This window comes from Streptomyces sp. NPDC047706 (genome assembly GCF_043204795.1).
Classification (GTDB): Bacteria; Actinomycetota; Actinomycetes; order Streptomycetales; family Streptomycetaceae; genus Streptomyces.
Genome location: NZ_JBIDCW010000002.1, coordinates 340,905 through 392,037 on the forward strand (window position 1 = coordinate 340,905; position 51,133 = coordinate 392,037).

At 71.6% G+C, this 51,133-nt stretch carries 37 protein-coding genes, 1 tRNA gene and 2 pseudogenes (1 of these 40 running past the window's edge); 30 read left to right on the plus strand and 10 right to left on the minus strand.

The genetic code is table 11. From position 1 onward, the window contains the following. From ACGF8A_RS03495 to ACGF8A_RS03510, 4 genes are all read left to right on the plus strand, one after another. On the plus strand, positions 1–86 hold the final stretch of the coding sequence (locus tag ACGF8A_RS03495) for a RidA family protein (RefSeq protein WP_393103757.1). The gene continues 382 nt to the left of window position 1, outside the view; the window shows 86 of its 468 coding nt (coding positions 383–468); its start codon lies off the left edge, out of view; the stop codon is at positions 84–86. A gap of 66 nt (positions 87–152) precedes the next feature. Then, on the plus strand, positions 153–1,022 hold the full coding sequence (locus ACGF8A_RS03500; protein ID WP_393103759.1) for an NUDIX hydrolase: 870 nt from the start codon (positions 153–155) through the stop codon (positions 1,020–1,022). After that, the gene (locus ACGF8A_RS03505; RefSeq protein ID WP_393103761.1) at positions 1,019–1,849 is read left to right on the plus strand and encodes an MBL fold metallo-hydrolase; all 831 of its coding nucleotides are present in this window, start codon (positions 1,019–1,021) and stop codon (positions 1,847–1,849) included. Before ACGF8A_RS03500 ends, ACGF8A_RS03505 begins: the two co-directional genes overlap by 4 nt. A 177-nt stretch (positions 1,850–2,026) precedes the next feature. Further along, positions 2,027–2,491, plus strand: a complete 465-nt coding sequence (locus tag ACGF8A_RS03510; protein ID WP_393103763.1) for an SRPBCC family protein — start codon at positions 2,027–2,029, stop codon at positions 2,489–2,491. Positions 2,492–2,530: 39 nt separating this feature from the next. Here ACGF8A_RS03510 and ACGF8A_RS03515 read toward each other — a convergent pair whose 3' ends face one another. After that, positions 2,531–3,205: a Crp/Fnr family transcriptional regulator gene (locus ACGF8A_RS03515; RefSeq protein WP_393103765.1), complete on the minus strand. Its 675-nt coding sequence runs from the start codon at positions 3,203–3,205 to the stop codon at positions 2,531–2,533. A 318-nt stretch (positions 3,206–3,523) separates the two neighbouring features. On the opposite strand from ACGF8A_RS03515, the gene nth reads away from it, so the two are divergent. From nth to ACGF8A_RS03530, 3 genes are all read left to right on the plus strand, one after another. Next, positions 3,524–4,627: an endonuclease III gene (gene nth / locus ACGF8A_RS03520; protein ID WP_393103767.1), complete on the plus strand. Its 1,104-nt coding sequence runs from the start codon at positions 3,524–3,526 to the stop codon at positions 4,625–4,627. 82 nt (positions 4,628–4,709) lie between these two features. Beyond that, positions 4,710–5,405: an NUDIX hydrolase gene (locus tag ACGF8A_RS03525; protein WP_393103843.1), complete on the plus strand. Its 696-nt coding sequence runs from the start codon at positions 4,710–4,712 to the stop codon at positions 5,403–5,405. A gap of 77 nt (positions 5,406–5,482) precedes the next feature. Next, positions 5,483–6,682, plus strand: a complete 1,200-nt coding sequence (locus ACGF8A_RS03530; protein ID WP_393103769.1) for a MarP family serine protease — start codon at positions 5,483–5,485, stop codon at positions 6,680–6,682. A gap of 45 nt (positions 6,683–6,727) precedes the next feature. Here ACGF8A_RS03530 and ACGF8A_RS03535 read toward each other — a convergent pair whose 3' ends face one another. The 6 genes from ACGF8A_RS03535 to ACGF8A_RS03560 form a co-directional block, all read right to left on the minus strand. Continuing rightward, entirely contained in the window at positions 6,728–6,910 is a 183-nt protein-coding gene (locus tag ACGF8A_RS03535; protein ID WP_393103771.1) for a hypothetical protein, read from the minus strand. Between the two features lie 236 nt (positions 6,911–7,146). Then, positions 7,147–8,085: an alpha/beta fold hydrolase gene (locus ACGF8A_RS03540; protein WP_393103773.1), complete on the minus strand. Its 939-nt coding sequence runs from the start codon at positions 8,083–8,085 to the stop codon at positions 7,147–7,149. Beyond that, positions 8,082–8,588: a phage holin family protein gene (locus ACGF8A_RS03545; RefSeq protein WP_393103775.1), complete on the minus strand. Its 507-nt coding sequence runs from the start codon at positions 8,586–8,588 to the stop codon at positions 8,082–8,084. The genes ACGF8A_RS03540 and ACGF8A_RS03545 overlap by 4 nt, the downstream gene beginning before the upstream one ends. 82 nt (positions 8,589–8,670) lie before the next feature. Continuing rightward, positions 8,671–10,092, minus strand: coding sequence for a Na+/H+ antiporter NhaA (nhaA, locus tag ACGF8A_RS03550; protein WP_393103777.1), 1,422 nt, complete (start codon positions 10,090–10,092; stop codon positions 8,671–8,673). Positions 10,093–10,308: 216 nt separating this feature from the next. Continuing rightward, a complete protein-coding gene (acs, locus tag ACGF8A_RS03555) occupies positions 10,309–12,264 on the minus strand; it encodes an acetate--CoA ligase (RefSeq protein WP_393103779.1) in 1,956 nt (651 codons plus the stop codon). A gap of 524 nt (positions 12,265–12,788) precedes the next feature. Next, entirely contained in the window at positions 12,789–16,067 is a 3,279-nt protein-coding gene (locus tag ACGF8A_RS03560) for a SulP family inorganic anion transporter (protein WP_393103781.1), read from the minus strand. A gap of 404 nt (positions 16,068–16,471) precedes the next feature. Here ACGF8A_RS03560 and ACGF8A_RS03565 point away from each other — a divergent pair, with 404 nt between their 5' ends. After that, the gene (locus tag ACGF8A_RS03565) at positions 16,472–17,734 is read left to right on the plus strand and encodes a hypothetical protein (RefSeq protein ID WP_393103783.1); all 1,263 of its coding nucleotides are present in this window, start codon (positions 16,472–16,474) and stop codon (positions 17,732–17,734) included. 147 nt (positions 17,735–17,881) lie between these two features. On the opposite strand, the gene ACGF8A_RS03570 is transcribed toward ACGF8A_RS03565, so the two are convergent. Continuing rightward, positions 17,882–18,868 (minus strand): ATP-binding protein, encoded by a 987-nt coding sequence (locus ACGF8A_RS03570; RefSeq protein ID WP_393103785.1) that lies wholly within the window; start codon positions 18,866–18,868, stop codon positions 17,882–17,884. Positions 18,869–18,962: 94 nt separating this feature from the next. Between ACGF8A_RS03570 and ACGF8A_RS03575 the strand changes: the two genes are divergently transcribed. Beyond that, complete coding sequence (locus tag ACGF8A_RS03575) at positions 18,963–19,787, plus strand: oxidoreductase (protein WP_393103787.1); 825 nt, start codon at positions 18,963–18,965, stop codon at positions 19,785–19,787. 462 nt (positions 19,788–20,249) lie between these two features. On the opposite strand, the gene ACGF8A_RS03580 is transcribed toward ACGF8A_RS03575, so the two are convergent. Continuing rightward, a complete protein-coding gene (locus ACGF8A_RS03580) occupies positions 20,250–21,083 on the minus strand; it encodes an HAD family hydrolase (RefSeq protein WP_393103789.1) in 834 nt (277 codons plus the stop codon). Between the two features lie 588 nt (positions 21,084–21,671). Here ACGF8A_RS03580 and ssd point away from each other — a divergent pair. The 7 genes and pseudogenes from ssd to ACGF8A_RS03615 all read left to right on the plus strand — a co-directional run. After that, positions 21,672–22,775, plus strand: a complete 1,104-nt coding sequence (gene ssd, locus ACGF8A_RS03585) for a septum site-determining protein Ssd (RefSeq protein WP_393103791.1) — start codon at positions 21,672–21,674, stop codon at positions 22,773–22,775. Then, the gene (locus tag ACGF8A_RS03590) at positions 22,772–23,998 is read left to right on the plus strand and encodes a TadA family conjugal transfer-associated ATPase (RefSeq protein ID WP_393103793.1); all 1,227 of its coding nucleotides are present in this window, start codon (positions 22,772–22,774) and stop codon (positions 23,996–23,998) included. Before ssd ends, ACGF8A_RS03590 begins: the two co-directional genes overlap by 4 nt. Beyond that, positions 23,991–24,854 (plus strand): type II secretion system F family protein, encoded by an 864-nt coding sequence (locus tag ACGF8A_RS03595; protein WP_393103795.1) that lies wholly within the window; start codon positions 23,991–23,993, stop codon positions 24,852–24,854. The genes ACGF8A_RS03590 and ACGF8A_RS03595 overlap by 8 nt, the downstream gene beginning before the upstream one ends. Then, entirely contained in the window at positions 24,851–25,639 is a 789-nt protein-coding gene (locus tag ACGF8A_RS03600; protein WP_393103797.1) for a type II secretion system F family protein, read from the plus strand. Before ACGF8A_RS03595 ends, ACGF8A_RS03600 begins: the two co-directional genes overlap by 4 nt. 91 nt (positions 25,640–25,730) lie before the next feature. Beyond that, positions 25,731–25,940, plus strand: coding sequence for a DUF4244 domain-containing protein (locus ACGF8A_RS03605; RefSeq protein WP_393103845.1), 210 nt, complete (start codon positions 25,731–25,733; stop codon positions 25,938–25,940). Further along, the gene (locus tag ACGF8A_RS03610; protein WP_393103799.1) at positions 25,927–26,313 is read left to right on the plus strand and encodes a TadE family type IV pilus minor pilin; all 387 of its coding nucleotides are present in this window, start codon (positions 25,927–25,929) and stop codon (positions 26,311–26,313) included. The genes ACGF8A_RS03605 and ACGF8A_RS03610 overlap by 14 nt, the downstream gene beginning before the upstream one ends. Positions 26,314–26,692: 379 nt before the next feature. After that, positions 26,693–27,043, plus strand: a pseudogene (locus ACGF8A_RS03615) (Rv3654c family TadE-like protein); the annotation flags it as partial. Between the two features lie 40 nt (positions 27,044–27,083). Here ACGF8A_RS03615 and ACGF8A_RS03620 read toward each other — a convergent pair. After that, positions 27,084–29,657 (minus strand): DEAD/DEAH box helicase, encoded by a 2,574-nt coding sequence (locus ACGF8A_RS03620; protein WP_393103801.1) that lies wholly within the window; start codon positions 29,655–29,657, stop codon positions 27,084–27,086. 79 nt (positions 29,658–29,736) lie between these two features. Here ACGF8A_RS03620 and bldG point away from each other — a divergent pair, with 79 nt between their 5' ends. From bldG to ACGF8A_RS03690, 14 genes and pseudogenes are all read left to right on the plus strand, one after another. Then, positions 29,737–30,078, plus strand: coding sequence for an anti-sigma factor antagonist BldG (gene bldG / locus ACGF8A_RS03625; RefSeq protein ID WP_024885807.1), 342 nt, complete (start codon positions 29,737–29,739; stop codon positions 30,076–30,078). A gap of 102 nt (positions 30,079–30,180) precedes the next feature. Next, positions 30,181–30,621 (plus strand): ATP-binding protein, encoded by a 441-nt coding sequence (locus ACGF8A_RS03630; protein ID WP_393103803.1) that lies wholly within the window; start codon positions 30,181–30,183, stop codon positions 30,619–30,621. Positions 30,622–30,938: 317 nt separating this feature from the next. Then, positions 30,939–33,350 carry a sodium-translocating pyrophosphatase gene (locus ACGF8A_RS03635; protein WP_393103806.1) on the plus strand — a complete coding sequence of 804 codons (2,412 nt, stop codon included), beginning with the start codon at positions 30,939–30,941 and terminating at the stop codon, positions 33,348–33,350. Positions 33,351–33,541: 191 nt separating this feature from the next. After that, positions 33,542–34,132 carry a small secreted protein gene (locus tag ACGF8A_RS03640; RefSeq protein ID WP_393103808.1) on the plus strand — a complete coding sequence of 197 codons (591 nt, stop codon included), beginning with the start codon at positions 33,542–33,544 and terminating at the stop codon, positions 34,130–34,132. A gap of 39 nt (positions 34,133–34,171) precedes the next feature. Further along, positions 34,172–35,692, plus strand: coding sequence for a methyltransferase (locus tag ACGF8A_RS03645; RefSeq protein WP_393103810.1), 1,521 nt, complete (start codon positions 34,172–34,174; stop codon positions 35,690–35,692). Between the two features lie 607 nt (positions 35,693–36,299). Beyond that, on the plus strand, positions 36,300–36,497 hold the full coding sequence (locus tag ACGF8A_RS03650; RefSeq protein ID WP_393103812.1) for a hypothetical protein: 198 nt from the start codon (positions 36,300–36,302) through the stop codon (positions 36,495–36,497). A 265-nt stretch (positions 36,498–36,762) separates the two neighbouring features. Further along, positions 36,763–39,585 carry a type I DNA topoisomerase gene (topA, locus tag ACGF8A_RS03655; RefSeq protein WP_393103814.1) on the plus strand — a complete coding sequence of 941 codons (2,823 nt, stop codon included), beginning with the start codon at positions 36,763–36,765 and terminating at the stop codon, positions 39,583–39,585. A 233-nt stretch (positions 39,586–39,818) separates the two neighbouring features. Further along, positions 39,819–43,058, plus strand: coding sequence for a dTMP kinase (tmk, locus tag ACGF8A_RS03660; RefSeq protein WP_393103816.1), 3,240 nt, complete (start codon positions 39,819–39,821; stop codon positions 43,056–43,058). Between the two features lie 150 nt (positions 43,059–43,208). After that, complete coding sequence (locus ACGF8A_RS03665) at positions 43,209–44,414, plus strand: DNA polymerase III subunit delta' (RefSeq protein ID WP_393103818.1); 1,206 nt, start codon at positions 43,209–43,211, stop codon at positions 44,412–44,414. Between the two features lie 376 nt (positions 44,415–44,790). Then, a complete protein-coding gene (locus ACGF8A_RS03670; RefSeq protein ID WP_393103820.1) occupies positions 44,791–46,395 on the plus strand; it encodes an alpha/beta hydrolase in 1,605 nt (534 codons plus the stop codon). A gap of 107 nt (positions 46,396–46,502) precedes the next feature. Further along, positions 46,503–46,579, plus strand: a tRNA-Thr gene (locus ACGF8A_RS03675). 352 nt (positions 46,580–46,931) lie between these two features. Beyond that, on the plus strand, positions 46,932–48,353 hold the full coding sequence (gene istA / locus ACGF8A_RS03680) for an IS21 family transposase (RefSeq protein WP_393103822.1): 1,422 nt from the start codon (positions 46,932–46,934) through the stop codon (positions 48,351–48,353). Beyond that, a pseudogene (istB, locus tag ACGF8A_RS03685) lies at positions 48,350–49,125 on the plus strand (IS21-like element helper ATPase IstB). Before istA ends, istB begins: the two are co-directional and overlap by 4 nt. A gap of 321 nt (positions 49,126–49,446) precedes the next feature. After that, on the plus strand, positions 49,447–50,892 hold the full coding sequence (locus ACGF8A_RS03690) for an NF041680 family putative transposase (protein ID WP_393103824.1): 1,446 nt from the start codon (positions 49,447–49,449) through the stop codon (positions 50,890–50,892). The last annotated feature ends 241 nt before the right edge of the window (positions 50,893–51,133 follow it).

Sequence of the window (51,133 nt, forward strand, 5' to 3'; positions counted from 1 at the left end):
ACGCGCGCAGCGCGGTGGGTGTGGCGGTGCTGCCGCTGGACGCGCCCGTGGAGGTCGAGATCCAGGTGGAGCTGGCCCAGCCGTAGCGGCGAGGCGATCGAGCCGATCACTGCCTCTCGAACATCCGCTCACCACGGGATAGCCTCGCGCCCATGGCGAACGGTCAGTGGTATCCCCCGCAGTGGCCGGACCGGATCCGCGCGCTGGCGGCGGGCTCCCTCACCCCGGTGACCCCGCGGCGCGCGGCCACGGTCATGCTGCTCAAGGACACGGGCGCCGGTCCCGTCGTCCACATGCTGCGCCGCCGTGCCTCCATGGCCTTCGCGGCCGGCGCCTACGCGTACCCGGGCGGCGGCGTCGACCCGCGCGACGACGAGCGGCACGTCGGCTGGGCGGGCCCCACGCGCGCGTGGTGGGCGCACCGGCTCGGCGTCGACGAGGCGGCCGCCCAGGCGATCGTCTGCGCGGCCGTACGGGAGACGTACGAGGAGGCGGGCGTCCTGCTGGCCGGGCCGGACCCCGGCTCGGTCGTCGGCGACACCACCGGCCCGGACTGGGAGGCCGACCGCGCCGCCCTCGTCGCGCGCGACCTCTCCTTCGCGGAGTTCCTGGACCGCCGCGGTCTGCTGCTGCGCTCCGACCTGCTGAGCGCCTGGACGCGCTGGATCACCCCCGAGTTCGAGGCCCGCCGCTACGACACCTGGTTCTTCGTCGCCGACCTCCCCGAGGGACAGCGCACCCGCAACACCTCGACGGAAGCCGACCGCACGGTCTGGATCCGGCCGGCCGAGGCGGCCGCGTCGTACGACAAGGGTGAGCTGCTGATGATGCCGCCCACGATCGCGACACTGCGGCAGCTCACGGCGTACGGGAGCGCCGCGGACGCGCTCGCGGCTGCCCCGGGCCGCGACCTCACGCCCGTCCTGGCACAGGCCCGGCTGGAGGGCGACGAGATCGTCCTCTCCTGGCCGGGCCACGACGAGTTCACCAAGCACATCCCGACCGGTGGAGCTCCCGCATGACGGACGCAAGCGCCCTGCCCGGCCAGCCCCGCGGCGGGGCCCTGAACGGACCGGCCACCCCGCGCGCGGTCAACGTCCTGGCGCCCAACCCGTCGGCGATGACCCTGGACGGCACGAACACCTGGCTCCTGTCCGAGCCCGGCTCGGCGGTGGCCGTCGTGGTCGACCCGGGCCCGCTGGACGAGGGGCATCTGCGCCACGTCGTCGACACCGCCGAACGGTCCGGCAGGCGCGTCGCCCTGACCCTGCTCACCCACGGTCACCCGGACCACGCGGCCGGCGCGGCCCGCTTCGCCGAGCTCACCGGCACCAAGGTGCGGGCGCTGGATCCGGCGCTGCGGCTGGGCGACGAAGGGCTGGGCGCCGGGGACGTGGTCAAGGCCGGCGGCCTGGAGCTGCGCGTCGTACCGACCCCGGGCCACACCGCCGACTCGCTCTGCTTCCACCTCCCGGCCGACCGGGCGGTGCTGACGGGCGACACGGTCCTGGGACGCGGTACGACGGTCGTGGCGCACCCGGACGGCCGTCTGGGCGACTATCTGGACTCCCTGCGGCGCCTGAGGTCCCTCACGGTCGACGACGGCGTCCAGACGGTCCTCCCGGGCCACGGGCCGGTCCTGGAGGACGCCCAGGGCGCCGTGGAGTACTACCTCGCCCATCGCGCCCACCGGCTCGCCCAGGTCGAGACGGCCGTCGAGGACGGCTACCGCACGCCGTCCGAGATCGTCGCCCGTGTGTACGCCGACGTGGACCGCACGCTGTGGCCGGCGGCGGAGCTGTCGGTGCGGGCCCAGCTGGACTACCTGGTGGAGCACGGGCTCATCTAGGGCCTCCTCGTCCGGATCACGCCGGACGCGGAGTACGGCACGCCAGGCACGTCGTGGCCAAGCCGCCTCGGCCCGGCCCGCGTCCGGGCGCGGCCCTCCGGCCCGAGGTGCGTCCCCGCCGCGGCGCGCTCACGCTGGGGGGCATGTGCTGCCGTCCCCGCAAGGAGCGTGATCGGCGTGGCCCGTAACCGCCGTCTGATCCTCACTCCGCCGTCGGAGGTCTGGGGTCTGTTGTGCGACGGCCGCCGCTACGGGGAGTGGGTGACGGGTACCCGGCGGATCCTCAGGGTGGACCCGCACTGGCCCGAGGTGGGTGCCCGTCTCGAGGTACGCGTCGGCGCCGGTCCCCTGACTCTTGAGGACACCTGCGTCGTCCGGATCTGCGAACCGGAGCGCCGCCTCGAACTGGAGGCGCGGGCCGACCCGTTCGGCGCGGCCCGGATCGCCATGACCTTGCTGCCCTGGGGCGACGCCACGCTCTTCACCCTCGACTGGCATCCCCTGCGGGGCCCCGGCATCCGGATGCACGGGCTCCCCGTGGACTACGTCGTCAAGGTCCGCAACGGCATGATGCTGACGAAGCTGGCCCGCATCGCGGTACGCGAAGGCCGGCGGCCGCTCGGCAGGGCCTCGGCGCCCTGACCCGGGTGCTGCCCGGCCGGGTACGGGCGAAACCCGGCGTCAGCGCGAGCGCTTGGCGAGGCGCTCCACGTCCAGCAGGATCACCGCGCGTGCCTCAAGCCGCAGCCAGCCGCGCTGGGCGAAGTCGGCCAGTGCCTTGTTGACCGTCTCGCGGGACGCGCCGACCAGCTGGGCCAGCTCCTCCTGCGTGAGGTCGTGGACGACGTGGATGCCCTCCTCGGACTGCACGCCGAACCGGCGGGACAGGTCCAGCAGGGCACGTGCGACCCGGCCGGGGACGTCCGAGAAGACGAGGTCTGACATGGCGTCGTTGGTCTTGCGCAGTCGCCGGGCGACGGCACGCAGAAGCGCGGTGGCGACCTCGGGCCGGACGTTGAGCCACGGCTGGAGGTCGCCGTGGCCGAGCCCGAGCAGCTTGACCTCGGTCAGTGCCGTGGCGGTCGCCGTGCGCGGGCCCGGGTCGAAGAGCGACAGCTCGCCGATGAGTTCGCTGGGGCCGACCACGGCCAGCATGTTCTCGCGGCCGTCCGGCGAAGTGCGGTGCAGCTTCACCTTGCCCTCGGTGACCACGTAGAGCCGGTCGCCCGGGTCGCCCTCGTGGAACAGGGAGTCACCCCGCGCGAGGGTCACCTCACTCATGGAGGCACGCAGCTCCGCGGACTGCTCGTCGTCGAGCGCCGCGAAGAGCGGATTGCGCCGCAGAACGTCGTCCACGAGTTCTCTCCTTGTCGACCTGCTCAGGGGATCTTCTTCCCCCGGTGTACCAAGGCACCCTGGTGCCCATTTTGCCGGACGGTCCAAACAGTGTGATCTGTCACAAGGATGCCGCACCGGTGTCCGGTGTTAAGCGGCAGGGGTCCAATTGGGCGCTGATCTTCAGGGTCCGGGGCGGATGTCGGTGCCGGGGCTTAGGCTGGCCGGGTGTCCAAAACGCCGGTGAGAGCACAGGCCTAGGGGGCTGCGCGGGTGGTTGTACGTCGAGATTCCGCTGTGGGCGAACAGGATTCCGGCGGCGGAGAAGAAGCGGCAAAGGTGACGAAGCGGGCGGAGTCGACGAAGGTCGCCGCCGCGAAGCCGGCAGCTGCCAAGAAGACCACCGCCAAGAAGGCGACCGCCAAGGGCGCCGCCCCGGCCGGCAAGGCCGAGGCCACCGCCAAGGGCGCCGCCTCGGCCGGCAAGGCCAAGGCCACCGCCAAGGGCGCCGCCCCGGCCGGCAAGGCCGAGGCCACCGCCAAGAGCGCCGGCCCCGTCAAGAAGGCCACCCTCGGCCGCAGGAAGCCCGCCGTCGCGCCCGGCAAGACCTCCGCCCCCGTGAAGAAGACCGCGCCCGCCAAGACGGTCACCACCGCGCAGGCGCCGAGCGGCGAGTCCCGTACCGCCCTGGTCCGCCGGGCCCGCCGGATCAACCGCGAACTCGCCGAGGTCTACCCCTACGCCCACCCGGAGCTCGACTTCGACAACCCTTTCCAGCTCCTCGTCGCCACGGTCCTGTCCGCCCAGACCACCGACCTGCGCGTCAACCAGACCACCCCGGCCCTGTTCGCGAAGTACCCGACCCCGGAGGACCTGGCCGCCGCCGACGCCCAGGTGGTCGAGGAGATCCTCCGGCCGTGCGGCTTCTTCCGGGCCAAGACCAAGTCGGTGATGGGGCTGTCCAAGGCCCTCACGGAGGACTTCGGCGGTGAGGTCCCGGGCAGGCTTGAAGACCTCGTCAAGCTGCCCGGCGTAGGCCGCAAGACCGCCTTCGTCGTGCTCGGCAACGCCTTCGGCCGCCCCGGCATCACGGTGGACACGCACTTCCAGCGGCTGGTCCGGCGCTGGAAGTGGACCGGCGAGAGCGACCCCGACAAGATCGAGGCGGCCGTCGGCACGCTCTTCCCGAAGAGCGACTGGACGGACCTGTCGCACCATGTGATCTGGCACGGACGCCGCATCTGTCACGCCCGCAAGCCCGCCTGCGGCGCCTGCCCCATCGCCCCGCTCTGCCCGGCGTACGGCGAGGGCGAGACGGACCCGGAGAAGGCCAAGAAGCTGCTCAAGTACGAGAAGGGCGGCTTCCCCGGCCAGCGTCTGAAGCCCCCGCAGGCCTATCTGGACGCGGGCGGCAAGCCTGCCCCTCCCCTGGGCGCGGGATGACGGGCACGGTGACGCGTCCGCCCCGGCTGGAACGATCTCGGTGCCGTGCGGCGTTGGACCCATCAGGACGACGGGGGTGGCGATGACACGGGCGAGCGGGACACAGGGCGGCCCGGTGACGCTCAGCAGGGAGGGGCTGCCCGGGTGGCTGGATCCCGTGGTGCGCGCGGTGGAGACGGTCCAGCCGCGCCAGCTCAGCCGTTTCCTGCCGCCCAAGGACGGCGCCGGCCGCCAGTCCGCCGTTCTCGTCCTGTTCGGCGAGGGTGAGCGCGGCCCCGAGCTGCTGCTGATGGAGCGGGCGAGTTCGCTGCGCTCGCACGCCGGGCAGCCCTCCTTCCCGGGCGGCGCCCTCGACCCCGAGGACGGCGACCCCGAGGCCGACGGGCCGCTGCGTGCCGCGCTGCGCGAGGCGGAGGAGGAGACCGGCCTGGACCCCGCCGGCGTGCAGCTGTTCGGTGTGCTGCCCAAGCTCTACATCCCGGTCAGCGGCTTCGTCGTGACGCCGGTGCTCGGCTGGTGGCGGAAGCCGAGCCCGGTGGGAGTCGTCGACCCGAACGAGACGGCACGTGTCTTCACGGTCCCCGTGGCCGATCTCACGGACCCCGCCAACCGTGCCACGGCCCTCCACCCCAGCGGCCACCGAGGTCCGGCGTTTCTGGTCGAATCCGCCCTCGTCTGGGGCTTCACGGCCGGGATCATCGACCGTCTGATGCACTTCGCGGGCTGGGAAAGACCGTGGGACCGCGACAGGCAGGTCCCGCTCGACTGGCGGTCATGACAGGGTGACCTCGTGCTGTTGCCGGGCCCCCGGCCGACCAGGTGTGATCGCGAAGTGATGAGGCGAGGCTTGAAGCGGTGAACGTGCTGGACATCCTGTTGCTTGTCGCCGCCGTGTGGTTCGCGATCGTGGGCTACCGCCAGGGCTTCGTCGTCGGCATCCTGTCGGTGATCGGTTTTCTGGGCGGTGGCCTCGTCGCCGTCTACGCACTGCCCGTCATCTGGGACGCGCTGACCGCCAACGCGGAGGTGAGCACCACCGCAGCCGTCGTCGCGGTGGTCGTCGTGATCGTCTGCGCCTCCGTCGGCCAGGCCCTGACGACCCATCTGGGCAACAAGCTGCGCCGCCACATCACGTGGTCCCCGGCCCGCGCGCTGGACGCGACCGGCGGCGCCCTGGTCAACGTCGTCGCCATGCTTCTGGTGGCGTGGCTGATCGGCTCGGCGCTGGCCGGCACGACCCTGCCGACGCTCGGCAAGGAGGTGCGCAGCTCCAAGGTGCTGCTCGGCGTCTCCCGGGCGCTGCCCACGCAGGCCGACACCTGGTTCGCCGACTTCTCCGCCGTACTCGCGCAGAACGGCTTCCCGCAGGTCTTCAGCCCGTTCGCCAACGAGCCGATCACCGACGTGCGGCCGCCGGACCCGGCGCTCGCGGGCAGCCCGGTCGCCGCCCGTGCCCAGCGTTCCATCGTCAAGGTGATGGGGACGGCGCCGAGCTGCGGCAAGGTCCTTGAGGGCACCGGCTTCGTCTTCGGCGAGCGCCGCGTGATGACCAACGCGCACGTGGTCGGCGGTGTCGACGAGCCCACGGTCCAGATAGGCGGGGAGGGCCGGCGGTACGACGCGACGGTCGTCCTGTACGACTGGCAGCGCGACATCGCCGTACTCGACGTACCCGAGCTGGACGCGCCCGCCCTGAAGTTCGCCGCCGAGGACGCGGGGAGCGGGGACGACGCCATCGTCGCGGGCTTCCCGGAGAACGGGGCGTACGACGTGCGCTCCGCGCGTGTGCGGGGACGCATCACGGCGAACGGCCCGGACATCTACCACCGGGGCACGGTCGGCCGCGACGTCTACTCCCTGTACGCGACCGTCCGCCAGGGCAACTCCGGCGGCCCGCTGCTCACGCCCGACGGCGAGGTCTACGGTGTCGTGTTCGCGAAGTCGCTCGACGACGCCGAGACGGGTTACGCGCTGACCGTCGACGAGATCCGCGAGGACATCACCAAGGGCCGTACGGCGAACCAGCAGGTGGACAGCGACAGCTGCGCCCTGTGAGGGGTGAAGAGGTCCGGCAGTCCGGCCCTTGAGGCCGTACGAGAGTCAGCCGCGCGGGTGACGCAGCCGTACCGAGACCCAGCGGGCCCGGCGGCGCAGAATGCGTGGAATGCCCACCCTCGGATCGGCCGTGCCCGCCAGTTGCGGGGTGCCCCTGCGGTGTGAGCTCAGGCCGCTTGCGGAGCGGCGAGTGCGTGCTGCGTCACTGTAGTCGTGCGTCCAGCCCATACCTCGACGTGTGCCCCGTCCCAAGGTCGATAACCGCGTCGGGGGAGCCCAATTGGCTTATGCGCCAGGCAATTGGCAGTTCGTCGTACATGCGTACCGCGCCGTGTTCCGGGCACACCCGCTCGCCGGCCCGCCGGGACCGGAGTCTTCGGCCGGATGGCCGAGCCCCGGGCTCCGGGCTCCGGGCTCCGGGCTCCGATCAGGGTTCAGGCCGTCAAGGGGCCGCGCCCCCAGGCTCAGCGGTCCGGCTCGGGGTCCTTCAGCCAGCCGATCAGCTCGTGGGAGAAGGCCACCGGGTCCTCCTCGTGCGGGAAGTGGCCGAGGCCGTCGAACAGGCGCCAGCGGTACGGCGCTTCGACGTACTCGCCGGAGCCCGCCGCGCTGCGGGTGCGCATCACCGGATCCAGGGAGCCGTGCAGATGCAGGGTCGGCACGCGGACGGGCCGCTTCATCCGGCGGTTGAACTGGATGCCGTCGGGGCGTGCCAGGGAGCGGACCAGCCAGCGGTACGGCTCGACGGAGCAGTGCGCCGTCGACGGGATGCACATCGCACGCCGGTACGTGTCCACCGCCTCGTCCTCCGGCACCCGCGGCCCGGCCCAGTCCCGGATCAGCCGGCCCACCAGGGCCCCGTCGTCCGCGACGAGCTGCCGCTCGGGGATCCACGGCCGCTGGAACCCCCAGATGTGCGAACTGGCCGCCGTCTGCCGCATGTCGGCGAGCATCGCCGAACGCCAGCGCCGGGGGTGGGGCATCGACGCCACCGCCAGGCGGCGCACCAGCTTGGGCCGCATCACCGCCGCCGTCCACGCCAGATAACCGCCGAGGTCGTGCCCCACGAGCGCCGCGTCCGGCTCGCCGAGCGAGCGGACCACGCCGGTGATGTCGAGGGCGAGGTTGGCCGGGTCGTAGCCGCGGGGCGTGCGGTCGCTGCCGCCGACGCCCCGCAGGTCCATGGCGACGGCCCGGAACCCGGCGTCGGCGAGCGCGACCAGCTGGTGGCGCCAGGTCCACCAGAACTGCGGGAAGCCGTGCACCAGCATCACCAGCGGCCCGTCTCCCAGCTCCGCGATGTGGAAGCGCGCGCCGTTGGCCGCCACGTCCCGGTGCGTCCAGGGGCCGTCGGGCCGGACGACCGAGCCGGGCTGCGCCGAAGGGATGTCGGGTTCCGTCATGACGACGAGCGTGCCACAGCCTCGATGGCCTCCGGGGCGCGGTCCCGCGGAAGCTCGGTCAGCGCGGGCCGCTCCGGGCGCGGATGGGGCTTGGCCTTCTGCAGGACGCCCGCCGACTCCTTCACCGACGCGGCCACCTTCTGCGGGCCCTTGCTCTTCTTGGCCTTCTTCGCGAAGACCAAGCCGATCAGCGCCAGAACGACGGCGATCAGAACGTTCGCGGCGAAGGACAGCAGGAAGCAGAGCGCCAGGTTCCAGTCGGTCCAGGTGTGGATGCCGTACGCCAGGGCGAAGTTGAGCATAGGCAGGGAGAAAAGGAGCACCCCGCCCGCCACCATGAACGCGCCGCCGCTCGTCGCACCGCGCTTGACGTCCTGCCTCAGCTGGGCCTTGGCCAGCGCGATCTCGTCGTGCACCAGTGCCGACATGTCGGCCGTCGCCGAGGCGAACAGCTGGCCGATGCTGCGTTCGGCGCCGACCGGGCTGCCGTCGGGTGCGCTCATCGCGGTCTCCCTCTTCTCCGTACTACGGGGTCCGTCCGTGTCGGACTGTGCACGGTCCCGTCTTTTGTACCGTCCCGTCAGATCATGCCGGACCGTCGCCCTCGTCGCCTGCCCCGCCGCCCACTTCCGCGAGCTCGGCCGCCCTGACTTCGGCGAGCCGGCGGTGCTCGGCGGCCTTGTGGTCGTAGATCTCCGCCATCCTCAGGTGGTACGCCGGGTCGCCCTCCTCGTAGATGTCGGGGATGCCGTCGAGGTCGTCGTCGCGGTCCTCGGCCTCGCACAGCCTGCGGTACTTGGCGTTCCGTATCTTCAGCAGCACCGTCGCGATCAGGGCCGCCGTCAGCGAGCCGGCCAGTACGGCCGCCTTGATCTCGTCCGTCATCGCCGCGTCGCCCTCGAACGCGAGCTCGCCGATGAGCAGCGACACGGTGAAGCCGATGCCGGCCAGCGAGGCGACCGCGAAGACGTCCGCCCACTCCAGGTCGTCGCTGAGGGAAGCCCGGGTGAAGCGGGCGGTCAGCCAGGTGCCGCCGAAGATGCCGGCCATCTTGCCGACGACCAGACCGAGGACCACGCCCAGCGTCTCCGGCTTGGTGAACACGTCCCCGAGGACGCTGCCGGAGACCGCGACGCCCGCGCTGAACAGGGCGAACAGCGGCACGGCGAGGCCGGCGGAGATCGGGCGCACGAGGTGTTCGATGTGCTCGCCGGGGGAGTGATCCTCACCCTTGTGGGTGGAGCAGCGCAGCATCAGGCCCATGGCGACGCCGGCGATCGTGGCGTGCACGCCGCTGTTGTACATCAGCGCCCAGACGACCAGGGCCAGCGGGACGTAGATGTACCAGCCGCGTACGCCCTTGCGGAGCAGCAGCCAGAAGACGCCGAGTCCGACGACGGCGCCGCCGAGGGCGGCGAAGTTGATCGAACTGGTGAAGAAGATCGCGATGATCAGGATCGCGAACAGGTCGTCCACCACGGCGAGCGTCAGCAGGAAGGCACGCAGGGCGCTCGGCAGCGACGTACCGATGACCGCGAGCACGGCGAGCGCGAAGGCGATATCCGTGGCGGTGGGCACGGCCCAGCCGGCCAGGGAGCCACCGCCGAGTCCGCTGGTGAGGGTGTAGACCAGCGCCGGTACGGCCATCCCGCACAGGGCGGCGACCACCGGCAGGACGGCCGCCCTGGGGTCCCGCAGATCACCGGCGACCAGCTCACGCTTGAGTTCGATGCCGGCGACGAAGAAGAAGATCGCGAGCAGGCCGTCCGCGGCCCAGTGCGCGATCGAGAGGTCGAGGCCGAGGGCGGCCGGGCCTATGTGGAAGTCCGCGACGGTTTCGTAGCTGTTCCCGAGCGCGGGCAGGTTCGCCCAGATCAGGGCGATGACCGCGGCGACGAGCAGCAGCACACCGCCGACCGTCTCGGTGCGCAGCGCGTCCGCGACGAAGTTTCGCTCGGGCAGGGACAGCCGGGTGAAAACCTTGCGGGCGGGGCGGGGAACGGTCACGGGAAGACCTCCGGTCGGTGGGCAGCACGAACTACATGCCGACCAGACTTCCCGGCGCACCTTTGACCCTTGTCGCGTTGTTGACGCGTTTCTTAGCTTACCTAAGATGCGGCGGGCCGGTCAGGTGATCTTCACGGTACGGGCAAAAGGGGCACTCGGCACGACTGCCGCCCGCCACCGGCGTCAGTCGTGCCGAGTGCCCCTTTCCGGCCCGACTCAGTCCTCGCTGGACGCCGCCGGGAGCTTCGCCTGGATGAGATCCATGACCGTGGAGTCGGTCAGCGTGGTGACGTCACCCAGCTGACGGTTCTCCGCGACGTCGCGCAGCAGGCGGCGCATGATCTTGCCGGAGCGGGTCTTCGGAAGCTCCGCCACCGGCAGGATCCGCTTGGGCTTGGCGATCGGGCCGAGGGTGGCGCCGACGTGGCTCCGCAACTCGGCGACCAGGCCCTCGGTCTCCGCCGCCGTACCCCGCAGGATCACGAAGGCGACGATCGCCTGGCCGGTCGTCTCGTCCGCCGCCCCCACCACGGCCGCCTCGGCGACGGCGGGGTGGGAGACGAGGGCGGACTCGACCTCGGTGGTGGAGATGTTGTGCCCGGAGACGAGCATCACGTCGTCGACGCGGCCCAGCAGCCAGATGTCACCGTCGTCGTCCTTCTTCGCCCCGTCACCGGCGAAGTACCTGCCCTCGAAACGCGACCAGTACGTGTCGAGGAACCGCTGGTCGTCGCCCCAGATCGTGCGCAGCATCGACGGCCACGGCTCGGTGAGGACCAGGTAGCCACCGCCGCCGTCGGGCACCTCGTTCGCCTCGTCGTCCACGACGGTGGCGGCGATGCCGGGCAGCGGGGTCTGCGCCGAGCCGGGCTTGGTCTCGGTGACGCCGGGCAGCGGCGAGATCATCATGGCGCCCGTCTCGGTCTGCCACCAGGTGTCCACGATCGGGGTGCGGTCGCCGCCGATGTGCTTGCGGTACCAGATCCAGGCCTCGGGGTTGATCGGCTCACCGACCGAGCCCAGCACCCGCAGGCTGGAGAGGTCGAACTTCGCGGGGATGTCGTCGCCCCACTTCATGAACGTCCGGATCGCGGTGGGCGCGGTGTAGAGGATCGTGACCTTGTACTTCTGCACGATCTCCCAGAAGCGGCCCTGGTGCGGCGTGTCCGGGGTGCCCTCGTACATCACCTGGGTCGCGCCGTTCGCGAGCGGCCCGTACACGATGTAGGAGTGCCCGGTCACCCAGCCGACGTCGGCCGTGCACCAGTACACGTCGCTCTCCGGTTTGAGGTCGAAGACCGCGTGGTGGGTGTACGACGTCTGGGTGAGGTAGCCGCCGGAGGTGTGCAGGATGCCCTTGGGCTTGCCCGTGGTGCCCGAGGTGTAGAGGATGAACAGCGGGTGCTCCGCCTCGAACGCCTCCGGCGTGTGCTCGGGGGACTGACGCTCGACGAGCTCGTGCCACCACACGTCCCGGCCCTCGGTCCAGGCGACCTCCTGGCCGGTGCGGCGCACGACGAGGACGTGCTCGACGTTGCCCGCCTTCTCGGCCGCCTCGTCCACGGCCGGCTTCAGCGCGGACGGCTTGCCACGCCGGTAGCCGCCGTCGGAGGTGACGACTACCTTGGCGTCCGCGTCCTGGATACGGGTCGCGAGCGCGTCGGCCGAGAAGCCGCCGAAGACCACGGAGTGCGCGGCGCCGATCCGGGCGCAGGCCAGCATCGCGACCGCGGTCTCGGGGATCATCGGCATGTAGACGGCGACCCGGTCGCCCTTGCGCACGCCCAGTTCCAGCAGGGCGTTGGCGGCCTTGGAGACCTCGTCCTTGAGCTCGGCGTAGGTGAGGGCGCGGCTGTCGCCGGGCTCGCCCTCGAAGTGGATGGCCACGCGGTCGCCGTGCCCGGCCTCGACATGCCGGTCCACGCAGTTGTACGCGACGTTGAGCTCGCCGTCCTTGAACCACTTCGCGAACGGCGGGTTCGACCAGTCCAGCGTCTCCGTCGGCTCCTTGGCCCAGGTCAGCCGGCGGGCCTGCTCGGCCCAGAAGCCGAGCCTGTCAGCCTTGGCCTGTTCGTACGCCTCCGCCGTGACATTGGCGTGGGCGGCCAGGTCGGCGGGTGGCGCGAACCTGCGCTCCTCTTTGAGCAGGTTGGCCAGGCTCTCGTTGCTCACGACATCTCCCTCTCGAAGGGTGTCCGTTGTGTCCCAGGCCACAGCTCATCAGACCTGGTGGCCCGATGACAAGGGTCGACGGAATATTGGTTTAGACCTGTGGGTGGGCGTGGTCATGGCATGCCCGGGCGGGGGCGTGCCATGACCGGGCGGGGCAGGCATGTGCGGTCGGGGGCGTGCCATGACCGGGCGGGGCAGGCATGTGCGGTCGGGGCGGGCGGGGCGGGGGCGCGCCGGAACGGGGACGAGGACCGGCAGGCCTTCCCGATGCCCGGCCGGCCGGCGGGCCGTCCGTCCGTTTCCGGATGCCGGGTCGTCCCGTCGTCCGGTGATCCGTTCCCCGATGCCTCGCCGTCCCTTCCCGATGCCTCGCCGTCCCTTCCCGATGCCCGGTCGTCCCGTCCCGACGTCCGGTCATCCGTTCCCACGGACGGCGGCCGGAACAGGTTCAGCCGTGTAACTCCCCTCACATCCCGGACCGCCCGTTCGTGAACGGGTCACGAACGGGCGGTCCGGGTGCCGGCTCACGCGGACAGGCCCGCCGCACGGACCGTGTCGAACACGAGATCCTCAGCCGTCTCTGTGAGCAGGTACGACTGTGCCTCGCCGACATGGAAGTACATCCCGTGCAGCTCCAACGCGCCCTCACGCAGCGCCCGGGAGACCGACTCGTGAGCGCGCAGGTGCTCCAGCTGCTGCACGACGTTGGTCAGGCACAGCTGCTCGGTCACGTCCGCGGGTGGCCGTCCGGCCAGCCGGGGCCGGGGCCGGCCGTCGCCGGCGATGCGCTCCAGGCTGGGCAGCCCGTGCCGCAGCCAGCGCCTCAGCGGCGTGCGGGCACTGCCGGGCTCGGAGTTGAGCAGCGCCTGCATGGCTCCGCAGCCCGAGTGGCCGCACACGGTGATGGAGCGCACCCTCAGCACCTCCACCGCGTACTCGATCGCCGCCGCCACCGAGTCGTCGCCGCTCTCCTCCCCCGGCCGGGGCACCAGGTTGCCTACGTTGCGCACCACGAACAGGTCGCCCGGACCACTGGAGGTGATCATCGAGGTGACCAGGCGGGAGTCGGCGCAGGTGAGGAACAGCTGATCGGGACGCTGCCCCTCGCGGGCCAGCCGCGCGAGTTCGCCTCTGACCAGCGGGGCCGTGTTGCGCTGGAAGGCGCTGATTCCCCGGGCCAGTTGGTGGTTGCCGACGGTGTCGGTGGGGGTGGGGTCGGGATGGGGCGTGGGGTTGAGATCGGGCGTGGGGTTGAGAGCGGGTTTGGGGGTCAGATCGGGCTTGGGGCTGTGATGGGGAGGGGGGGTGAGATGGGGAGGGAGGTTGAGATCGGGCGTGGGGTTGGGTGTGCCGGTGGGGGTGTAGGGGGCGCTGGAGTGGGGGGTGGGGGCGGGGGCGTCCCCGGTGGTGAGCGCCGACGTGGCGGTGCAGGAGGTGGTGGGGGCCTGGGGGTTGCCTGTGGTGATGGGGTGGGGGGAGGTGAGGGGGGCGAACGAGGAGGTGGGGTCGTTGCGGCGGCCGGGGGTGTTCGCCTGGCCGTGGTCGCCGGGGCGGTCGTACAGGTGGTCGTGGCCGATCGGACGGTCGAGGGCGCCCGGACTGCCGGAGCCGGCCGGGTGGCCCAGGGCGTTCCGGCGACCGGGGGGCTCACGGTGGGCGGAGCCGTCCGAACGGTCGTAACCGGTGGAGCCGTTGCAGTCGGCTGTGCCGTACGAACCCTGCGGGCTTGCGAAGCTCGGCCGGTCCGCCGGGCCATTCGTGCCCTGGGATCCGGACGGCCTTGCGTAGCCCTGCGCTGCCTCCGAGCCCGTCGGTCCACGGGAGCCGCATGGGCCGGCGGAGTCCGCCGGGCTCACGAAACCGTTCCACCCCACGGAGACCTCGAGGCCCTCCAGGCCCTCCAGGCTCGCGGAATCCTTCCATCCCACGAAGCTCTTGGGACGCTGGGAGCCGGTGGAGCCCTGGGGGGCCACGAGGCCCTTTGCGCCCGTCGTGCTCGCGGAATCCTTCCATCCCACGAAGCCCTTGGGGTTCTTTGAACCGGCGGACACCTGAAGGCCCACGGAGCTCTTCACGTCCAAGGCGCTCACTGAGCCCTCAGCCCCTACCGAGCCCATGGTCCCCGCCGAGCCCGCTGCGCTCACCGCGTCCACAGAGCTCCCGGCGCCCGAAGTGCTCGCCGGACCACCGGATGCGCCCGGCTCCGCGTACCGCCCCGCCGCCCCCGGTGCCGTCGGGGGCGGCGTCTGCTGCACCTCGCACTGGTGGTTGCGCCATGGCGTCCAAGGGCTGCAGCGGCAACCGGCGGACGCGTCCGGCTCGTCGGTCCCGGTCTCCCCCGAGTGGCCGGGGAAGTTCATGGGCTCGGCGATACGGACGCCGGCGCGGCGGCCGATCAGCTCGACGGTGCCGTCCGTCGCGGTGTGGGTGTTCTGCCAGTCCTGCAGCGTCTCGTACGCCGCGTGGTCCATGAAGGAACCGTCCAGCTCGACGAGAACGTCGGCCCCTTGCGGCACGAGATGCAGGGCCCGGCTCAGGCGCGGCACCGCGAGGAAGGTCAGCTGCCCTCTGACTTGTACGTGATGGACTCCTTCCGTCACTTCATGGGTGATCCGGGTGCGGGTGAGGCGGTGCAGGGCGACGCCGACGGCAACGGCGATCCCGAGCGCGACGCCTTCCAGGACGCCCATGAGCACCACACCGAGGGTGGTGACCACGTACACCAGCACCTCACGGTGGCGGGTCACCGTGCGGATGTGGTTCAGGGACACCATCTGGATGCCGACGGCCATCACCAGGGCCGCGAGCGCGGCGAGCGGGATGAGCTCCAGGATCGGGACCATCAGCAGGGTGGCGATCACTACGAGAACGCCGTGCAGCATCGTGGAGTTCCGGCTCACGGCACCGGCGTGCACATTCGCGGTGCTGCGCACGGCCACGCCCGCGACCGGCAGCCCGCCGAGTCCGCCGGAGACGATGTTGGCCGCGCCTTGACCGAGCAGCTCACGGTCCAGGTCGGAGCGGGGGACACGGGTGGCACGGCCGGGCCGGGCGGCGGCCATCTTGTCGACGGCGACGGCGCCGAGCAGTGACTGCACGCTGCACACCAGCGTGGTGGTGAGCACCGCTGCGACCAGGCCCAGCGCCGGGCCCTCGGGCAGTCCGGCCAAGGCGTGGCTGCTCCAGTTGGGCAGCTCCACCTTGGGCAGGGTGAGTCCGGCCAGCGAGGCGGCCGCGGTGGCCCCGGCGACGGCGACGAGTGCGGCCGGTGCCTTGCGTAGCAGGCTGCCTGCCCGGCCGGGCAGCCGGGGCCAGGCCAGCAGCAGCGCCAGCGTGAGCGCGCTTGTCGTGATGGCGGCCGGATGCAGCTGGGCGAGTTGTGCGGGCAGCGCGCGCAGATTGTCCAGGACGGCGCTCTGCGGGGTGCCACCGAGCACGATGTGCAGCTGGGCGACGGCGATGGTGACGCCGATGCCGGCCAGCATGCCGTGCACGATCGCGGGGCTGACGGCCAGCGCGGAGCGGGCCACGCGCAGGCAGCCCAGGCCGAGTTGGGCGAGCCCGGCGAGGACGGTGATGGCGCAGGTCGTACGCCATCCGTAGCGGTGGATGAGGTCGGCGGTGACGACCGTGAGGCCGGCCGCCGGGCCGCTCACCTGGAGCGGGGAGCCGCCGAGCCGTCCGGCGACCAGACCGCCCACGGCCGCGGCGACGAGCCCGGCCTGCAGCGGCGCGCCGGTGGCGAGGGCGATGCCAAGGGACAGCGGCAGCGCGATCAGGAAGACGGAGATGGACGCCGACACGTCGGCTCCGGCGATGCGGAACCTGCGGCGCCGGGCCGGTGGCGGACTGTGGGGTTGATGGGCTTCGTTCGGTCGGTGCGGGTCGGGGGCACGAGTGGGGACGCAGGCTGACATTTTCCCGTCTCCTCCGGGGCAGCGCGGTCGCGGTAACTGGTGGTCCCCGCCGGGGCGGGGTGGGTCGCGGCCGTGGGTCACGGCGTGCAGTGGCGGGATCAGCAACTTTCAGTAAACGAATCGTAATCCAGAGTAAAGGTAGAGCATGGATTTTCCGGGCAAATGGGTTAATCAATCACTCCGGTGAGTGATGTGAGCATTTCATCGGCTTGTCGTACTAATTCCTTCTCCGTGCCGTGCCACCGTGACGGCGCTGCCGACTCATCGACTGGAGAAGGAAGGTGGGCGGGATGGCCGCCACCCGGAGGATCGCCGCGGGCGCCATGGGCGCCGCGGTCTGTGCCCTGTCACTCGCCGGCTGCGGGACCGGCTCCGAGCGTGCGGAGGGAGGGACTTCCGGGCCGCAGGGCGCGCCTGCGCCCAAGAGCGCGGTCCGGCTGATCGGAGACGGCTCCACCGCGTTCACCGGTGCGCAGCCCCATCTGCCCCGCCCGGAACGGCTGAAGCCCGGTCAGAGGCCGCCCCAGTTCGTGGTCTTCTCCTGGGACGGCGCGGGCGAGGACAGCCAGCGGCTGTTCTCGCACTTCCGCGAGGTGGCCAAGGCCAACAACGCCACGATGACGTACTTCCTCAGCGGTGTGTACCTGCTGCCCGAGGACAAGCGTGACCTCTACAAACCCCCGCAGCACTCACCGGGCCGCTCCGACATCGGATTCAACGACCGGCAGGGCATCGCCGACACCGTGAAGCAGTTGCGGCTGGCGTGGCTGGAGGGCAACGAGATCGGCACCCACTTCAACGGCCACTTCTGTGGCACCGAGGGCGGTGTCGGCCAGTGGTCGGTGGAGGAGTGGAAGGACGAGATCGCCCAGGCCAAGCAGTTCGTCAAGTCCTGGAAGACCAACAGCGGCATGACCAAGGCCGCACCGCTGCCCTTCGACTACGACCGGGAACTCATCGGCGCTCGCACCCCGTGCCTGGAGGGTCAGGCCAATTTCCGCAAGGCCGCCCGGGCACTGGGCTTCCGCTACGACACCAGCGGCGTCAACAACCAGGTGTGGCCGGGCAAGAAGGAGGGGCTGTGGGATCTGTCCATGCAGTTGGTGCCCTTCCCCGGACACGACTACGAGCAGCTGACCATGGACTACAACTTCATGGTCAACCAGTCGGGCACCACCACCCAGGGTGATCCCGCCAAGTACGAGTACTGGGGCAACCAGATGCGCGACGGCCTGCTCCAGGGCTTCCAGCGGGCGTACGACGGCAACCGCGCGCCCCTGATCATCGGCAACCACTTCGAGTCGTGGAACGGCGGCACCTACATGCGTGCCATCGAGGATGTCGTCGAGCAGGTGTGCACCAAGCCCGAGGTGCGCTGCGTGTCGTTCCGCCAGCTGGTCGACTGGCTGGACGCCCAGGACCCGAAGGCGCTCGCGAAGATGCGCACGCTGAAGGTCGGCGAGGCCCCGAAGAAGGGCTGGGAGTCCTTCCTGTCCGCCCGCCCCGCTCCGGCCCCGAAGGGTGCGCCCGGGGCGCCGGCGGACCGACTGTAGGTGCAAGGCGTCGTCCGTCAGGCGTCGTCCGTCAGGTGTCAGGTGTCAGGCGTCGTCCGTCAGGTGTCAGGCGTCGTGCGCCAGGCGTCACTGTCGCGGTCAGGTGCCGGACATCAGCCTCGCGGCGTCAGGCGTGGTCACGCGTCGTCAGGCGGGTTCGACGACCCCTTCGCCGAGCACGAAGTCGGGGTCGACCTGGGCCGCCAGGTCGGCCCCGTGCCGCTCGTTGGCCCAGGACCGGGCGTTCTTCAGGTGGAAGTGCACCATCTGCCGGGTGTAGCGCTCCCAGTCGCGGCGTTCGTACGTCGCGTCGGCGGTCGCCCGGAGCGTGTCCAGGGCGCGGCGGTTGGCCTCCTCCAGCTGCTCGAAGCGGGGCGGCCGGCCCTTCTCCATGGCGCGCACCCAGTCGGAGTGCCCGACCGTCACGAGCAGGTCGTCCCCGACTTCGGCGCGGAGGTAGTCGAGGTCGTCCTGGCCTTGGACCTTGTTGCCGACGACCTTCAGCTCGACGCCGAAGTCGCGGGCGTACTCCTTGTACTGGCGATAGACGGAGACTCCCTTCCGGGTCGGCTCGGCGACGAGGAACGTGATGTCGAAGCGGGTGAACATGCCCGAGGCGAAGGAGTCCGAACCAGCCGTCATGTCCACCACGACGTACTCGTCGGGCCCGTCCACCAGGTGGTTCAGGCAGAGCTCCACCGCTCCGGTCTTGGAGTGGTAGCAGGCGACCCCGAGGTCCGCGTCCGTGAAGGGGCCGGTGACCATCAAACGGACGGCCCCGCCATCGAGTTCCACCGGCCGGGCGCAGGCGTCGTAGACCGGGTTGTCCTCGCGCACCCGCAGCAGCCGCGATCCCTCGCCGGGTGGTGTGGTCTTGATCATCGACTCGGCTGAGGCGATGCGGGGGTTGGTGCCGCGCAGGTAGTCCTTGATGAGCGCCAGCCGGTCGCCCATGGCGGGCAGTCCGGCGGACTCCGTCTCGTCGAGGCCGAGCGCGGGCCCGAGGTGCTGGTTGATGTCCGCGTCGATCGCGACGACCGGGGCGCCGGCGGCCGCGAGGTGGCGGACGAACAGGGAGGACAGGGTCGTCTTACCGCTGCCGCCCTTGCCGACGAAAGCAATTTTCATGTTCATCAAGCGTAGTGGCGCCGGGAATCCGGGACCGGCGTTGCGTGAAGAAGACCACTCCTTCGTGGGGTTTCCGCGGTGGGTGCGTAGGGTCGTACTCATGAGTACGACAGGCGCGACCGCCGATCCGCTAGCCGCCCTGGGCCTGCTCCCCGGTGTGGCCGATTCCGTGGAATCCGTGCGCAAGGCCGTGGACCGGGTCTACGGGCACCGGATCATGCGCAGGCGCAGCAACGAGATCACCTCCGAGGCCGCACTGCGCGGAGCCCGTGGCTCCGCCGCGCTGTCCGGTGCGGACTGGGCCCTCGAGGAGGTGCGCCGGCGTACCGACTTCAGCGGCGACGACGAGGCGCGGGTGGTGGGCGGGGCGCTCCGGCTGACCGCGGAGGCGGGACAGCTGCTGTCCATCTGGCGGCAGTCGCCGCTGCGGGTGCTGGCCCGTCTGCACCTGGTGGCGGCGGCGGACAAGGCCGACCAGGTCGGGCGGCCCCGGCAGCAGGGCGAACCGGTCGGCGAACCGCTGATCGAACAGCCGCTCCCTGACGCCGACGAGGTGTCCGGGCGTCTGGAGGGGCTGTCCGAGCTGGTCATCGCGGGGAGTTCGGCGCCCGCCCTGGTGCTGGCGGCCGTCGTGCACGGGGAACTGCTCGCCCTGCGCCCCTTCGTCTCCCACAACGGTTTGGTGGCGCGCACGGCCGAGCGGATCGTCCTGGTCGGCAGCGGACTCGACCCGAAGTCGGTCTGTCCGGCCGAGGTGGGACACGCCGAGCTGGGCCGTGCGGCCTATGTGGCGGCGTTCGAGGGTTATGTCTCGGGAACTCCCGAGGGCATGGCGGCGTGGATCGCGCACTGCGGCCGGGCGGTCGAGCTGGGCGCGCGCGAGTCGACGGCGGTGTGCGAGGCGCTCCAGCGCGGGGCGGCGTAGGCCGTCGGGATCCTCTGAGGCGCGCCGGGTGGTGTTCATGGGTCATCCGCGGTGTGGCGCGCGCCGGGAGGCCCGGGGCCAGGTGCCCTGAACAGGGTTGCGGCGGTACGAGTTCTCGTACCGCCGCTGGCATGAGCACCGGGTTACCAGGCGTCCTCGATATGTGCCCATCAGGTGGGGATCTTTGCCCGTCACCTGGTGCGGCTGGCCCGTAATCGACGGGTCGACGTCGCGTGGGTGCCCGGTGTTCATGCGCGGTCCGTGGGGCCGAATGCGTTGTGAAGGGTGATCCTCTCGGATGTCCTTGGTCTCGCGGGCCGTGTCTCCTTTGTACTCCAGGCGGGTGACAAGCGGAAGTGCTCACCTTACTTCTTTACTTGTGAATTCAATACTTGCGACTTCAATGGCGTAAGGGGTGGGCGCCGGTATTTCAGCGGTGATCGGGCAGGGTGAACCGCCAGGTCAGGCCGTGGCTGCCCGGCGGCGACTCGCGTACCAGACAAGGCCGGCCGTGGCCGCCGCCGCACCTATGGCGGCCGCCGCGACCAGGGCGGGACGCGGCGGTACGGAGAACGCGGGCAATCGCTGCTTGAGTCTGACCGGGCGGTGGAAATCGAGAATCGGCCACCCGCGCGCGAGTGCCTCTCGGCGCAGGGCACGATCGGGATTCACCGCGTGCGGATTGCCCACCGACTCCAGCATCGGAACATCCGTCGCCGAATCGCTGTACGCGTAGCAGCGTGAAAGGTCGTACCCCTCGGACTCTGCCAGCTCCCGGACCGCCTCCGCCTTCGTGGGGCCGTAGGCGTAGTACTCCACCTCGCCCGTGAAGCAGCCGTCGTCCCCCACCACCATGCGGGTGGCGACCACGCGGTCGGCGCCGAGCAGCTCGCCGATCGGCTCGACCACCTCCGCACCCGACGTGGACACGATCACCACGTCGCGGCCGGCGATGTGGTGCTCCTCGATGAGGGACGCGGCCTCGTCGTAGATGATCGGATCGATGATGTCGTGCAGCGTCTCGGCGACGATCTCCTTGACCTGCTGGACGTTCCAGCCGCGGCACAGCGCGGACAGGTACGCGCGCATGCGCTCGATCTGCTCGTGGTCGGAGCCCCCCGCCAGGAAGACGAACTGGGCGTATGCGGTGCGCAGTACGGCCCGGCGGTTGATCAGGCCGCCCTGGTAGAACGACTTGCTGAAGGTGAGCGTGCTCGACTTCGCAATGACTGTCTTGTCCAGGTCAAAGAAGGCCGCTGTGCGGGGCATCGAGTGGTTTTCCACGCCCCAGAGCATAGGGGCAGCCCATTCGGCGTAAGGTGTGGCGTGTGGGTTTGCCTGAGAGGGCTCTCGGGTACACCATGGAAGTCACGGATCGTTCGCGACCGTGCTAACCCGGTCCGACTCCTCCCCCCCCGAGTCGGCCGTGGGGACGACCCCCGCTCTCCCCCCCGGCGGGGGTCGTCGCATGTCCGGGTGGGTTTTTTCTCTCTCAGCGGCCACCGGGCCGCATCGAGGCGGCTGCGGCCGCCTCTTCGACATGCCCGCAGACCGTCACGGTACGTAGTCGTCGGACTGCTCTGCGGAAGTCGCACAGGAGATGGCGCGGAGTCACCGGTATGGGTGACAGCGATATTCACAACCATCGGGTTGTCCACAGTTATCGACCAAGATCCACACGATTTCCGGGATCGCTGCACCGTGATTCCTGCGCGGCCCGCTCGCGGCGAGTTCCTGGCCGGATCGGATTGCCGGGCGCGCATGGCCGGATTGCGTCGGCCGTTCATATGGAGGCCGGTTGCCGGTTCTTCACATGTATGCGAATCGCGGGGCCGCAGGGGCCGCGCGAGCGAAGCGGAGAAGCAGCGAAGGGGGAAACAAACCGTGGCCGGAACCGTCACACACGATCCGCCGTCCGCCGCCGGAGGGCGGCAGAGCCGACCGCTGATCGTCACCGAGGACGCCGAACTGCTCGACGACCTGCTGCGCCTGTGCGCGGCGGCCGGAGCCACCCCGGAGGTCCACCACACCGTGCCGGACCGCAGCGGCGGCTGGGAGGCAGCGCCGCTGGTCCTGGTCGGGGACGACGCGGCCCGGCGGGTGCGCGGGGCCGCGCGCAGAAGAGGGGTGGTGCTGGTCGGCCGCGACCAGGACGACCCCGGGGTATGGAAGCGCGCAGTCCAGATCGGCGCGGACCACGTCCTGATGCTGCCCGACGGCGAGCAGTGGCTGGTCGACCGGATCGCCGACGTCGCCGAAGGCGTCGGCAGGCCCGCGCTCACCGTCGGCGTGATCGGCGGCCGGGGTGGCGCCGGTGCGTCCACGCTGGCCTGCGCGCTCGCCGTGACCTCCGCGCGTGAGGGACTGCGCACCCTGCTCGTGGACGCCGATCCGCTGGGCGGCGGACTCGACGTGCTCCTCGGCGGCGAGACCGCCGAGGGCCTGCGCTGGCCGGCCTTCGCCGCCTCCCGTGGCCGGGTCGGCAGTGGCGCCCTGGAGGAGTCACTCCCTGAGCTGCACTCCCTGAGGGTGCTCAGCTGGGACCGCGGCGACTGTGTCGCCATCCCGCCCCAGGCCGTACGGGCGGTGCTGGCCGCGGCCCGCCGCCGGGGTGGCGCGGTCGTGGTCGACCTGCCGCGGCGGATCGACGAGGGGAGCGCGGAAGCGCTCGCCCAGCTCGACATCGGGCTCCTGGTGGTCCCCGCCGAACTGCGCGCGGTCGCGGCCGCCGGACGGGTGGCCTCCGCGGCCGGCATGGTCGTGCGCGATCTGCGGGTGGCGGTACGCGGGCCGTACGCGCCCGGCCTCGACGACCGCGAGGTGGCCCGGCTGCTGGTGCTGCCGTTGGCCGGCGAGGTGCCCGTGGAGTCCGGGCTGCTTCGACCGGCCGAGGGCAGGACGCCGCCCGGCGCGGGCGGGCGCGGTCCCCTGGCCCGGTTCTGCACCCAGTTCTGGGAGCGGGCGCTGGTCGAGGCGGGTGCGGCATGAGCACCTTCACGGGGCCCCTGCTGGACGGCGTGCGCGAGTGGCTCGCCGACAGCGGCGCCGAGCCCACACCCGCGCGCGTGGCGCAGGCACTGCGGGAACAGGGCCGGGTGCTGGGCGACGCGGAAGTCCTCGGCGCCGCGGAGCAGTTGCGGTCCGAGCTCGTCGGCAGCGGGCCGCTGGAGCCACTGCTCGCCGATCCGTCGGTGACCGACGTGTTGGTCCCGGCGCCCGACCGGGTGTGGGTCGACCGGGGCGGCGGCCTGGAACTGACGACCGTGACCTTCCCCGACGCGGCGGCCGTACGACGCCTCGCGCAGCGACTGGCCGCGGTGGCGGGGCGGCGCCTGGACGACGCCCGGCCGTGGGTCGACGCCCGGCTGCCGGACGGCACCAGGCTGCATGCCGTGCTTGCGCCGGTCGCCGTCGGAAGCACCAGCCTGTCGTTGCGAGTGGTACGCCCGCGCGCGTTCACACTCGACGAACTGGTGGCGGCGGGCACGGTCCCGCCCGGTGGTGACCGGGTCCTGCGGGCGCTGCTGCAAGCGAGGCTGTCCTTCCTGATCAGCGGGGGCACGGGCACCGGGAAGACGACCTTGCTGAGTGCGCTGCTGGGGCTGGTGGGGCCGGACGAGCGGATCGTGCTCGCCGAGGACTCGGCGGAGTTGCGCCCCGACCATCCTCACGTGGTGCGTCTGGAGACCCGGCCCGCGAACCAGGAGGGCGCCGGACTCGTGACTCTGGAGGACCTGGTCCGGCAGGCGTTGCGGATGCGGCCCGACCGGCTGGTGGTCGGTGAGGTGCGCGGGGCCGAGGTGGTGCATCTGCTGGCCGCTCTGAACACCGGCCACGAGGGCGGGTGCGGGACTGTCCATGCCAATGCCGCCGCCGACGTCCCCGCTCGCCTCGAGGCCCTCGGCACGGCGGCCGGTCTCGACCGGGCCGCGCTGCACAGCCAGTTGGCGGCCGCACTGTCGGTCGTACTGCACCTGGTGCGGGACCGGAACGGCAGACGGCGGATCGCTGAGGTGCATGTGCTGGAACGTGACCCTTCGGGACTGGTGCGGACCGTTCCGGCCTTGCGGTGGGACCCGGAGGCGTTCGTACGGGAGCGGGGGTGGGGGCGGTTGCGGGGGCTGCTGTGTGGTGGCGGCTCAGGGCCGGTCGAGGACGAGCAGCGACTGCCGTGCGGGAGTGACGAGATGAGGGGCGAGCGGCATGGGTGAGACGGCGATGAGTGCGGCCCTGGTGTGTGCCGGGGCGGCCGCGTGGCTGATGGGCGGATGGCATTCGGGGACGGCCCGGCGGGCGCAACTGCTGCTGGCCGGTGGCGGGGTGGAGGGCAGCGGTCCTCCCGCGTGGCGGCGCTGGGCGGATGAGTTGCGGCGGATCCGTGGGCGGCTGCGGGCCGAGTGGTGGGCGCCGGTCGCCGGGCTGGTGCTCGGGGTGCTGGCGTCGTCGGTGCTGCCGGCCGTCGCGGGGGCGGCCGGGATGCCGGTGCTGCGGCGGGTGCGGCTGGCCGGGGAGGCGCGGCGCGCGCGGGAACGGCGAGGCGATGCGGTGATCGCGCTGTGCTCGGCACTCGCGGGCGAGGTGCGGGCCGGACGGCAGCCGGGCGAGGGCCTGTTACGGGCCGCTTGGGACTCCGGAGGGCTCGGTGAGGCGCAGGCGGCGGTACTGGCGGCGGCGCGGTTCGGCGGGGACGTGCCGGGAGCGCTGGCGACGGCGGCACGGCAGCCCGGGGCCGAGGGGCTGCTGGGACTCGCTGCGTGCTGGCGGGTCGCGGTCGACCGGGGCGCGGGTCTCGCGTCGGGACTCGACCGGCTGGAGGCCGCCCTGCGGGCGGAGCGGGACAAACGGGCCGAGCTCCGGGCGCAGCTGGCGGGTTCGCGCTCCACGGCGGTGATGCTCGCGGCGCTGCCGGCCCTCGGCATCCTCCTCGGCACCGCGCTCGGCGCCGACCCGCTGCACGTACTGCTGCACACCGGCGCGGGCCTGGGCTGCCTGCTGGTGGGCGGGGTGCTGGAGGGCGTGGGGCTGTGGTGGGCGCTGCGCATCGTGAGGGGAGCCGAGGCGGCGTGAGTACGGAAGTTGTCCACAGGCTGGGGGTGGCCCTGGGGGTCTTGTCAGCCCTGGCGTGTGTCACGCACTGGGCGGTCGGCGCACGGCGGCAACGCCGGGCGCGCAGGCGGATGGCCGAGCTGCTGGGCCGTGAAGCCGCTGCCCCACGGCCGCGCCGGTACGTCGCGGACGAGGTACGGCGCTGGTGGCCGGCGGCCGCCGTGGTCGGTGCCGGGTGGGTGCTGGTCGGCGGGGGCGTGGGTGCCGTCGTGGGCCTGGCCGCCGCCGTCGGGGTGTGGCGATGGCGTGATCGGCAGACAGCCGCCGCGGCCGCGGACGAGGCTGTCGACTCGCGCGAGGCGGCCCGGCAACTCCCGCTGGCCGCGGACCTCGTGGCCGCGTGCATCGCGGCCGGCGCCGGTCCAGTGATCGCCGCGCAGGCCGTGGGCGAAGCCTTGGGTGGTCCGGTGGGGGAGGCGCTGGCGCGCGGGGCGGCGGAGGTACGGCTCGGCGGTGAACCGGCGGGGGCGTGGCGCAGGCTGGCCGCCGCACCGGGCGCGGCAGCGCTGGCGCGACTGCTGGAACGGGCCGGCGTGTCCGGGCTCCCCGCGGCCGCACCGGTCGCGCGGATCGCCGCGGACGCCCGCGCCGACTGGGCCCGCGGCGCCACGGCACGGGCACGCCGGGCGGCGGTCATGGTCACGGCACCGGTCGGGCTGTGCTTCCTTCCCGCCTTCATCGCGGTCGGTGTGCTGCCCGTCGTGATCGGGCTGGCGGGTGGGGTGCTGAGAGGGGGTGGCGGCTGATGGGCGCCTGAGAGCGTGCGAGCGCGGCTCGCGCAGGGACGAACGGCAACTGGCGGACGGACAGACGGAACGGAACCTCATGGGGGTTGAGATGTGCAAGGCGGTACAGGCACGCGTGCGTGCGCTGGTGTGGCGGATGCGCGGCATGCGGAAGGAGGCCGGGATGGTCACCTCCGAGTACGCGGTGGGAATCGTCGCGGCGGCGGCCTTCGCGGTGCTGCTCTACAAGGTCGTGACGAGCGGGCAGGTCAGCGCGGAACTGCAGAGCATCGTCAAGGAGGCCCTCAATGCGCGGATGTAGGTGGCGGGGGCAGGGCGCGGACCGGGGGTTCGTGACGGCGGAGGCGGCGCTGGTGCTGCCCGTGCTGGTGATGTTCGCGATGGGGCTGGTCTGGGCGCTGCTCGTGGCGGCCGCGCAGATCCAGTGCGTGGACGCGGCCCGGACAGGAGCCCGCGCGGCGGCCCGGCAGGACCCGCACGACGCGGTCGTCCAGCTCGCCCGCGAGGTGGCACCGCGCGGGGCGAAGGTCGCGCTCAGCCGGGAGGGCGACCGGGTCCGGGTGGCGGTCGTGGCCAGGTCGCCGGTGCTGGGACGCCTGTCCTACGAGCTGCGGGAGGAGGCGGTCGCGGTCGTGGAGGGGGCGGTGGTGGAGGGACGGGAGGCGGGTCGTTGAGGGGCGGAGGCGGCTCTGTGAGGGGCGGCGGCGGGTGCTTGGCGGTGGTGGTGGCGGGAGGGGAGGCGGGGCGGGTAGGGGTGAGGGCGGTTGCGGAGGGGGGTGAGGGCGGCCCGGACGGGCGGATCGGGCGGCGCGCCCTGATCATCGGCGGGGCCGCGGCCGTGGTAGGGGCGGTGGCGGGACGGGAAGCGGGGCGTTGAGAGGAGCTGGTGGCCCCATGAGGGGCGGTCGTGGTCGCGGAGGGGGACGGTGGTGGCGGGACGGGACGCGGGGCTTTGAGGGGCGGTGGCGGGTGTTTGAGGGGCTGTGGTGGCGGGATGGCGGGAGGCCGGTCCATGACGGTCGGTGCCGGTCCGTGAGAAGCGGGCGCGCGTACATGGGAGACGGCGGCGGCTCCAGGAAAGTCGGACGCGGGCCCATCGGGGGCGGAAGCGGGTCCGTCAGGGGCGGAGGCGGGCCGAGGGGTGGTGACGGGGACCGGGGGTCCGCCACCGTCTGGAGCGTCGGTGTGATCGCCGTCCTGTGTGTCGTGTTCGGCGTCCTGCTCGCCCTGGGGCAGGCCGCCGTGACCCGGCACCGCGCGGCGGGCGGCGCGGACCTCGCCGCTCTCGCGGCGGCGGACCACTGGGCGCAGGGCTCCGCGGCGGCCTGCGCCCGGGCGGAACGGGTGGCCCGTGACCAGGGCACGCGGCTGGTGCGGTGCGCGCTGGTGGGCGAGATCTCGGACGTGACGGCGGCGTCGGGGAGGGGGCCGTTCGCCGTGGAGGTCAGGGCGCGGGCGGGCCCTGCGGAGGCGGTGACGACGGCTTCTCGGGGGGCTCCGGTGCCGGCTGGGCTCCCGCCGGAGCCCCTTGGGCTCCCGCCGCTTCCCCAGCCGCATCCGCCTGCTTCTCCTCCGGCGCCCCCCGCAACAGCACCGTGAGAAGACGCACGGCCCCCCGCTTGTGCAGCGGATCGTTGCCGTTGCCGCACTTGGGGGACTGGATGCACGACGGACAGCCGCTGTCGCACTCGCAGGAGGCGATGGCCTCGCGTGTGGCGGAGAGCCAGGCCCTCGCGGTGTGGAAGGCGCGCTCCGCGAAGCCCGCGCCGCCCGGGTGGCCGTCGTAGACGAAGACCGTCGGCAGGAGCGTGTCGGGGTGGAGCGGGACCGACACGCCACCGATGTCCCAGCGGTCGCAGGTCGCGAAGAGGGGCAGCATCCCGATCGACGCGTGCTCGGCGGCGTGCAGGGCGCCGCCGAGGATCTCCGGGCTGATGCGGGCCTCGTCGAGCTGGTCCTCGGTGACCGTCCACCACACCGCGCGCGTGCGGAGCGTTCGGGGCGGAAGGTCGAGCTTGCTCTCGCCGAGTACCTCGCCGGTGATGAGGCGGCGGCGCAGGAAGGAGACGACCTGGTTGGTCACCTCGACGGAGCCGTAGCAGAGGCGGCCGTGTCCCCACGGCACCTCGACGTCCGTCTCCAGGACGGAGATCGTCGTGGTGTCGCGGGCGACCGTGGAGTACGGCGGGTCGGCCTCCTCGACCAGGGCGACCGCGTCGTCCAGGTCGAGGGAGCGCACGAGGTACGTGCGGCCCTGATGGAGGTGGACCGCGCCCTCGTGGACGGTCGTGTGCGCTGCGCCCGCGTCGACCGTGCCCAGCAGACGGCCGGTGCCTGCCTCGACGACCTGGACCGGCCGGCCGCCCTCACCCCGGATGTCGGCCAGATCGGCGGCCCGCTCCCGGCGGGTCCAGTGCCAGGCCTTCGTGCGCCGGCGGAGCAGTTTCGCGGCCTCCAGCTGCGGGAGCAGCTCCGCGCCGGCCGGGCCGAACAGCTCCAGGTCCTCCTCGACCAGGGGAAGCTCCTCGGCGGCGGCGCAGAGGTGGGGCGCGAGGACGTACGGGTTGTCGGGATCGAGGACGGTCGACTCCACGGGCTGGTCGAACAGGGCTTCCGGATGGTGGACCAGGAAGGTGTCCAGCGGGTCGTCACGGGCCACCAGCACGGCCAGCGCGCCCTGCCCCGAGCGGCCGGCCCGGCCCGCCTGCTGCCACAGGGAGGCGCGCGTCCCCGGGTAGCCGGCGATGACGACGGCATCCAGGCCGGAGACGTCGACGCCCAGTTCCAGGGCGGTGGTGGCGGCGAGGGCGAGGAGTTCGCCGGAGTGCAGGGCACGCTCCAGGGCGCGGCGCTCCTCGGGGAGGTAGCCGCCCCGGTACGCCGCGACGCGCCGGGGCAGGGAGCGGTCGATCTCCGCGAGCCGCTCCTGGGTGATGACCGAGATCAGCTCGGCGCCGCGCCGGGAGCGCACGAAGGCGACGGTGCGGACGTTCTGGAGGGTGAGGTCGGTGAGGAGGTCGGCGGTCTCGGCCGTGGCCGTACGGCGGACGGGTGCGCCCTTCTCGCCCTGGAGTTCGGTCAGCGGCGGCTCCCAGAGGGCGAAGACCAGTTCCCCGCGCGGGGAGGCGTCGTCGGCGACCTCCACGACCGGGAGGCCGGTGAGGCGGCGGGCGGCGACGGCCGGCTCGGCGGCGGTCGCGGAGGCCAGCAGGAAGACCGGGGAGGAGCCGTAGCGGGCGCAGAGGCGGCGCAGTCGGCGCAGTACCTGGGCGACGTGCGAGCCGAAGACACCGCGATAGGTGTGGCACTCGTCGATGACGACGTACTTCAGCGACTTCAGGAAGGAGGCCCAGCGGGGGTGGGACGGCAGTATGCCCCGGTGCAGCATGTCGGGGTTGGTCAGGACGTACGTCGCGTACTGGCGGATCCACTCGCGTTCCTCGAACGGGGTGTCGCCGTCGTAGACGGCCGGCCGCACCGATTGGCCCAGCGGATGTGAAAGTTCTTTCACGGCCCGGCACTGATCCGCCGCCAGGGCCTTGGTGGGGGCCAGGTAGAGGGCGGTGGCACCACGGCCGTTGGGGGCCTCGGCGCCGTCCAGGAGCGTGGAGAGGACCGGGACCAGGTACGCCAGGGACTTGCCGGACGCGGTGCCGGTGGCGACGACCACCGACTGGCCGTCCAGCGCGTGTTCGGCGGCCCGCGCCTGGTGGGCCCAGGGGTGTTCGATGCCCGCGGCCCGTACCGCGGCGATCACCTCGGATCGGATCCGGTCCGGCCAGACTGCATGCCGACCCGCACGCGGGGGCAAGTGCTCCGTATGAGTGATGCGCGAAGCCCTGTTCGGTCCCGAGGCGAGCCGGTCCAGGACCGTGCTCGGGGCGGGGCGGGACGCGGTGTCCGTCGGGGATCGATCGGATCGGTGATTCTTGGCCATCGGCACCGAGTGTGTCACCGGCTTGACGGACAATGGGACCAAGGCGTCGTGCACGCCTGCCGGTAAGTGATTGAATGCCATCGCGGCTGGCGAACCGTCCAGGGGGCTCTGCCGAGATGTCCCAAGGACGACCGCTCGATAGCAAGGTGCTGGAGGATCCGTGGACCTGTCCCTGTCGACCGAGACCATCGGCGATCGCACGATCGTCAGGGTCGGTGGCGAAATCGACGTATATACCGCGCCCAAGCTGCGCGAGCAGCTGGTCGAGCTGGTGAACGACGGCAGTTTCCACCTCGTCGTCGACATGGAGGGCGTGGACTTCCTCGACTCCACCGGGCTCGGCGTGCTGGTCGGCGGCCTGAAGCGGGTGCGTGCCCATGAGGGCTCACTGCGCCTGGTCTGCAACCAGGAGCGCATTCTGAAGATCTTCCGCATCACCGGCCTCACCAAGGTGTTCCCGATTCACACCTCGGTCGAGGAAGCGGTGGCGGCCACCGACTGATCACCGGCCCGGGCCATGGGACCGGGCCGGCAGATTCGCACAGGGGGTCCGGGCTTTCGGCGGCCCGGACCCCGAGCACGCCCGTAGCTCCGAGGGGGATGCATGGCCACCGTCGAACTCCGCTTCAGCGCGCTGCCCGAGCACGTCAGGACCGCCCGGCTGGTGGCGGCGGCGGTGGCACGCAGGGCCGGGGTGGACGAGGCCGTCCTCGACGAGGTGCGGCTCGCCGTCGGCGAGGCCTGCTCCCGTGCCGTGGGGCTGCACCAGCTCAGCGGGATCACGGCGCCGGTGAAGGTGGCGCTGATCGAGGAGGAGAAACAGTTCTCCATCGAGGTCGGCGACGAGGCACCGCACGCGCCGACCGGGGTCCGGACGTCCGGCTCAGCCGCCGACGACCCCGAGGTGGAGGCCGAGGAGGACGAGATGGGCCTCGCGGTGATCAGCGGTCTCGTCGACGACGTCGAGGTGACCGCCGGGGAGCACGGTGGCCTGATCCGTATGACCTGGCCGACCACGCCGCCGCCGACCGCGGTGCTCCCCTGACGTCGTCACTCCATCGGAGTAAGCACTGCGAGGGCCCTGCTGAGCAGGGCCCTCGTTGTTTTACGCGTGAAGCGGCCCGGGATACGTGAAGGAATTCACGATCAGTGGGTGATCAATTGACTGATCAACGGCGCCGCAATTCGATCAAGCCCCCACACTTCTGGGGCATTACCACTTTCGGGTTCGTAGGCTTCCTGCGATCATTTGCGGTGAAGCACGGGACGACCAATTCCGCTTGCCGCGCCCTGTTTTGATCAGGACCGGCTCCCTACAATCCGTCCACATCTTGAGCTCAGCCCAAGCGTCAAGGAGGACGAATGGCGGGGCTTTCTACCCCTCATCGGTTGGACCATCTGGACCACTCCACAACCTTCGCAGCCGCAGTGCTGACCGACGGCAACCGCGTCATGGTGATGGTCATCGCGGCCGTCGCCCTGGCCGCTCTGCTCGTCGCCGGCGTGCTGCTGCGCCAGGTGCTCGCGGCAGGCGAGGGCACCGACAGCATGAAGGAGATCGCGGCGGCCGTGCAGGAAGGCGCCAACGCCTATCTGGCCCGGCAGTTGCGGACGCTCGGCGTATTCGCCGTCGTCGTGTTCTTCCTGCTCATGTTGCTGCCCGCGGACGACTGGAATCAGCGCGCCGGACGATCGGTGTTCTTCTTGATCGGTGCGGCGTTCTCGGCGGCCACCGGCTATATCGGCATGTGGCTCGCCGTGCGCAGCAATGTCCGGGTCGCCGCGGCCGCCCGTGAAGCGACTCCGGCAGAGGGTGAGCCGGAAAAGGATCTCACTCTCGTCTCGCACAAAGCCATGAAGATCGCTTTCCGCACGGGCGGCGTCGTCGGCATGTTCACGGTGGGCCTCGGTCTGCTGGGCGCTTCCTGCGTGGTGCTGGTCTACACGGCCGACGCGCCGAAGGTGCTGGAGGGCTTCGGCCTCGGGGCCGCCCTCATCGCGATGTTCATGAGGGTGGGCGGCGGCATCTTCACCAAGGCCGCCGACGTCGGCGCCGACCTGGTCGGCAAGGTCGAGCAGGGCATTCCGGAGGACGATCCGCGCAATGCCGCGACCATCGCCGACAACGTGGGCGACAACGTCGGCGACTGCGCGGGCATGGCGGCCGACCTGTTCGAGTCGTACGCCGTGACCCTGGTCGCCGCGCTGATCCTGGGCACGGCCGCCTTCGGCGACTTCGGACTGGCGTTCCCGCTGCTGGTGCCCGCGATCGGCGTGGTCACCGCGATGATCGGCATCTTCGCCGTGGCCCCGCGGCGTGCCGACCGCAGTGGGATGAGCGCGATCAACCGGGGGTTCTTCATCTCCGCGGTGATCTCGCTCGCCCTGGTGGCCGTCGCCGTCTTCGTCTACCTGCCGTCCTCGTACGCCGATCTTGACGGCGTCACCGATGCGGCGATCCTGGCGAAGGACGGCGACCCGCGGATCCTCGCGCTCGTCGCGGTGGCCATCGGCATCCTGCTCGCCGCCGTGATCCAGCAGCTCACCGGCTACTTCACCGAGACCAACCGGCGCCCCGTGCGGGACATCGGCAAGACCTCGCTCACCGGCCCGGCCACCGTCGTCCTCGCCGGTATCTCCGTCGGCCTCGAGTCGGCCGTCTACACCGCCCTGTTGATCGGTCTCGGCGTCTACGGGGCCTTCCTGCTCGGCGGTACGTCGATCATGCTGGCGCTGTTCGCGGTCGCGCTGGCCGGCACCGGTCTGCTCACCACGGTCGGTGTGATCGTCGCCATGGACACCTTCGGGCCGGTCTCCGACAACGCGCAGGGCATCGCCGAGATGTCCGGCGACGTCGAGGGCGCGGGCGCGCAGGTGCTCACCAACCTGGACGCCGTCGGCAACACCACCAAGGCCATCACCAAGGGCATCGCCATCGCCACCGCCGTGCTTGCCGCGGCGGCGCTCTTCGGGTCGTACCGTGACGCGATCACCACCGGCGCACAGGACGTCGGCGAGAAGCTCAGTGGTGAGGGCTCGCCGATGACCCTGGCGATGGACATCTCGCAGCCCAACAACCTCGTAGGCCTCATCGCGGGCGCGGCGGTCGTCTTCCTCTTCTCCGGTCTGGCGATCAACGCGGTCTCACGGTCGGCGGGTTCGGTGGTGTTCGAGGTGCGGCGGCAGTTCCGCGAGCGGCCGGGGATCATGGACTACACCGAGAAACCGGAGTACGGGAAAGTCGTCGACATCTGTACGAGGGACGCGCTGCGGGAACTGGCCACACCAGGTCTGCTCGCGGTGATGGCGCCGATCTTCATCGGGTTCACGCTCGGCGTCGGCGCACTCGGTGCCTATCTGGCGGGCGCGATCGGGGCCGGCACCCTGATGGCGGTGTTCCTCGCCAACTCCGGAGGCGCCTGGGACAACGCCAAGAAGCTGGTGGAGGACGGTCACCACGGCGGCAAGGGCAGCGAGGCCCACTCCGCGACGGTGATCGGCGACACGGTCGGTGACCCCTTCAAGGACACCGCCGGACCGGCGATCAACCCGCTGCTGAAGGTGATGAACCTGGTGGCGCTGCTCATCGCGCCCGCGGTGATCAAGTTCAGCTACGGCGACGACGCGAGCCTCGGCATACGGATCCTGATCGCCGTACTCTCCCTGGCCGTGATCGTCGCAGCGGTGTTCGTCTCCAAGCGGCGCGGCATCGCCATGGGCGACGACGACCCGGAACCGACCGCCAAGTCGGCTGACCCGGCGGTGGTTTCGTAGCTCGTCGCACCCGGCTCGGCCCAAGGAGCGGGCGGGTGGCGCGCATTGGCGCGTCACCCGCCCGCTCCGTCGTGCCCGCCCGCGCCGTGAGCCTTCTCTCCCTTGGTGTAAATGGCTGCAATAAGGTGAATATCGGACCTCGGTCATGCGTTTGCTGTGCGCTTGGCGTGTATGTTCCGGGGCCGAGAGCCATGGAAGGGGCCGAACCGGTGAACAAGAAGCTCGCGGCCGCGCTGTCCGGCGGTGCGGTACTGGTGCTGGCGCTGTCGGGATGCGCCAGCGACGACGGCGACGAGAAGCTGGACGCATGGGCCAAGCAGGTCTGTGACGCGGTGCAGCCGCAGGCCAAGAAGATCGCGGCCGCCAATTCCGCCATCCAGAAGGAGACCTCGGACAGCAGCACGCCGGAAGAGGTCCAGAAGACCGACGCGGCCGCCTTCCAGGACATGTCCGACGCCTACAAGGCGATCGGCGCGGCCGTCAGCGAGGCCGGCGCGCCCGAAGTCGACAACGGCGACAAGAAGCAGCAGGACGCCGTCAAGGAGCTCAACACGATCTCCTCGTCCTACGCCTCCCTGAAGAAGCAGGTCGACGCCCTCGACACCAAGGACCAGGCGAAGTTCGCCGACGGCCTCAAGGACGTCGCCACCGAGCTGGACAAGCTCAGCCAGAGCGGCAGCGACGCGCTGACGGCCCTGGAGGAGGGCGAGGTCGGCCAGGCGATGGCCAAGCAGGAGTCCTGCAAGAGCGCGTCGTCCGAGCCGTCGGCCACCCAGGGCTGACGTTCGCGGCGGCCCTGCCGCACGGTCACAATGGAGGGCGTGAGCAACGCCAGCCTCTCCGCCCTGCCCGCCACCGACCGCCCCGACGTCAGCGCGCGGCTGCGTGACGCCCTCCTGGGCGCCGCCTTCACCGCCGACGGGCTGCTCGAACTGCTCGGCGCCCCCGCCTACGCGGCGCTGGCGCGCAGCGAGGTCGTCCCCGCGCTGCGGGCTACGCGCGGGGACACACCGCTGGAAGTGCTCGTACGGCTGTTCCTGTTGCAGCAGCCCGTGCCGCACGCGCGCGTGGCGGAGTCTCTGCCCGTCGAGGCGTGTCTGGAGAGCGGATGGCTGACGCGGGTCGGCGGTGACGAGGTCGCGGCGACCGTGGACGTCCGGCCGTACGGCGGGCTGGACGGCGAGGACTGGTTCATCGTGTCCGACCTGGGTTGCGCCGTCGGCGGCGCCGGTGGCATCGGGCGCCGGGACGAGGGCGTCGTCCTGGGCGTCGGGGGCGCGTCGACGACGCTCGCCGGGATCACGGTCCGTACGCCCGTCTCCGCGGCCCTCGATCTCGGCACCGGGTCCGGCATCCAGGCGCTGCACGCCGCACAGCACGCCACGCGCGTGACGGCCACCGACGTCAACCCGCGCGCGCTGCACATCACCGCGCTCACCCTCGCCCTGTCCGGCGCGCCCGCCGCGGACCTGCACGAGGGCTCCCTCTTCGAGCCGCTCGCGGACGACGCGACGTTCGACCTGATCGTGTCGAACCCGCCTTTCGTGATCTCTCCCGGTGCCCGGCTGACGTACCGCGACGGTGGGATGGGCGGGGACGATCTGTGCCGCACGCTCGTTCAGCGGGCGGGGGAGCGGCTGAACGAGGGCGGGTTCGCGCAGTTCCTGGCCAACTGGCAGCACGTCGAGGGCGAGGACTGGCAGGAGCGGCTGCAGTCCTGGGTGCCAGGTGGCTGCGACGCCTGGATCGTGCAGCGGGAGGTGCAGGACGTCACGCAGTACGCCGAGCTGTGGCTGCGCGACGCGGGGGACCACCGGGGCGACGTGGCGGAGTACCAGGCGCGGTACGACGCCTGGCTGGACGAGTTCGAGGCGCGCAAGGTGCGTGCGGTGGGGTTCGGGTGGATCACCCTGCGGAAGCGGGGGACCGCGGTGCCTTCGATCACGGTGGAGGAGTGGCCGCATCCGGTCGAACAGCCGCTCGGTGAGGCGGTCCGCGCGCACTTCGAACGGCTCGACTATCTGCGGTCGCGGGACGACGCGGCCCTGCTGGAGGAGCGGTTCCGGCTGGCCGCCGAGGTGGTGCAGGAGCAGGTCGGGCTGCCCGGCGCGGAGGATCCGGAGCATGTCGTGCTGCGGCAGAACCGCGGCATGCGGCGGGCCACCAAGGTGGACACGGTGGGCGCCGGGTTCGCCGGCGTGTGCGACGGCTCGCTGACCGCGGGGCGGATTCTGGACGCCATCGCCCAACTGGTCGGCGAGGACCCGGTGTTGCTGCGGGACCGGACGCCGGCGCAGATCCGGTTGCTGGTGGAGCAGGGGTTTCTGGAGCCGGCGGGGTGAGGTGAGTCCGGCGCGGATCCGCTTGCTGGTGGAGCCGGGTTTCTGCGGTCGGCGGGGTGAGGTGAGTCCGGCGCGATCGTGGTGGGGGTGGTGCGCGGGGCGGCGGGGCTTTGCGAGGGGCTCGCGTGGCGGGGCGGGCGTGATTACGCGGGCTTGTGCGCCGGGGCGGGCGCGACTCGCGGGGACGCAGACGCCGGGCGGGCCATCTGCCGTGGACGCAGGCACCGGGGCGGGCCATCTGCCGTGGACGCAGACGCCGGCGCGTGCTGACTATCGGGGACGCAGGCGCCAGGGCGGTTGAACCGCAGGGGGCGCAGGTGCCGGGGCGGGAGCGTCTGCGCGGGGCTCGTGCGCTGTGCGTGCCGGCTGGACCGCAAGGCGTCCCCTACCGCGATCATGGCTGGGGAGTGCCTGCGGAAGCGGTGGACAAGAACGGCTGAAAAAACTTTCGAAGATCCTGTCGGGACGAATCCGGACCCTGGCCGAAAGCGGACGCACAACCCCGTCGACCCCCCGTTCACGTCAGGTTCGCCTGGACGCAGCCCGTGCGTGTCAACCTCCGGGTAAGTGGACACCCGCCGACGGGAAAAAGGGGGCACGCGGAGCCATGGAGAGTGGACCGGCGATCTTCGCGGGAGTGGTGTTCGCCCTGTTCGGAGGCGGCCTGCTGGTGTGGACGGCGACTCGGGTGCGCCGTCGTGAACCGGTCGCCCACGGTGTGAACCCCGTCGCATCGGCGACCCTCGCGAGCGTCGCCGCGGTGATCGCGCTGACCCTCGGAGCGTGGTGCTTCAGCCGGCTCTGACGACCGGGATGGCGTTCCACCTGGGGTAATCGGCAGGACACGCTCCGGATGGAACCGGTCGTCTCGGCGGACATGCCGGGCGGCAGGAATGGCGGTAGTCGGGTTACCGTTCGAGTGGCCGTTGCGGGCTTTTCCCGTTTGACACGGGGGCGGGATGTACCGTCACACTCCGCAGCGTCACCAGCGAGTGAGCCATGAAAGGTGCCCTGACCCCGGGAGTGCAAGGCCTGGGGAGGCCCAGCGTCGACCGGAGAGAAGAGCGAAGTTGTCCCCGACCAGCGAGACCGCACAGGGCGGCCGCCGACTCGTCATCGTCGAGTCGCCTGCCAAGGCGAAGACGATCAAGGGCTACCTCGGCCCCGGCTACGTCGTCGAAGCGAGCGTCGGGCACATCCGCGACCTCCCCAACGGCGCGGCGGAGGTGCCGGAGAAGTACACCGGCGAGGTCCGCCGGCTCGGCGTGGATGTCGAGCACGACTTCCAGCCCGTCTATGTGATCAACGCCGACAAGAAGGCGCAGGTCAAAAAGCTCAAGGACCTGCTGAAGGATTCCGACGAGCTCTTCCTCGCCACCGATGAGGACCGCGAGGGCGAGGCGATCGCCTGGCACCTCCAGGAAGTGCTCAAGCCCAAGGTCCCGGTCAAGCGGATGGTCTTCCACGAGATCACCAAGGCCGCGATCCAGGCCGCGGTGGCCAATCCGCGCCAGCTCAACCAGAAGCTCGTCGACGCCCAGGAGACCCGCCGCATCCTCGACCGCCTGTACGGCTACGAGGTCTCGCCGGTGCTCTGGAAGAAGGTCATGCCGCGGCTGTCGGCGGGCCGTGTCCAGTCGGTCGCCACCCGCCTCGTGGTCGAGCGGGAACGCGAGCGCATCGCGTTTCGTTCGGCTGAGTACTGGGACCTGACAGGCACCTTCGCGACCGGTCGCGCCGGAGACCCGTCGGACCCGTCGTCGCTGGTCGCCCGCCTGCAGACCGTCGACGGCAGGCGGGTCGCGCAGGGCCGCGACTTCGACTCCCTGGGACAACTCAAGAGCGCGAACACCCTCCACCTCGACGAGGCGAACGCCCGCGCCCTCGCCGCCGCCCTGGAGGACACCCGGTTCTCCGTCCGGTCGGTCGAGTCCAAGCCGTACCGCCGCTCGCCGTACGCGCCGTTCCGTACGACGACGCTGCAGCAGGAGGCCAGCCGCAAGCTCGGCTTCGGCGCCAAGGCGACGATGCAGGTCGCGCAGAAGCTGTACGAGAACGGCTACATCACCTACATGCGTACGGACTCGACGACGCTGAGCGACACGGCGGTCGCCGCCGCCCGCGCCCAGGTCACGCAGCTGTACGGCGCCGACTACCTGCCGCCGCAGCCCAGGACGTACGCCGGGAAGGTCAAGAACGCGCAGGAGGCGCACGAGGCGATCCGGCCCTCGGGTGATCGTTTCCGCACGCCCGCCGAGGCGGGTCTGACCGGCGACCAGTTCAAGCTCTACGAGCTGATCTGGAAGCGGACGGTCGCCTCCCAGATGAAGGACGCCACCGGAAACAGCGTGACGGTGAAGATCGGCGGCACCGCGGCCGACGGCCGGGACGTCGAGTTCAGCGCGTCCGGCAAGACGATCACGTTCCACGGCTTCCTCAAGGCCTATGTCGAGGGCGCCGACGACCCGAACGCCGAGCTGGACGACCGCGAGCGCCGGCTGCCGCAGGTCGGCGAGGGCGACCCGCTGTCCGCCGAGGAGATCACGGTCGACGGCCACGCCACCAAGCCCCCGGCCCGCTACACCGAGGCCTCGCTGGTCAAGGAGCTCGAGGAGCGCGAGATCGGCCGCCCGTCGACGTACGCGTCGATCATCGGCACGATCCTCGACCGCGGCTATGTGTTCAAGAAGGGCACGGCACTCGTCCCCTCCTTCCTGAGCTTCGCCGTGGTCAACCTCCTGGAGAAGCACTTCGGCCGGCTCGTCGACTACGACTTCACCGCCAAGATGGAGGACGACCTCGACCGCATCGCGCGCGGTGAGGCGCAGGCAGTGCCGTGGCTGAAGCGGTTCTACTTCGGCGAGGGCACCGGCGCGGGCGTCGCCGCGGACGCCGGCAACGGCGACGGGGACCACCTCGGCGGCCTCAAGGAGCTGGTGACCGACCTGGGCGCGATCGACGCGCGCGAGGTGTCGTCGTTCCCGGTGGGCAGCGACATCGTGCTGCGCGTCGGGCGTTACGGCCCGTACATCGAGCGCGGCGAGAAGGACACCGAGCAGCACCAGCGTGCCGACATCCCGGCCGACCTGGCTCCGGACGAGCTGTCCGTCGAGCTCGCCGAGGAACTGCTCGCCAAGCCGAGCGGCGACTTCGAGCTGGGCACGGACCCGTCGACCGGCCACACGATCGTCGCCAAGGACGGCCGCTACGGTCCGTACGTCACCGAGGTCCTGCCCGAGGGGACGCCGAAGACCGGCAAGAACGCCGTGAAGCCGCGGACGGCCTCGCTGTTCAAGACGATGTCGCTGGACACGGTGACGCTGGAGGACGCCCTCAAGCTGATGTCGCTGCCTCGTGTCGTCGGCACGGACGCGGAGGGTGTCGAGATCACCGCGCAGAACGGGCGCTACGGGCCGTACCTGAAGAAGGGGACGGACTCGCGGTCGCTGCAGTCCGAGGACCAGCTCTTCACGATCACACTGGAGGAGGCGCAGGCGATCTACGCCCAGCCGAAGCAGCGGGGCCGCGCCGCGGCCAAGCCGCCGCTGAAGGAGCTGGGCGAGGACCCGGTCAGCGCCAAGCCGGTGGTCGTCAAGGACGGCCGCTTCGGCCCGTACGTCACCGACGGCGAGACCAACGCGACCCTGCGGTCCGGCGACAGCGTCGAGACGATCACGCCGGAGCGCGGCTTCGAACTGCTCGCCGAGAAGCGCGCGAAGGGGCCCGCCAAGAAGACGGCGAAGAAGGCCCCCGCCAAGAAGGCCCCGGCGAAGAAGGCGACAGCCACGAAGAAGACCGCGGCCAAGAAGGCCACGGCGGCGAAGAAGACGACGACCGCGAAGAAGACGGCCGCGAAGAAGGCGACCGCTTCCAAGACCACGTCGGAGGACTGAGGCGGGCGCCTCTTTTCCGGCCGTCTCCCGTCTCCTTTCCCAGCCGTCTCCCGTCTCCCGTCCTCTTTTCCGGCCGGGTCGGTGCACCGGGCGGGTCGGTGCACCCGTAGGCAACGGCCCTCCCTTCGCATGACGTTCACGCGACGCACGCCCCGGCACCACATCGTTGCCGGGGCGTGCGGACGTTCGGGCGGACGCACTGGAGTGTCGGTGCGGCCCGATAGGCTGAACGCATGACGCGAGCCGAGCAGCCAACGGCCCATCACCCGGCCCCCGACGAAGCACTGGTCGCGGACTCCCGCGAGCGGGCCGTGCGCGCCTTGCTGCGCCGCCCACAGCTGAAGAGGTTGTGGAGCGCGCAGCTCGTCAGCGGCGTCGGCGACGTGCTCGCGCTCCTGGTGCTGGTCCTCCTCGCCCTCCAGGCGGCGATCGCCGAAGGGTCGTTCGGCGGCGGGTACCGGGGCGTGGCGTTCGCGGTGGCGGCCGTCTTCGGGGTGCGCGTTCTCGCGACCCTGCTCTTCGGCGCCGTACTTCTCGGTCCGCTCTCCTCCCTGACCTCGCAGGACGGCCCGCTCGACCGCCGCTGGACCATGGCCGGGGCGGACGGGCTGCGTGCCGCGCTGCTGATCGTCGCGCCGCTGTGGATCGACTGGACGCCTGACGACGCGCTCGCCCTGTTGCTGGTGACCGTGTTCGTCACGGGCGTCGCCGAGCGGTTCTGGACGGTGTGCCGCGAGAGCGCGGCGCCCGCGCTGCTGCCCGAGCCGCCGCCGGAGGGCGCGACGGTACGACCGCTGCCGGACCACATGGACGCCCTGCGCCGTCTCTCCCTGCGGACGACCTTCGTGGCCGTGCCCCTCGCGGCCGCCGCCCTGGTCCTCGCCGGATTGTTCAACAACCTGCTCGGTGCCGGGATCGACTGGTTCGGCGAACACCAGGCGGCCCTCGCCTCGTACGTCGCGGCGGGCCTGTTCGCCGCGTCCCTGTCGGTCCTGACCTTCCTGGAGGTGCCCGGCACCCGCACGCCGCGCGCGCGGTCCCCGCTGGAGGGGCTGCGCCGTCCGCGCACGGCCGGCGGCGCCGGCAAGGGCCGTACGGGCGCCATGCCGCTGCTCGTCCTCGCCTGTGCGGCCGTCGCCGGCGCGGTCGCCGCTGTCGTGGCGGTGTCCGTCCTGCATGCCAAGGACCTGGGCGGCGGCCCGGTGACGTACGGGCTGCTGGTGTGCGTGCTCACCGGCGGCGTCGCCGTCGGTATCCGTACGGCGCCGAAGGTGATGGCGTCGCTCTCGCGGCGCCGGCTGCTGGCGCTGGCGATCGCCTTCACCGGCGTCGCGCTGCTGGCCGCCGGGCTCGTCCCGGACGTCGCCACCGTGCTGCTGATCGTCGCGCTGGCCGGCGCCGGCGCGGGTGTGGCCGCCAACACCGGGCACACGCTGCTCGACCAGGAGGCCGAGGACTCCCGGCGGGCCCGCACGACCGAGCACCTGCACGCGGTGGTGCGGGTCTTCGTGGCGCTCGGTGTGCTGATCGCGCCCCTGGTCGCGGCGCTGATCGGGCCGCACCGGCTGGAGAACGGCAAGTTCGTGTTCGCGCACGGCGGGGCCGCGTTCACGCTGATGCTGGTCGGCGCGCTGCTGCTGCCGGTGGCCGCGCTGGTGCTGGCCAAGCTCGACGACCGCTCCGGGGTGCCGCTGCGGCAGGACGTGCGCCACGCGCTGCTCGGCGGCGACGACCCGGAGCCGACGCCCGCCGCCAGCGGGTTCTTCATCGCCCTGGAGGGCGGCGACGGTGCCGGCAAGTCCACCCAGGCCGAGGCCCTCGCCGAGTGGATCAGGGCCAAGGGCCACGAGGTCGTGCTGACCCGTGAGCCGGGGGCGACGCCGGTGGGCAAGCGGCTGCGGTCGATCCTGCTCGACGTCTCCAGCGCCGGTCTCTCGCATCGCGCCGAGGCGCTGCTCTACGCGGCGGACCGTGCCGAGCACGTGGACACCGTGGTGCGGCCCGCGCTCGAGCGCGGCGCGGTCGTCATCTCCGACCGCTACATCGACTCGTCGGTGGCCTACCAGGGGGCGGGCCGCGACCTGTCCCCGACCGAGATCGCCCGCATCAACCGCTGGGCGACCCACGGCCTCGTACCGAACCTGACCGTCCTGCTGGACGTCTCGCCGGAAGCCGCGCGCGAGCGGTTCACGGAGGCGCCGGACCGGCTGGAGTCGGAGCCGGCCGAGTTCCACGCGCGCGTGCGGTCCGGTTTCCTCACGCTGGCCGCGGCCGACGCCGGGCGGTATCTGGTGGTGGACGCCGGGCAGGAGGCCGAGGCCGTCACCACCGTGATCCGGCACCGGCTCGACCAGCTGCTGCCGCTGTCCGAGGCCGAGGTGAAGGCCCGGGAGGAGGCGCGCCGCAAGGCCGAGGAGGAAGCCCGCCGCAAGGCCGAGGAGGAGGCCGCCCGCAAGGCCGAGGAGGAGCGCCTGGAGCGGGAGCGCCAGGAGCAGCTCGCCCGGCTGCGCGCCGAGGAGGAGGAGCGCAAGCGGCGCGAGCTGGAGGAGGCGCAGCGGCGCGAGGCCGAACGGCAGGCGGAGGAGGCCCGGCAGCGGGCCGAGGAGGCGCGCCGCCGCGCCGAGGAGGAGCGGCAGCGGCTCCTCGCCGAGGAACAGGCGCGGGCCGAGGAGGAAGCCCGCCGCAAGGCCGAGGAGGACCGGCGCCGGCAGCAGGCCGAGGAGGAGGCCCGGCTGCGCGCCGAGGCCGAGGAGCGCCGTCTGGAGAAGCAGCGCAAGGCCGAGGAGGCGCTGCTGCGGGCCGAGGAGGCACGCCGGGCGGCCGAGCAGGCCGCGTCGGCGGCAGCGGCGGGGCCCCGACCGGCGGCTCCCGCGACGCCGGCGGACGCGGTGACCGTGCCGACGCCGGTGGTGACGCCGACCAACGCTTCCGGCGGGCCCGTCGAGGACACGGCGGTGCTGCGCCCGGTGCGGCCCGAGCCGCAGGAGCCGGACGCCCGGCCCGGCGCCGGTGGGCCCGACGCCGAGGTGACCGCGGAGCTGCCGCAGCCGGGGGTGACGCCGGGTGCGGTGGACGAGACGGCCGTGCTGCCGCCGGTGGAGCAGCGGAGCGGGGCGGGAGAGCCCTCGGGTGCGGTGGATGAGACGGCCGTGCTGCCGTCCGCAGGGCCTTCGGCCGCGGCGGACGAGACGGCCGTGCTGCCACCGGTGCGGGGCGAGGATCCTTCCGACCGGGTGCCGCCGGGATTCTTCCGGGACGAGCGGCCGGAAGCGGGTCCGGACGGGACCGAGGACCGTACGCGGGAGCTGCCGCAGGTCGACGCCGACGGCAGTCCGCAGCGGCGGCCGCGCCCGGACTGGGCCGAGGAGACCCCGCTGGACGATCTGCCCTCGCTGGCGGACGAGCTGCTCGGGCCGCACGAGGACGGGTACGAGGACGACCGCGACCGGCGGGGCAGGGGCCGCGGGCGCTGAGGCAAGGCGGCGGCGCGGGCCGGAGAGTCGACGCTCACGTGCCAGGGAGGGGCGGCGCCCGCTTGCGAGGCCGGGCCGGCCGGCGTTGTCAGTGGCCGCCCGCACAATGGAGGGCGTACCGCGGAGTGTGACGGAAGGGCGGCGTGACCCATGAGCGTGTGGGACGACCTCGTCGGGCAGGAGAGGGTGAGCGAGCAGCTCACCGCCGCTGCCCGGGACGCCGACGCGCTGGTCACCGCCGCCGCGGCCGCCGCCCCGCCGCCCGAGGCGTCCCGGATGACGCACGCGTGGTTGTTCACGGGACCGCCCGGCGCCGGGCGGACGCGGACGGCGCGGGCCTTCGCGGCGGCGTTGCAGTGCGTCAGCCCGGACCGCGCGCTGGGCGGCGCCCCCGGGTGCGGATTCTGCGACGGGTGCCACACGGCGCTGGTCGGCACGCACGCCGACGTCTCCACGGTCGCCGCGGTGGGCACGCAGATTCTCGTGGAGGCCATGCGGGACACGGTCCGCAAGTCGTTCACCTCACCGGCGAACGGCCGCTGGCAGATCATCCTCGTCGAGGACGCCGAGCGGCTGAACGAGAAGTCGGCCAACGCCGTCCTCAAGGCGGTCGAGGAGCCCGCCCCCCGTACGGTCTGGCTGCTGTGCGCCCCCTCGATCGAGGACGTCCTGCCCACCATCCGCTCCCGCTGCCGCCACCTGAACCTGAGCACGCCCTCGGTGGACGCCGTCGCGGACATGCTCGTACGCCGTGAGGGCGTCGAGCCCGACGTGGCCGCCGCCGCTGCCCGCGCCACCCAGGGGCACGTCGACCGGGCACGCCGCCTCGCCACCGACCCGGCGGCGCGAGAGCGCCGGGCCGCCGTTCTGAAACTGCCGTTGCGCGTCGACGACGTCGGCGGGTGCCTCAAGGCGGCCCAGGAGCTGGTGGACGCGGCCGCCGAGGACGCCAAGCAGCTCGCCGAGGAGGTCGACGTCAAGGAGACCGAGGAGCTGAAGGCGGCCCTGGGCGCCGCTCAGGGAGGCCGGTTGCCACGGGGCACGGCGGGCGTGATCAAGGACCTGGAGGACAAGCAGAAACGCCGGCGCACCCGGACGCAGCGCGACAGTCTCGACCTCTCCCTCACGGACCTCACGGCCTTCTACCGCGATGTCCTCGCCCTGCAGCTCGGCTCCCGCGTCGCGCTCGCCAACACGGACGCCGAGGACGCACTGGAGCGCCTCGCCCGGAGCAGCGCGCCCGAATCCACCCTGCGCCGCATCGAGGCGATCGCCGAGTGCCGGGACGCGCTCGACCGGAACGTGGCGCCGTTGCTCGCCGTGGAGGCGATGACCATGGCGCTCAGAGCGGGTTGAGCCGGCGCGGCACGCGGTCACACCACAGCATCAGCGCCGCGTGACCGGTCACGGGGGACGACTATGACCGCCTGCTCACTCACCGCGGGGTACTCATTCCCTCGCCGCGAACGACGCCTCACCCACCGCGCGGGACCGACTGCCTCACCCATCGCGGACGACTGCCTCACGCCGGTGCGAACGGCTGCGGAACCCCCGCGACCGGCTGCCCTCCGCGACCCGCTGCCTGCCTCACCACGCTGGACCAGCTCACCCCCGCTCCCCTCCGTTGACGACATCCCTCGTCCGTGGGACATCCGTGGGACAGCGCGCACTCGTCCGAGGCACAAGCCGCACACAGGGCACCCGGGCGATCGCGCGGCGTTACGCTCGCGTGATGCACACAAGGCGTACCCACCGCAGGTCCAGGACCGTCTTCAGCGTCAGGTCCCGCACCGGAGCCACGTTCCTCGCCCTCGCGGCGCTCGTCGTATCCGCCTGTTCCTCCGGAAGCTCGACGAGTTCCGCCAGCTCTCCGGCGGCCCAGGCGGCGCTCGCGGCGCTGCCCGAGACTACGTCGTCCGCCCTGGCGCGGTACTACGGCCAGAAGCCAGGCTGGCATTCCTGCGGTGTCCCCGGCTTCGAGTGCGCCACGGTGCGGGCGCCCCTCGACTACGCCAGGACCGACGCCGGCGACGTGCGGCTCGCGGTGGCCCGGAAGAAGGCCACGGGGCCGGGCAAGCGGCTGGGATCGCTGCTGGTGAACCCGGGCGGGCCGGGCGGTTCGGCGGTCGGCTACCTCCAGACGTACGCCGGGATCGGCTACCCGCAGGAGGTGCGCGCCCGCTACGACATGGTCGCGGTCGATCCGCGCGGAGTCGCCCGCAGCGAGCCCGTCGAATGTCTCGACGGGCCGGCGATGGACGTGTACACGCAGACGGACGTCACGCCCGACGACCGGACTGAGGTCGACGGGCTGGTGAAGGCGTACCAGGGCTTCGCCGAGGGATGCGGCGCGGATGCGCCCGAATTGCTCCGGCACGTCTCCACGGTCGAGGCGGCCCGGGACATGGACATCGTGCGGGCGGCGCTGGGGGATCAGAAGCTGACGTACGTGGGGGCGTCGTACGGGACGCTCCTCGGTGCGACATACGCGGGGCTCTTCCCCAAGCGGGTGGGGCGGCTGGTGCTGGACGGCGCGATGGACCCGACGCTGCCGGCCCGCCGGCTGAACCTGGACCAGACGGCCGGGTTCGACACGGCGTTCAAGGCCTTCGCGACGGACTGCGTACGGCACAAGGACTGCTCGCTCGGGGGGCGCGGGGCGAAGCCGGCGCAGGTCGGCCGGAACCTCAAGGCGTTCTTCGACAGGGTCGACGCCAACCCGCTGCCCGCGGGTGACGCGGCGGGCCGCCGCCTCACCGAGTCGCTGGCCACGACGGGTGTGATCGCGGCGATGTACGACGAGGCGGCCTGGCCGCAGCTGCGCGAGGCGCTGACGGCGGCGATGAAGGAGAACGACGGGGCGGGCCTGCTCGTCCTGTCCGACGGCTACTACGAGCGGGACGCCGACGGCCGCTACTCGAACCTGATGTATGCCAACGCCGCCGTGAACTGCCTGGACCTCCCGCCCTCCTTCGACACCCCGGACGACGTCCGCAAGTCGCTGCCCGCGTTCGAGAAGGCGTCTCCCGTCTTCGGCGAATCCCTCGGCTGGGCCGCCCTGAACTGCGCGTACTGGCCGGTCGGGCCCACGGGCGAGCCGCGCCGGATCGAGGCGAAGGGCGCGGCGCCGATCGTCGTGGTCGGCACGACCCGCGACCCTGCGACGCCGTACCACTGGGCCCGGGGCCTGTCCAGCCAGCTCTCCTCCGGCCGCCTCCTCACCTACGACGGTGACGGCCACACCGCGTACGGCCGCGGCAGCGCGTGCATCGACCGTACGATCAACGAGTACCTCCTGCGCGGCACCGCGCCCGCGGACGGAAAGCGCTGCTCGTAGAGCCGTCCCCGGCCCCGGAGCTCCCCGCTCCGGGGCCGGTGCGGAGCACTCCGGGAAACTGTGTAGACTTACCGACGTTGCTGATCGCACCATGGTGCGGACGGCGCGCCGCCTTAGCTCAGATGGCCAGAGCAACGCACTCGTAATGCGTAGGTCTCGGGTTCGAATCCCGAAGGCGGCTCCATGGTGAACCCCAGGTTAGGCCTCTGACCTGGGGTTTCTTGTTTTCGTTGACCTTGGGATTTGGGCTGATCGGGCACGTGCGGTCTGTGTATCGCAATGCGTAGGTCTGAAGTTGACGGCCAGTGTCGGTTGCGGATCGCGGGGCTGCGACCTCGGCATTTGTTCATGGCTGTCGATTTCCCGGCGCCGTCCGGGTCGGGCTGGTGGCCATTTGGTGGCCAGGCTGTCGGCGTACGGGCTGTGATGTCGTGCTCCGTACGGGCTGATGTGTAGGTCGGTCTCGGGGTGTCGGAGGTTGGTGGGGTCGTTCGTCTCCATGCTGGCGGTGTTGGCTGTCGGCTGGGAGGTGGCGGGTGCTGCTGGACTCGGAGCGCTGGTTGGAACTGCGCCGTTTCCGTGTACTGCACGAGGCGGGTGCGACCTATGCGGAGATCGCTCGGGAGACCGGACTGGACTGGCGGACCGTCAAGAAGTACCTGGAGGCCGAGGGTCCGTCGGTCCCGCCGAAGCCGGCTCCGCGCTCGGACCTGGGTCGGCAGGTCATCAAGCCGTGGGCGCATGTGATCGACGCGTGGCTGCGGGCGGAGATCCTGCTCAAGGGCGCGGTGATCCACGAGCGGCTGGTGACCCAGTACGGCTTTCCCCACACCTATCAGCGCGTCAAGCTCTACCTACAGCAGGCCCGCCCCCGTATCGCCGAGGAGTTGGGGATCGCGCCCAGCGAGCTGGCCCGGCTGCACCGGCGCTTCGAGGTGGTCCCCGGCGCCCAGGCCCAGGTCGACTGGGGCTTCGAGGGCGGCATCCTCACCCACGTGGGTATCGAGAAGGTCTACTCCTTCCACATGACCCTGTCGTACTCGCGCGACCCGTTCTGCTGCTTCACCACCAGCCAGGACATCACCGCGTTCTTCGAGTGCCACCGCCGGGCCTTCGCCCACTTCGGCGGGGTTCCGGGCAGCATCGTCTACGACCGCACCAAGACCGTGGTGCGTCATCATGTCGCGCCGGGCAAGGCCGTGCCGCTGCACCCGGAGGCGGTGGCCTTTGCCGGGCACTACGACTTCGACATCGACGTGCTGGCGGCCTACCGGCCCACCGGAAAGGGCCGGGTCGAGCGGCAGGTGCTGATCGTGCGCGACCACGTGCTGGCCGGGCGTTCCTTCTCCTCGCTGGACGACCTGGACGGGGCGTTCATGGCCTGGGTGCCTGGGCGCCGCGCGGTCACCCACCGCACCCACGGCGAGGTCATCGGCGTGCGTGCACAGCGTGACCATGCCGCCCTGCGGCCCCTGCCCGCCAAGCCCTACCTGGTCGCTGACCGCTATTTGCGGCATGTCGGCAAGGACTGCCTGGTGGCCTTCGACGCCAACTTGTACTCGGTGCCCGCCCAGCGGGTCCGTCACCGCCAGTACGTCGAGGTCCGCGCCACCGCCGCGACCGTCGCCGTGCACGCGACCGTGCCCGACGCGGCGGGCGTCACCCTGCTGGCGGTGCACCCGCGCGCGATCGGCCGCGGCGCGCGGGTGGTCGACCCCGCCCACTGGCAGGCGCTGCCCGACGGCCACACCCGTGCCACCACCACCGGCGAGGAGTTGAACGCCGCCCCGCCGACGTGCCGCCGCCCCGACGAGGTGGGCGGTCTGACCTCGCTGCTGCGGGCCCGTGCCGCCCAGATCCAGGTCGTCACCCGGCCCCTGTCCTTCTACGACCAGATCGCCCGCACCGCCCCCGCCGCCCCGGCGGCCCCCATCCAGGAAGCACAGGAGCCGAGTTGAGCGAGCTGGTCACCGCCCGCATCCGCGCCACCGCGGCCAAGCTGGGCCTTGCCCACCTGGCCGAAGCTCTCGCCGAGCACGTCACCCGTGCCGATGAGGCCCAGATGGGCTACCTCGACTTCCTCGACCACGTGCTGGACGCCGAGATCGACGTGCGCGAGGACCGCCGCCTGCAGCCGCCCTGCGTCTGTCCCGCCTGCCGCACTACAAGACCATCGACGAGTACGACTTCTCCTACCAGCCCGACCTGGACCCCCGGAAGGTCAAGGACCTCGCCGCGTTGGCTTTCGTCGAGCAGCACAGCAACGTCGTTTTGATGGGTCCGCCCGGGGTGGGCAAGACACACCTGGCTGTCTCCCTCGCGGTCGCCGCCTGCAAGGCCGGCTACTCGACCTACTTCACCACGCTGGACGACATGGTCCGCCAGCTCAAGGCTGCCGACGCCATCGGCCGCCTGACCACCAAGATGCGCACCTACCTGCGGCCCGCCGTTCTCGTGGTGGACGAGGTCGGCTTCCTCCCGCTCGAGCGCGACGAGGCGAACCTGGTCTTCCAACTGTTCTCGAAGCGGTACGAGAAGGGCTCCACCTTGCTGACATCGAACAAGGCTTTCAGCGAATGGGGACAGGTGTTCGGCGACGACGCCCTCGCCACCGCGATCATCGACAGGCTCCTGCACCACTGCGAACTCCTGGCCATCAACGGCCGCAGCTACCGACTCAAGGACCGCCTCGCCGTCCTCGAAGGCGGAGCAGTCACCACCGCCAGCTGACCACCCATCACCTACACATCATTCCGTACCCGCTACAACATCAGACCTCGTACGCCGACAGCCAGGCGTGCAGAGGTCGTGCAGATGGCTCCTCGGTCAGCCTCCCGGTTTTCGCATGGGAGTTGTGCTCTTCAGACAATCGCGCGGCCGGCCGGGTTTTCCTGGGGCGTGGGCGACGACGCGCTGCTTCACTAAGCTTGGCGTTTAACCTCGCGGGTCACTCGTCCTGCTGACCTGCGGTTCTTCATGGGACAGCGGAGGCGGCCGTTCTCCACGCTTCGAGATGTCGAGTAACGAAGCACGAGAGAACGGCCGCTGCCCATGAGTCTGCCTGTCGGTGTGCCCGGAATCGAGGCGTTGGGTCTGTTGTCCCGCTTTCGGGTCGAGTTCTACGAGTGTCTCTACAAGCGGGCGGACGCGCTCTTCGAGCTCACCGATGCGGTGCTGTGCGCGGACGGGCCGGTGAAAACCCTGGTCGAGCTCTCCTTGGCGGTCGAGCACCGGCGCGGGCACGGTGCGCTGTACGCGGCGCTGGACCGTGGCTGGCTGGAGCCGACACGGTTGCGCCGCGCGCTGGCGGACCTGCCGCTGCCAAAGGCGGCCGACGGGCGGATCGTGCTCGCCGTGGACGTGTCGCACTGGCTGCGACCCGACGCTCCCACCAGCAGCGACCGGCTCTTCTGCCATGTCTATGGGCGCGGTGATCGCAGTTCGGACCAGCTGGTGCCCGGCTGGCCCTACTCCTTCGTCGCGGCCCTGGAGTCCGGCCGCACCTCCTGGGTCGCTCTCCTGGACGCGGTACGGCTGGGCCCAGCCGACGACGCGACCACCGTCACGGCCGCCCAACTCCACGATGTCGTCAGGCGGTTGGCGACTGCAGGCCACTGGAGACCGGGCGACCCGGACATCCTGATCGTGATGGACTCCGGCTACGACGTCGCCTACCTGACCCACGCTCTCGCCGACCTGCCCGTCGTGCTGGTCGGGCGCCTGCGCTCGGACCGGGTCATGCTCCGCGACCCCGGCCCCGCCCGGTCGGGTCCCCGGGGCGGGCGTCCCCGTCGGCATGGCGGCGTCCTCACGTTCAAGAAGCCCGACAGCTGGCACGAGCCCGATGTCACGACCGCCACGGACACCGCCCGCTACGGCACGGCCACCGCGACGGCCTGGGACCGGATGCACCCCCGGCTCACTCACCGCGGCCCCTGGCTGGACCACGCCAAGGAAGAACTCCCCGTCTTGCACGGTACGTTGATCCGCCTGAAGGTCGAGCGCCTGCCCGGTGACCGTGACCCGAAACCGGTCTGGCTGTGGTGCTCGGCCACCGCCGCCGTACCGGCGGACGTGGACCGCTGGTGGCAGTCCTTCCTCCGCCGCTTCGACCTGGAGCACACCTTCCGGCTGATGAAACAGACCCTGGGCTGGACCGCCCCGAAGGTCAGGAACCCCGACACGGCCGACCTGTGGACCTGGCTGATCATCGCCGCCCACACCCAGCTCCGCCTTGCCCGGCCCCTCGCCGAGGACCTCCGCCGGCCATGGGAACGGCCCGCAGAACCCCGCCGTCTCACCCCCGCCCGGGTCCGCCGGGGGTTTCGCAACGTCCGCGCGACAGCAGCCCGCCCGGCAAGCGCGCCAAAACCGTCCCGACCAGGCCCCGGACGGCCTCCCGGCTCGAAAAACACGCAACGAGCAAGGCGCCACGACGTTGGCAAGACCGTCAAACGCGCCGAATCGATCAAAGATCACCAAGCCCAGCGAGGTTAAACGCCAAGCTAAGAAGCCGTTGTCTTTCCGGACGTGAGCGTTGAGTTTTCGCTGGTCAGGCATGATCTCGGTGTCGTGGTGGGAGGGTCCGGGTGATCAGTTCGGGCTCGACGATGCGGAGTTGACCGGTGCCTTCGATGTTGGGGTTTCTGGAGGAGCGAGAGGCGGCGGCCCGAACACGGGCGGAGGAACTTCGCCTCCAGGCGGAGCGGATCGCTGCTGAACTCGCCGAGGCGGAAGC

Bases quoted from the DNA above. Each gene is read 5' to 3' on its own strand.
- ACGF8A_RS03500 (WP_393103759.1), top strand. From the start codon at position 153: ATGGCGAACGGTCAGTGGTATCCCCCGCAGTGGCCGGACCGGATCCGC.
- ACGF8A_RS03505 (WP_393103761.1), top strand. From the start codon at position 1,019: ATGACGGACGCAAGCGCCCTGCCCGGCCAGCCCCGCGGCGGGGCCCTG.
- ACGF8A_RS03525 (WP_393103843.1), top strand. From the start codon at position 4,710: ATGACACGGGCGAGCGGGACACAGGGCGGCCCGGTGACGCTCAGCAGG.
- ACGF8A_RS03535 (WP_393103771.1), bottom strand. From the start codon at position 6,910: ATGGGCTGGACGCACGACTACAGTGACGCAGCACGCACTCGCCGCTCC.
- ACGF8A_RS03540 (WP_393103773.1), bottom strand. From the start codon at position 8,085: ATGACGGAACCCGACATCCCTTCGGCGCAGCCCGGCTCGGTCGTCCGG.
- ACGF8A_RS03545 (WP_393103775.1), bottom strand. From the start codon at position 8,588: ATGAGCGCACCCGACGGCAGCCCGGTCGGCGCCGAACGCAGCATCGGC.
- ACGF8A_RS03565 (WP_393103783.1), top strand. From the start codon at position 16,472: ATGGCCGCCACCCGGAGGATCGCCGCGGGCGCCATGGGCGCCGCGGTC.
- ACGF8A_RS03570 (WP_393103785.1), bottom strand. From the start codon at position 18,868: ATGAACATGAAAATTGCTTTCGTCGGCAAGGGCGGCAGCGGTAAGACG.
- ACGF8A_RS03575 (WP_393103787.1), top strand. From the start codon at position 18,963: ATGAGTACGACAGGCGCGACCGCCGATCCGCTAGCCGCCCTGGGCCTG.
- ACGF8A_RS03580 (WP_393103789.1), bottom strand. From the start codon at position 21,083: ATGCTCTGGGGCGTGGAAAACCACTCGATGCCCCGCACAGCGGCCTTC.
- ACGF8A_RS03590 (WP_393103793.1), top strand. From the start codon at position 22,772: ATGAGCACCTTCACGGGGCCCCTGCTGGACGGCGTGCGCGAGTGGCTC.
- ACGF8A_RS03595 (WP_393103795.1), top strand. From the start codon at position 23,991: ATGGGTGAGACGGCGATGAGTGCGGCCCTGGTGTGTGCCGGGGCGGCC.
- ACGF8A_RS03605 (WP_393103845.1), top strand. From the start codon at position 25,731: ATGTGCAAGGCGGTACAGGCACGCGTGCGTGCGCTGGTGTGGCGGATG.
- ACGF8A_RS03610 (WP_393103799.1), top strand. From the start codon at position 25,927: ATGCGCGGATGTAGGTGGCGGGGGCAGGGCGCGGACCGGGGGTTCGTG.
- ACGF8A_RS03620 (WP_393103801.1), bottom strand. From the start codon at position 29,657: ATGGCATTCAATCACTTACCGGCAGGCGTGCACGACGCCTTGGTCCCA.
- ACGF8A_RS03630 (WP_393103803.1), top strand. From the start codon at position 30,181: ATGGCCACCGTCGAACTCCGCTTCAGCGCGCTGCCCGAGCACGTCAGG.
- ACGF8A_RS03635 (WP_393103806.1), top strand. From the start codon at position 30,939: ATGGCGGGGCTTTCTACCCCTCATCGGTTGGACCATCTGGACCACTCC.
- ACGF8A_RS03640 (WP_393103808.1), top strand. From the start codon at position 33,542: ATGGAAGGGGCCGAACCGGTGAACAAGAAGCTCGCGGCCGCGCTGTCC.
- ACGF8A_RS03650 (WP_393103812.1), top strand. From the start codon at position 36,300: ATGGAGAGTGGACCGGCGATCTTCGCGGGAGTGGTGTTCGCCCTGTTC.
- tmk (WP_393103816.1), top strand. From the start codon at position 39,819: ATGACGCGAGCCGAGCAGCCAACGGCCCATCACCCGGCCCCCGACGAA.
- ACGF8A_RS03665 (WP_393103818.1), top strand. From the start codon at position 43,209: ATGAGCGTGTGGGACGACCTCGTCGGGCAGGAGAGGGTGAGCGAGCAG.
- ACGF8A_RS03670 (WP_393103820.1), top strand. From the start codon at position 44,791: ATGCACACAAGGCGTACCCACCGCAGGTCCAGGACCGTCTTCAGCGTC.
- ACGF8A_RS03690 (WP_393103824.1), top strand. From the start codon at position 49,447: ATGAGTCTGCCTGTCGGTGTGCCCGGAATCGAGGCGTTGGGTCTGTTG.